Raw genomic sequence first — 57,671 nt, forward strand, 5'->3', positions numbered from 1 at the left:
TGCTGCTCGAGCTTGGTGGCCACCAGTCCTGCGAAGGGGAGGCCAACATCGATCTCGCCGATGCAGCCTGAGGAGCAGTGAGATGGGACGTTCCGTCAGATATCCGACCGGCTCCGTGGTGGCCTCTCGCCTGCTCGATGACGGCGAATACGAAGATATCGACTGGGTCTACGAGTGCCTCGTAGACGAGATCATCGATACCACGAAGGCGGCATTTCCTTCCTTTCAGCGCTTCGATGGATGGCGCGGCCGCGAGGACCGCATTCTCCTACGAAACGCCTTCGCCGATTGCGGCATATCGACGTGGTGTGGGCTTGCCGCGATCTGGCTCGTCGAACGCGACGATCCCCGGTACTGGGAAGCCGACTTCAGCCAGCCGCGAACGGCGAGGGCGCAGCACTGGCTTGCCCAGGTGTCCGGACGGTTCGTCGACCTGTTTGGTGAGCTGCGCATGGTCGGGCGGTTCTCGAATGGCGAAGCAATCTTCGAGCGCTCCCGATCCGCTTGCGCAATTTGGTCCTGATCCTGCCTCGTCCCGGTCCGCCGGGGGAGGCCCTTGGGCCGGTCGGGGCTCGCCGCAACCTGCGGCCCGTCGGCCCGTGTTGCCCGCGCCAGCCTAGGGCCGCAGGTTTCCCGCTACGCGGTGCGTCACGCCCCTTGTCCCGGCCCTGATCGGGCTCCGGCGGACAAGGCCGAGGCAATGGTGCCTCCTCTCCTTGTCCGCACGATCAGGAGACACCCCATGTACGACAGCTTCATCAACCAGTTGAGCGGCCTTGACCTTTCAGGCCTCAGCATCAGGCCAACCCCCTTCAACGACACAGACTTTCCCTGCGATGACGCGATCGACCAGACGCTTGGCGCAGTCTGGTCCGACCTTTTCGCGATGTTTTCCGACACCGCCCTCGAGGCCGATGCCGAGGATATTGCCTGGGGCGTGGTCAATCTCTTTCACCGCGCAGCCAGCCGCAAGTCGGCTCAGCTCGACCGGGCCAGCGACGAGATCCGAGTCCTGCTCGCATCCGCCGATGGCTCCGAAGTGCATTCGAGCAATCTTGAAGAGCAGGTAGAGCGCGCGCAGGCCGCCGAAGCCAGCATGCTTGCCTTCGAGCAGATGCGCGAAACCGCCGCTGCGCTCTATCTTGAAGAGATCGGATCGTCCTGGCGTCCCATGACCGGTTCGCGTTCGAACCACGCCGCCCATATGACGTCCGCTGTCGTCAATGCACGTGACTTCCTGCGGGCTCGTGCAGAGCGCCGCCGGGATGCCAATACACCGCAAGGCACGCCAATCGTCTTTTCCGGAGGCCGGTCTTCGTTTGCCACCGCGGAAGACGCCAAGGCTTTCGCCTCCAAGGTCTGGTCAACGCTCGACAAGGTACGTGATCATGTGCCCGACATGTTTCTGGTGCACGGCGGCGACACCAAAGGCGTTGATCGGCTTGCGGCCAGCTGGGCCGAACGGCACGATATACAGCAATTGGTATTTTCACTCGACAGACGGCTGGGGGCACGAGCCGGGTTCAAGCGCAATGAGCAGATGCTTCAGATGAATCCGCGCTATGTGGTCGCGCTTCCTGGCAATGGCGTTCTTGAGCGTCTAGTGATTGACGCCAAGGCCCGGCGTATCACCGTCGTTGACCGGCGCAGCTTGGGTGCAAGCATCCCAAAACGATATGATTGAACGTCGAACTTGCTACGCGCCGGCGACGATTATGTCGCTGGCGCGCTAATTGGTTCTTGTTTCGTGCGGTAGGCCAACAGCCTTTTGTAGTCCGATGCAAATTCGCCTGGCTTTACGCCCCCGCCCGGTCCTCCTTCGACAATATAAGAGCACTGGTGGTGCGGCTGAAGTCGATCAGGTCTACTTCCCGCAGCTCGAGGTCATCGGCGACATCGCCGGATCGGTCGAGCGGCTGGGAAACCGTCTGGATGGCAAGCTGCAGTGCGATCGCAGCTATTACACTGTGCTGCACCACGAGATTGCTTCGCACATTTCCGAGACCAGCGACGACGAACGTTTTCCGATGGTCCCCCAGCGCGTGGTTGCCGACGTACGCAGCGTAATGGCGCGCGATGATATCGTTGCGCTCGACAACGGTATCTACAAGATCTGGTTCGCCAGAAACTACATTGCGAATGAACCGGGTACCATCCTTCTCGACAATGCATTGGCGACGATGGGCGCAGGCCTTCCATCGGCCATGATAGCGGCGATGCTGTCGCCGGGGCGCAGAGTGCTCGCGGTATGCGGCGATGGCGGGTTCATGATGAACTCGCAGGAGCTGGAAACGGCCGTCAGGCTGGGCCTGAACCTCGTCGTACTCGTCCTGAACGATGCGGCATACGGCATGATCCGCTGGAAGCAGGACCAGCTCGGCTTTCCGGACTACGGCCTAACCTTTTCCAATCCCGACTTCGTCACCTACGCACAAAGCTATGGAGCGACCGGTCACCGGGTCGAGCGGAGCGCAGATCTTGTGGCGGTCCTGAACGCCGCATTCGAGGCGGGCGGCGTGCACCTTGTCGATCTGCCCGTCGACTACTCCGAAAACAAGAAGGTGCTGATCGACGAACTCGGCGCAAAGGTGTGCGAGCTATGAAGACGATCGTTCACAATCCGTTCGACCGCGAGCCGGTTGCAGAAGTGCCGCTTGTCGACTGGCCTCAAATCGATGAATGGCTGAATGAAGCGCAGTTGCTCCACCGCGACCGCCATGGCTGGCTTGCCGTGCACGAGCGTGTCGCCATCCTCTGGCGGGCTGCGGATATCATGCGCGAACGAGCCGAGGATCTGGCTCTCCAGATCGTCAGGGAGGGCGGCAAACCGCTGGTCGATGCGCGCGTGGAAGCCGGTCGCGCGATCAACAGCGTCGACTTATGCGTTCAGGCGCTCAGCGATGGCGGCGGTCACGAGATCCCCATGGACCTGACAGAAGCGGGTGCGGGAAGGACGGCATATACCTTCCGCGAGCCGATCGGTCCTGTCGTGGCGATCTCGGCATTCAATCACCCGCTCAACCTGATCGTCCATCAGGTTGGACCGGCGGTAGCAGCCGGGTGCCCCGTTCTCATCAAGCCTGCGCTGGAAACGCCTCTGTCATGCCAGAGCTTCGTGAGCATTCTTCATGAAGCCGGCCTGCCCGAGGCCTGGTGCTGGTTCGCACCTTGCGGCAACGATATTGCCGAAAGAATGGTAACCGATCCGCGCACGGAGTTCTTCTCATTCATCGGTTCTGCGAAGATCGGCTGGATGCTTCGCTCGAAGCTGGCGCCGGGAACCCGCATTGCTCTCGAGCACGGCGGCGCGGCGCCGGTAATCGTGGACAGCGGCGTGGAGCGCGCAGCAGTGATCGCCTCGTTGCTCAAAGGCGGGTTCTATCATTCGGGTCAGGTCTGCGTTTCCGTGCAGCGCGTGTACGTCCCTGCTGCAGAATTGAAAGACTTCGCTCATGACCTAAGGCGAGCTGCCGAAAAGCTGGTAGTGGGCGATCCCGCCGATGCTGAGACCCAATGCGGACCCCTGATCCGAACGGAGGAAGTTGACCGCGTCGAACGCTGGGTCGATGAAGCCATCGCAGCAGGAGGCACCCTGGTGTGCGGGGGAAGCCGTCTGAGTGACACTCTTTTCTCCCCGACCGTCATTGTCGATCCTCCGGATAGTGCCAAGGTATCCCAGGAAGAAATCTTCGGCCCCGTGATCTGCGTGTATGGCTATGACGATATCGACCTGGCTATCGAGCAGGCCAATGCCCTGCCTTACGCCTTTCAGGCCGCTGTATTCAGCGATCGGCTGTCAATCGCCAATCATTGCATACAGTCTCTTGCGGGATCAGCTGTGATGGTGAACGACCATACGGCATTCCGCGTGGACTGGATGCCTTTTGCAGGGCTGCGCCGCTCCGGGCTTGGCGTCGGCGGGATCCCCTACACTATGGCGGATATGAGCATTGAAAAAATGGCCGTCTGGAACTGGCCTGCGGCGGCATCATAGCCCGTTCGACAGACCCGGGATGGCGACACGGGCAGCTTCGCACTCGTCGGCCTTTCCCGAAGTTAAGTCTCTTATGGGCGGCCGACAAAAGCCGTGCATTGGCGAGCCTGACCGAACTGGCGCACGAGGCGCGGACATCAAGGCTCGGCGGTACCCGCAAGTGCATCGATGATGCGGCAATCGCCTACAGTGTCTTGCTCGCAGGCAGCGATCATACGCCCAAGTTCCGTCCGCAACGCCTCCAGGCTCGCGATCTTGCGCTCGACCTCGCCGAGATGGCTTCTGGCCAGAGCGTCGATGCCCGCGCAGGACCGGTCGGCATCATCGGAGAGGTCGAGCAATTCCCTGATGCGTGCCATGGAGAAGCCGAGATCACGCGCGCGCCGTATGAAGTTAAGGCGCGCTTCCTCTGCTGGTCCATAATCGCGATAATTGGCCCGCGTGCGTGGAGGGGCAGCGACGATACCCTCACGCTCGTAGAAGCGGATTGTTTCGGATTTGACGCCGGTTATCCGGGCAAGTTGACCAATTCTCATGACAAAGGCTCCTGCCGCTTGACCTTGTAGTTACTACAAGGTGCATAGGGCGGATCGACGCAAGGAGTCGAGTAAATGGGAAAGACCTGCTGCGGCCCCGATGAGGCCGGTGCAAACAACAACGATCCGACATGGCGGCGCATTCTGTGGATCGCACTGGGCCTTAATGCAATCATGTTCGGCGTGGAGATCGTGGCAGGCATTGCTGCGGATTCGCGCGCCTTGCAGGCCGACGCGCTCGACTTTCTCGGTGATGCGGCAAACTATGCTATCAGTCTCGGTGTAGCGGGGATGGCGCTCGTCTGGCGCGCGCGTGCGGCTCTCGTAAAGGCGGCGACCATGCTGGCTTTCGGCCTGTGGGTGCTCGGCTCGGCCATCTGGGGTTTCTTTGTCGGGGCGTCGCCCGACCCGGGAACGATGGGCGCCATCGGTTCTCTTGCTCTGGCGGTAAATCTCGCCGTCGCCGCGATGCTGTTCCGGTATCGCTCGGGCGATGCGAACATGCGCTCGGTGTGGATCTGTTCGCGCAACGACGCGATCGGTAATATCGCCGTGCTGGCGGCAGCGATTGGCGTTTTCGGCACCGGCCGTGCGTGGCCCGATCTGGTTGTGGCGAGCATCATGGCAGGACTGGCGGTGTGGGGAAGTGCCGAAGTCTCCAAACAGGCCCGTGGCGAACTGCGCTCTACCTAAACTCCAGAATATCCCCGCGATCGGGGGTTGGAGGAAATACATTTCCGTCTACACCCTGCTATTGCGAATTAATTGCAACAGATATAGAGACCCCTCATGCATCGCATCGTCTCCGCCACCGTCCATCCGGCACTGCGGCTCATTCTGCTGGCGCTTGCGCTGTGTCTGTCCGTCACCGCGAACGCGGAAGAACCCGACGTGCGAACCACCTGGCGTCTGCTCGATTATATCGCGGTCGACTACGCCTCCGCCGTTTCCGAGGGACGTGTTGCCGACGAATTCGAATATCGCGAAATGGTGGAGTTTTCCGATGTCGTGGCGCGGCAGATCGCTGCATTGCCGGATACTAAAGACAATCAAGCACTCATCCGCCGATCGGACCAGCTGCGAGCTCTGATCGCCAATAAGGAACCCGCCGAGCGAGTTGGGCGCTTAGCGCGCGCGCTGGCAGCCTCGTTGCTGACAGCCTACCCGGTTCCGCTTGCCCCTTCGCAGGCGCCCGACCTTGACCGCGCCCGCACTCTCTTCGCGCAGAACTGCGCCTCGTGTCACGGCGCCGCCGGAAGTGCGCCACCGGCCGCAATGCAGGCACTTGATCCCCCGCCGATCGACTTCACCGATATCGACCGGGCGCGGCAGCGCAGTGCGTTCGGGCTTTACCAGGTCATCACGCAAGGGCTGGAAGGAACGTCCATGGCCAGCTTCGCATCGCTGTCCGACGAGGATCGCTGGGCGCTTGCATTCCATGCCGGCAGCATTGCTTTTGAAGATGTGGCCAAGGGCGAGCGTATTTGGCGGGAAGATGATGGCATACGCCAGCTTGTCCCCGATCTCGAGACGCTCGCCGCGCTCACACCGGAAAGTCTGGCCGAGCAGATCGGCGAGGACCGTGCGCTCGCCGTCATGGCCTATCTTCGCGCCAATCCCGATGCGGTGGGACAGGCAAATGACGCAGGTTCGCTCGCCTTCGTTCGCGATACGCTCGATCGCAGCCTGTCAGCTTATCGGGCTGGCAACCGAGAGGAAGCGCGGCAGCTTGCCCTGTCTGCCTATCTCGACGGGTTTGAACCCCTGGAGGCCCTCCTGGCAACGCGCGATGGCGGTTTGATGCGGGAGGTAGAACAGGCGCTCGGGCAATTCCGGGCCGGAATAGAGTCCGGTGCGAATCCATCCGAACTACAGCAACTAAGGGCTCGCATCGATAGTCTGCTGGCAAGAGCCGAGGAAGCGTTGGCTCCTGAGGCGGCCAGCGAAATCTCGAACTTTCTCGGGGCGTTCACCATCCTGCTGCGCGAGGGGATCGAAGCACTTCTGGTTGTGATCGCCATGATCGCCTTTGTGAAAAAGTCGCACCGCTTCGAGGTACTGCCCTATGTCCATGGCGGGTGGATCGCTGCTCTTCTTGCAGGTGTCGCCACCTGGGTCCTGGCAACCTACTTTGTGAGCATCAGCGGTGCGAGCCGCGAGATGACCGAAGGGATCGGCGCGCTGCTTGCGGCTGTCATTCTCGTATCGGTCGGGATCTGGATGCATGGCAAATCCCAGGCCGAGGAATGGCGGCGCTATATCCAGGAAAAAATGGGCAAGGCGCTTTCGCGCGGATCGGCATGGTTTCTCTTTGGTCTTGCATTCGTGGTCGTCTACCGGGAAGCGTTCGAGACTATCCTGTTCTACGCTGCCCTGTGGAACCAGCAGAGCAGCGGCATCATACTGGCAGGTGCCTTGTCCGCAGTAGCGCTGCTGGCGCTCATTGCATGGGCCATGCTGCGCTACAGCCGCAAACTGCCGATCACCCAGTTCTTCCGCTACAGTGCTATCCTGATTGCGATCCTTGCGGTCATTCTCGCGGGCAAGGGCGTGGGCGCTTTCCAGGAGGCCGGAGTTCTTTCCGCCACTTTCATTGCCGGCTTGCCGCGCCTCGCCGAACTCGGCTTCTTCCCGACTGTCGAGACGATCGGCGCGCAATTGCTCACGCTGCTGGCCCTGATTGCCGGATTTCGGGTAAGTCGATCACCATCGGGACCGCAGCCGGCAGCTGTCGAGGGATAGGAGATCCCGGTTTGCGATCAGCGGGGTCCGGTGCCGAGACGGCGCGCGAGCCACAAGGTGGCCGTGGGAACCGCGACCCACATCACGATCGGTACCAGGCCGATTTTGGTCCCGGGCACAAGCGGCATGATTGCACTATAGGACCACCCCCAGTCGGCACCGACAGCCAGCACTTCGACCATGGCAGTAATGGCCAGGCCGATTCCCAGGAACACGACAAAACGCGAGATCGGCCAGTCTACGAGCCACGGCGTTTTACCACTGCCGACAGAGGCGCCGAGATAAGCGGCCACCATGATCCCGGCATCGCCGAACGAGGCCAGGCCGCAGCGACGTGCTGCCTCGGCAGGCGACAGACCTCCCGACTGGTAGAAAGGAAGCTGGAGCATCTCCCAGGCGAAAGCGATGAGAATTCCGAATATCGCGATCCAGAGGGCTGGATGAGCACCGCGCCATTCGCGCGATTCCTCAGAGATTTGGTCCTGATCCTGCATCGTCTGATTCGTCACTCCTGCGATCTCCGTCCCGTCCCCATCGCTCAGGTATCGAATTTGGGAAGAGCGAGGCCGCGCAGGCGCAGGGCGTTGCCGATCACCGATACCGAAGACAGGCTCATCGCTGCGGCCGCGATCATCGGGTTCAAAAGCAACCCGGTCCATGGATAGAGGACACCTGCTGCGACCGGTATGCCGAGCGCATTATACGCAAAGGCAAAGAACAGGTTCTGCCTGATGTTGCGCATAGCGGCCCGAGACAGGACGAGCGCCTGAACAACGCCGACGAGGTCGCCGCGCACCAATGTCACGCCCGCGCTTTCGATCGCGACATCGGTACCCGTTCCCATCGCGATGCCGACATGCGAAGCGGCAAGCGCGGGTGCGTCGTTTATGCCGTCGCCGGCCATAGCGACCCGGCGACCCTCGCTCTTCAACTGCTCGATCTTGCGATGTTTGTCCTCGGGCGAGACGTTCGCTTCGACTTCGTCGATACCGACCTGGCTTGCTACCGCACGCGCGGTGGCTTCGCTGTCGCCGGTAAGCATCACGATCTTGATGCCGCGCTCATGCAACGCGGCAATAGCGGTGCGGCTGGTTGCCTTGATCGGATCGGCGACCGCGATAAGGCCTGCCGGTGCCCCGTCCACGGCCACGAACATCACCGTCTGTCCGAGGCTTCGGCCTTCGTCCGCCGTTGACCGCCAGCCTTCTTCGAGCGCCCCTATACGCTCCATCATCTTTTCATTCCCGATCGCGACCAGGCGCTTGTCGACATTTGCCTGGATACCTTCGCCGGTCACGGATTCGATATCGGAAGCGTCGAGAATGGCAGCGCCCCTGTTTTGAGCCCCTTCCACGATCGCGTGGGCGAGCGGATGCTCGCTTCCTCTCTCAACGGCAGCGACAAGGCTCAGCAATTCCTGCTCGTCGAAATTTGGCTGCGGTTTTACGTCGACAAGATCAGGCTTGCCCCGGGTCAGCGTTCCGGTCTTGTCGACGACCAGCGTATCGATCTTTTCCAGCGTTTCGAGCGCTTCGGCGTTCTTGATCAGGATCCCGTGCTGCGCGCCCTTGCCGGTACCGGTCATGATCGACATCGGCGTCGCCAGTCCGAGCGCGCAGGGACACGCGATGATCAGAACGGCGACCGCGTTGACGAGCGCGTAGGCAAGGGCCGGTGCCGGTCCCCAGATGGCCCAGACGACAAAACTCACGATAGCGACAAGGACGACGATGGGTACGAACCATCCGGTGACCTGGTCGGCGAGCCGCTGGATCGGTGCCCGGCTGCGCTGGGCCTCCGCGACCATCTGCACGATCTTCGAGAGCATGGTGTCCGCGCCGACCTGCGTCGCGCGCATGGTGAAGCTGCCGGTCTGGTTTACGGTGCCCCCGATCACGGGATCGCCCGCGCTTTTCTTGACGGGAATGGGTTCGCCACTGATCATGGATTCGTCGATGGCACTGCTTCCATCCTCGAGCGTGCCATCGACGGGGACCTTGTCGCCCGGACGCACGCGCAGCAGGTCCCCCGACGTCAATTCATCGAGCGGTACTTCGCGCTCGTCCCCGCGACCGAAGATCTTCATCGCGGTCGGGGGTGCGAGTTCGAGAAGCGCTCGCAAGGCGCTCGATGTCGATCCGCGCGCCTTGAGCTCGAGCACCTGCCCGAGCAGCACGAGGGTCGTGATAACCGCTGCGGCCTCGTAATAGACGCCGACCCGGCCCGCATGATCGCGGAATGCCTCGGGAAAGATGTCCGGGGCGAGGGTTGCCACAAGGCTGAACAGATAGGCGATGGCGACGCCGAAGCCGATCAGGGTGAACATGTTGAGGTTCATGGTCCGGACCGATTGCAGCGCGCGGGTGAAGAAGGGCCAGCCGCCCCAAAGCACCACCGGAGTTGCCAGCAGGAGCTGCAGCCACTGCGCGATAGCGGGTTCGATGACCTGATCGAACGGTCGCGACGGGATCATGTCGCCCATCGCATAGGCGAAGAGCGGCAGCGTGAAGAGCGCGCTCCACCAGAACCTTCGCCGCATGTCGACGAGTTCGGGATCGGGGCCCTCGTTCAGAGTGACCGTTTCGGGCTCGAGGGCCATCCCGCATATCGGGCAAGAGCCCGGCCCCGGCTGCCGGATCTCCGGATGCATCGGACAGGTATATATGGTACCTTCCGGGACATCCTCGACAGCATCGAGGTGCGCCTTCGAAAGATACATCTCCGGATCCGCGCGGAACTTGTCGAGGCAGCGCGAGGAGCAGAAGTAATGGTCGCCACCCTCGTGTCGATCGACGAAGCGGGCGCCGTCCATCTTCACGCTCATTCCGCAAACGGGGTCGGTCGCCATACCCTCGATTGCATTGTGCCCATCGCTCATCTGTCGTTCTCCCCTAATTGGCCATCACCACGAACTGCCCCATCATGCCTGCGTCCTCGTGCTCGAGGATATGGCAGTGATACATGTAGGGAGTGTCGGGATCGGTATTTTCTTCGAACCGCAACAGCAGCCTGACCTGTTCACGCGGGTTGACGATTACGGTGTCCTTGAAGCCCGCCTCTTCCGCCCGCGGAGGCCGACCGTCCCGGTCGAGCAAGCGGAACTGCACGTTATGAATATGAAAGGGATGGGCCATCATCGATGCGTTGGCGATTTCCCATATTTCCCACTGACCCACCGGTACGCGCTGATTGATGACGTCCATGTCCATGGTTTCGCCGTTGATCGACATGCCCCGGCCCATCATGCCCATATCGAGCACGAAACGGCGGCTGCGAACGGCGAGTGAGGGGTCTGGCGCAGCAAGCGCGGCCAGAGTGGGCGGGAGCATTACTGGAGTTGACGCGCCTGAGGGGCGCATATCGAGGATCGAAAACGTGCGCCCCTGCCTCTCGCGATCGGCCCGGTTTCCCATCATTCCGCCGCCCATCATACCCCCGCCTTGCCCGCCCATCATGCCCATGGCGTTAGCAGGGCTGCTGGCAATCAGCCGGAGCGGACGCCCTTCGGAAAGATCGACGATCACTTGTGCGCGTTCGCCTGGGGCAAGGGTAAGACTGCGAACCTCGCTTGGCGCGGCAAGCAGGCCGCCATCGCTTGCGATGAGTTGCATCGGACGATCACCTTCGAGCGAGAAGGTGTAGAACCGCGCATTCGATCCATTGAGAAGCCGCAGGCGCAGCGGACCGGCGGCGGCCTCGAAAACGGCATTGGCCGTTCCGTTCACATAGATGCGCTCACCCATCACCCCCATCATCCGCGAGTGCATATCGAGCGGGTAAACAAGGCGGCCCGCGCCGTCGATCACGCGATCCTGCACGACGAGCGGTATGTCATCTACACCGTACCGGCTCGGCAGATCGAGGCGATCCTCTTCCTCGTCGCGCACGTAGATCGGGGCAGCAAGTCCGGCATAGACCTGTGGTCCGGCCCGGCGATGCAGATGCGAATGATACCAGTATAACGAAGCGCGCTGGCGTATTTCGAAGGACGGGCTCCAGCGCTCACCGGGCCGTATGAGCTGGTGCGGCCCGCCATCCGCTGTGGCGGGAAGTTCGAAACCATGCCAGTGGACGGTCGCATCTTCGGCAAGCTTGTTGTCGATGTGAAAGCGAACCTGTTCGCCGCGGCGCATTTTGAGGGTCGGGCCGAGATAGGATGCGTCGATACCGATCGTCGGTGACGCCGTGCCGGGCACGAATTCTTTCTCGCCCGGTGTCAGGGACAGGCGAAAGACACGCTCGCCCCGTTCGATCGTTCCTGCCTGTAGCCGAGGTATGGCAAGAGGATTGCTTTCGCCTCCCTGATCGAGCGACATCCTGCTTTGCGTACCGCAACCCAGCAGCGGCAGCGCGGCGAAACCCGTCGCCGCGAGGCCGGCGCTCTTGATGAAGTCGCGGCGATCCTTAAAGTCGGGCCTGTCGATACCTGGCATATTCACCTGTTTTTGCGTGGGAGGCACCGGCGCAACCGAGCGCCTCCCACCCACCGTCCTATCGCGGCGTTACCGAGGTAACGACGCTGCCTTCGGTTCCAGTACGAAATTCAAAGGCTATTCCCTCACCGACACTGACCTGTTCGAGGATTTGCGCGTCGGCTTCGAAGGTCATGGTCATCGCGGGCCATCCGATACTTTCGACCGGACCATGCTCGATGGTCACCGTGCCCGCCTCGGAATCGATGGCTGTAACCGTTCCCTCCGCACTGGCGCTCTGCTCGCCGCCGGTCTCCTCCGCCATCGGCATTTCGCCTGACATGGGCATGCTGTCCGAGTTCGCCATGTCGTCTGACATCATGGTCTCTGAGCTGTCGTCTGCAGCGTCGCAGGCTGCAAGCGCCAGCGGTGCCGCGAGCAGGATCATGTAGGTTGGGGTACGCACTCTTCTTCTCCTTGAGGGTTGGCCGGTTTTTCCGGACGGGGGCGCCGCAACAACAGATAGGCGGCGGGAAGCAGGAACATGGACAGGAGCGGGGCGGTGATCATGCCGCCAACCATCGGCGCGGCGATGCGGCTCATGACTTCCGAGCCCGCGCCGGTGCCGATCAGGATCGGAAAGAGACCCGCAAGGGTGACTGCGACGGTCATCGCCTTGGGCCGCACGCGCAGGAGCGCGCCTTCCCGGATGGCCTCGTCTACTTCTTCGGCGCTCAGATCACCGCGTCGCCGCTCCAGTGCGGCTTTCAGGTAAATCAGCATCACTACGCCGAATTCGGCGGAGACGCCGGCAAGCGCGATGAAACCGACCGCAGTCGCCACCGACTGGTTGTAGCCCATCAGATAGAGCAACCAGTATCCGCCCGTCAGCGCGAAGGGCAGCGTGCCCATGATCAGCAAGGCTTCGTCCCAGCGCCGGAAAATGAGATAGAGCAGCAGGAAAATGATCGCAAGCGTCGCGGGAACCACGACCTTCAGTCGCTCATAGGCGCGCGTCAGATATTCGAACTGGCCCGCATAGGACAGGCTGACGCCGGCAGGAAGATCGACACCCGCGGCGACGACCTCCTGCAGATCGGCGACCACCGAAGTAAGATCGCGGCCCCGGACGTCGACGTAGATGTAGCTGGTCAGTCGGCCCTGTTCGCTCTTGAGCATGGGCGGACCGTCGCTGACGGCGATACGGGCGACAGTGCCAAGCGTGATCTGTTGGCCGGACGGCGTCAGAACCGGCAAGGCCCTGAGTTCCTCGACGCTGTCCCTGATTTCGCGGGGATAGCGCACATTGATCGGATAGCGCGCCAGCCCCTCGACGGTCCGTGCGACATTGGCACCGCCAACTGCACCAGAGACGATCTGCTGGATGTCGGCAATGTTGAGCCCGTATCGCGCGGCCGCCATCCGGTCGATATCGACATCGACATAGCGACCGCCCGACAGGCGCTCCGCCAGGGCGGAACTCACGCCAGGCACGGTTTTGGCGATACGCTCCACATCGAGTGCAACGCGTTCGAGTTGATCGAGATCGTCGCCTGAAACCTTGACCCCGATCGGGCTCTTGATCCCGGTCGCGAGCATGTCGATCCGGTTGCGGATCGGCGGCACCCAGACATTGGCGAGGCCCGGCACCTGAACGACCCGGTCAAGTTCCTCGACCAGCAGATCGGGCGTCATTCCCTCGCGCCACTCCTCGCGCGGCTTGAAGCGGATCGTCGTTTCGAACATCGTCAGGGGAGCCGGATCCGTCGCTGTATCGGCGCGCCCCGCCTTGCCGAACACCGTTTCCACCTCGGGGACCGACTTGATCAGGCGATCGGTGCGCTGCAGCAGCGCCGAAGCCTCGCCGGGGGAAAGGCCGGGCAGCGCGCTCGGCATATAAAGCAAATCGCCTTCATCGAGCGGCGGGAGGAACTCGCCGCCAAGCCGGGTGAAGGGGATCGCGGTGGTCAGGAAGATCAGCGCCGCGATCACCAGCGTTGCCTTTGGGCGCCGCATGACCCAGTCGAGCCCCGGACGATAGATTTTCGTCAGCCAGCGGTTGAGAAAATTGGAATCCTCCGAAGGGATCTTCCCACGGATCAGCCATCCCAATATTACCGGCACCAGCGTTACCGACAGAATGGCCGCGGCCGCCATGGCATAGGTCTTGGTGAAAGCGAGCGGAGCGAACAACCGCCCTTCCTGCGCCTGCAGGGTGAAGACCGGTAGGAACGACAGCGTAATGATCAGCAGACTGAAGAACAACGCCGGTCCCACTTCCTTCGATGCATCGGCGATGATCCGCCAGCGTTCCTTCACCGCGAGCGCGGTATCGGGATTCTCGTGTTCCCATCGCTCGAGATGCTTGTGCGCGTTCTCAATCATGACGACGGCGGCATCGACCATCGCACCGACCGCGATGGCTATTCCACCCAGCGACATGATGTTGGCATTGACGCCCTGGATGCGCATCACGATGAAGGCCGCGAGCACGCCCAAAGGCAGGGTGATGATGGCGACAAGTGCCGAACGCGCGTGCCAGAGGAACAGCGCGCATACGAGCGCCACGACGATAAACTCTTCGATGAGCTTCGTGGTGAGGTTCTCTATAGACGCATCGATGAGCTGAGAGCGATCGTAGGTCGTGACGATCTCGACGCCTTCGGGAAGGCTTGCCTGCAAGTCGTCGAGTTTGAGTTCCACGGCTTGGATCGCGCTTCGCGCATCCGCGCCCTGGCGCAGAACGATGATGCCCCCGGCAACCTCGCCTTCGCCATTGAGCTCGGCGATGCCACGGCGCAGCTCGGGGCCTACCTGGATTGTCGCTACGTCGCCAAGCGTGACCGGAATGCCGCCGCTCGCAGTGCGTAGTGGAATCTGCCGAAAATCCTCGAGGTCGCCGAGATAGCCCGAGGCGCGGACCATATATTCGGCTTCGCCCATCTCGACGATCGAGCCGCCCGCTTCCTGGTTGGCGGCCTCGATTGCGCTCACGATCTCGGCGTGGGTCACGCCCAGCGATGCCATCCGGTAAGGCTCGAGCACGACCTGGTATTGCTTGACCATTCCGCCGACGCTCGCGACCTCGGCAATGCCGGGGATCGTCTTGAGCTCATAGCGCAGGAACCAGTCCTGCAGGCTGCGCAGTCCGGCAAGGTCGTGTCCGCCGGTCCTGTCGACCAGTGCATATTCGTAGATCCACCCCACCCCGGTTGCATCGGGTCCCAGCGTGCTCGTGACGCCATCGGGCAGGCGGTTCTGCACTTGGTTGAGATATTCGAGCACGCGCGATCGCGCCCAGTAGAGGTCGGTACCATCCTCGAAGATGATATAGACATAGCTGTCACCGAACATCGAATAGCCGCGGACGGTTTTCGCCCCCGGGACCGAGAGCATGGTCGTTGCCAGGGGATAGGTGACCTGGTCCTCGACGATCCGGGGGGCCTGCCCCGGATAGTTCGACCGGACCACGACCTGCACATCGGACAGATCGGGCAACGCGTCGACCGGCGTCGCGCGTACCGCCCAGAAACCGGCCAGCGTCACCGCGACGGCAGCGAGAACGATAAAGAGGCGGTTGGCGATCGAGGCGTCGATGATGCGTGCGATCATTCTCCAGCCCTCCTAATAGTCTCGATTTGGGGGCCGGCTTCCTGCTGGGTGAAGGTGAAGCGCACCCTGTCGCCCGTTTCGAGGCCGCGCATTTGCGCCGCGCTCTTCGTGCGGAAGGTCATCGTCATCGCGGGCCAATCGAGCCGGGGCACGGGACCATGCCGCAGCGTCACCGAACCATTGGCGATCGACTGGATCGTGCCGGTGGCACCGAAGGTCGCTGGTTCGTCCTCGCCGCCGGTGGAAGCGTCATCTGCCTGATCTTTCGGACGGACGTCCAGTCCGGTGAGGCTTGCTTCGGAATCGAGCAGGAACTGACCCGATGTCACGACCTGCTCGCCGGCGGAAAGTCCGGCCAGCACTTCGGTCCTTCCACCCGCTTCGCGGCCGATCCGAACCTCGGCGGGCATGAAACCGCCCTCGTCCTGCTTCACCATCACGATGGTTCGACGTCCGGTCCTGATAACGGCTTCGGACGGCACCAGCAGCGCGCGGCGTGTGTCCGGGGTCAGCGAGACCTGTGCGAACATGCCCGGCTTGAGGCGACCGGATGCATTGGGCAGTTGCGCACGAACGGTGATCGTACGGCTTGCATCCTCCGCGCTCGGCAGGATAGCGACAATGGGTCCGGAGAAGCGTTCCTCGGGGAATGCGGTCAGCGTCGCGCTGACAGGTTGCCCGACGCGTACATTCGCCGCCTGCGTTTCAGGCACCGCGGCTTCGAGCCAGATCGGTGAGAAACCGGTTATCTCGGCGAGCGTCTGTCCGGCCATGACCGTCATCCCCGTTCGCACGCCGAGCGATGTGATGGCACCTCCAATCGGCGCGGTAACGGTGATCGTGGACTGCGGATGTCCACTGCGCCCTACCGATGAGATCAGGCCTGGAGGCATGCCCAAAAGGCGCATGCGTTCGCGCATGGCCTGCGCAAGTTCTTCATCACCGCTGTTCAGGACGGCCAGATACTCCTGCTGCGCTCCGCCCCATTCGGGAACCAAGATATCCGCGAGCGGAGCGCCCCGTCCAACGACATCGTCGGGTGCGCGGCCGTAGGTTCTTTGTACATAGCCTCCGGCACGTGGCTGGACGATCGCGACGTCGCGTTCGTTGTAGGATAGAACGCCTGTGACGGTTACTTCCGGCTCGAGGACGCCGTACTCGGCTTCAGTGGTGCGGATGCCGAAATTCTGCACCAGGCCGGGATCGATCCTGACGCCTGCGGTGGCCTCTTCGCCCGCGCATTTTGGGACCAGCTGCATATCCATGAAGGGCGACTTGCCCGGCTCGTCGAAGTGCTGCCCCGGCACCATCGGGTCGTACCAGTAAAGGACCTCCTCGCATTCGGTCGCACCGCCGCCCGCGTCGCCTGCACCACCCTGGCCTTCACCGAGCTGCGAGAGACCATAGCCGGAGGCAAGACTAATGAGCGCGATTGTGCCTGCCATCGTCCAGGATTTCTGGCGCGGCGACAGCCTGTCCCACGCGGCTCCCATTGCGGCTCTCATCGGCCATACTCCCCATAGGTCAGTCGCAGGTTCGCGGCGGCTTCGACGGTCGCTTCCTCGCGTTGCAGAATGTCCACCCGCAGCACGGCGAGCGTTTTGATGGTGTCGATGACGTCGAGCAGTTCCGCGCGGCCTGCGGCAAAGCTCGCGCGCTCGAGGTCCACGCGGCTTTCCGCGAGCGGGAGCAATTCGTCCGTCGCGCGCTGCCATTGTCGATAAGCGCTGCGCCAGGCGGCGAGATCGGTCTCGAACTGGGCTTCGAGTTCACGCAGCCGGTCGGCTCTGGCCGATTGCGCCGCAGCCGCCTCGGCTTCGGCGGCGGCTATACGCGGGTTTTGGCGCCGGTCCGCGAAAATCGGGAGTGTGATCGAACCCATCACCGAGATCGCATCGCCAAAATCGGGATCGCGCCGCCCATAGCTCACGTTGACGCCGAAATCCGGACGCCTTTCCGATCGCGCAAGATCGCTTCTCGCTTCCGCTTGACGAACCTGCGCAAGCGCCACGACAAGCTCAGGATTGCTTTGAAGCATGGCCCGCAAACTTTCGGGATCGAGATCGGCCGAAGGGATGGTTCCGGTCGCGGTAGCGTTCGGCAGAGCCGTATAGCGCGACAGCATGGCCTGAGCGGCCTCTCGGTCGGCTTCGATCCTGGTCCGCATGTCTTCGACTTCGAGCACGGCACGGCGTACTTCCAGACTTTCGGCGGGTCTGGCCGAACCGGCGGCGACAGAACTGCGGGCGAGTGGTACGAGCCCCTCGATTTGAGCAAGTGCATCGTCGGCGACGGTCAGAGCCCGTTGGGCATAAGCCAACGAAATCCATGCCATTCCTGCTCCGACGCGCACCCTGTAACGGGTTTGACGCAACTGTGCTGCGGCAAGTCCGATGTCGGCCTCCGCCATTCCGAACCGGGCCCGACGTTTCGCGAGATTGGGGATCTCCTGTTCGATGCCGACTTGGATCTGCGTTGGGAGCTGGCGATCCAGCTCGAACGCAGCCGGCCCGCTTACCGGCAGGTTCTGGATGCCCGCGCGAAGGCGCGGATCGGGCAATTCATCGGCAGCGTCGGCGATCTCGCGCCGGGCGTCCAGTCGCAGCTCGCTTGTTCGAACCTGGGGCTGGTCGCTCGTTGCTGCTCGTACAGCTTCCTCATAGCCCACCGACTGGGCATAACTCGCCGGCGCAAGGGCCAGCAGGACCGGAAGCGCGGTCCAGCTTATTCGTTTCATGATCGTTCATCCGCAAAAGGAGCGCGTCAGAGACGCATTCCGGATTGGCAGCCCGCGTCGAGCGCTGGCCGTTCATCCAGAGGCAGGAGCGTGCAGGCTTAAGCCTGCACGCGGGTCATGCCGGGAGTTGCGGAGGTGGCGGCTCTGGCCCCAGCCCTGTGGCTGCGAGCGAATTTGGGACCACTCTGCTGAACTGAGAAGCCTGCGCCGCTATGTCTCCGACCAGGGTCGCATCACCCCCTGGAACGAGGGGCGGGATGCAGCCGAATGCCACAAGACAATCCAGCCGAAGGTTCTTGCAAGGCACGCCGTCATGATCGTCCATGGAAGCTGCGCCCGCCATCATCTCCATCTCGGCGCAGGCCGGTTTGCCTGCATCGAGCGCCTGAGGCAGGGCAGATGCATGCGCTGCCGATTGAACGAACAGCCCGCAGGCGATCAGTAGCAGTCCAAGGGTGCGCAAGACTCGCATGAAAAAGGCGTAAAGCTTTGAAGAGCGCAAGACAAGGACCTCGCATCGGGTGCGATGGTTCATCACTCCGTGTACTGCCAGGCACCCATCGAGCCCAGATATACGTCGAGCTTGTCAAATCCTTTGCTTTGCAGCCAGCCCGCCGCCACACTCGCACGCATGCCACTGGCACACATGACGGTATAGGCGCGTTCGCGATCAAGCTCGGCGAAGCGGGAATTGAGCTCGCCCACGTAGATGTGGTCCGATCCCTCGATCGCGCCGCTGCGCCGCTCATCGAGGTCACGCACATCGAGCAAGGTCCAGTCGTCGCGCTTGCGCTCGAGACGATCCTGAACCTCGTTCGTCCCGATCATCGGAAGGCTCGCCATCTTCATTCCTTGCGCTGCAGCCGGCACGATACCGACATAGCCGCCGACGATCGAATCGAGCCCGATCCTCACAAGGTGCGTCATGGCCGAAGCCAGCTGGTCTTCCGCCGATCCGACGAGGGCGATTGTTTCACCCTCCCTGATGAACCAGCCCGCAAACGCCGAGATCATGCCGACCGGAAGGCATATCGAACCAGGCAGATGCCCGCTTGCGTATGCAAGCGGATCCCGCACGTCGACGACATGGTCGGCGTCGATTTCGCGAATGTCCGAGAGCATGAGACGTTTTGGTCGCAGGATCCGTGGCGCAGGAGATGTTCCCTCGACATTCAGACGCTCCATCAGTCTGAAATAGGGTGGCTGGTAATGATGCTCGGCGAGCTTCGCCTCGATGAATTCCTCGCGATCGGCGATCTGGAGCCGCGGATTATTGCAACGTTCGTGGCCTATGGTCGAGAATTCCCGGTCCGCCATTCCCGAGCCGCAGACCGAGCCTGCTCCATGCGCGGGGTAGATGATCGTCTGGTCACCCAGACCGCAAATCTTCTGCAGTGAATCGTACAGGAGGCCCGCGACCTCCCGGGCGCGCTCGGGATAGAAATCTGTGCGTCCGACGTCGCCAACGAAGAGCGCATCGCCGGTGAACACGCCGATCGGTCCTTCGGGAAAATCGTCGTCATGGAGGACGAAGGCGAGATGATCGTCGGTGTGACCGGGAGTTTCGAGCACCGAAATCCGCAACTTCCCGATCTCGAAAACGTCGCCCTCTTGCGCGGTGTCGGCGAAAACAATCTCGTCCGCAGAGTTTGGACCGTGCAGAACACGGGCACCGGTCATTTTCCCCAATACCGGCGATCCCGTGATGAGATCCTCATTCCTGTGCGTTTCGAAAATATGCGTGATCTCCAGCCCTTCGGCGCGGGCACGCTCGACATAAATCTCGCAGTCGCGGCGCGGATCGATGACCGCTGCCTTGCCTTGCGAACCGATCAGATAGGAAAGGTGCGAAAGACCGGGGGTCTTTATCTTTTCAAGCAGCATGGTTTACCTCGTTGTGGGGGTGTTTCCGACCGATGAGATTAGTTTAGCCGATACCGAGTTCGGCCTTGAGCGCCGAGACGTTCTCGAAGCGGTCTTCTTCTGGCCGGGCGATAGCGGGCTTGGCATTGATCCAGGTGTTCTCGCAGACGAATTCGAGCATGGCTGCCGCGAGGTCGGCGTGCCTGCAACGAAAGCAACCCTCGGCAAGACGCTCGTCAGTAATGACGGCTTCACCCGTATAGGGTTCGTCCAGGAGCCAGCCCGGTCGCGCAGCCGTCCATTCCACGCCTGTCGCGCGCTCCAGGAGATCTTCCATGGCGCGCATCTGTTCGAGAATATTGTGCAAGGCTGGTCTTGCTGTGAGTTCGAACCACGCCGGAACGCTGGGCTGCGGTTCTACAAAAGCCGCCGATATCACGACGATCCGGGAAATGCCGGTCGTCGACATCGCTTCCACCAGATTGCGGGTTCCCTCCGTGTAAAGCGGAGGCGGATCGATCGTCGTGGATGGACTGAACCCTATACCGAGTGCGGAAATGACCGCACGACAACCTTCAAGCTCGCTGCTGAAGTCGTCATTGAGAACGTCGCACTGGAAATACTCGACATTGTCGACCCTGTCCGATGGTTCGGGCAGGGTGTGTTCGAACGCTCGTACCGCGATGCCCTTGCGGACCGCATGGCGCAATATTTCCGTGCCGGTCTTTCCTCCGGCACCGAAGACCGCAAGGGGGGCTGCATCGGTCACAGGTTCAGCTTCCACTGTCGTACCTCATTATGAATTCGGCGGCGCGTGCCGGGCTGATCGTGATCGTGGAGCGGGTACCGCCGGACGCTGGCACCCGCTCGCTCGCCTTCACGCCTCGATGTTGCCGCAGGTCGTGTAACCCCAGAACCCGAACTCGTCCTTCATCCGGGGGCCGGCGACTATGAGCTCCTGCATCTGCAAGCCCGCGTCTCCTTCGTCATCGAGAATGCGCGTACGGATACGAAGCTCACCATTTGCATACTCACCCGAGGCGCTTGCCGTAACAGGGATCAGCTTGCCGTTGATCTTGATGGCCCCGCGACCGCTGTTGTCGTAGACGAATGACGGAAAAGCGACCTCGGTCAGGCGGAACTGGCACGTGTTTTCGGCTCCCAGCGCGGCGAGGTCCGCCTCGCTCATGGTCTCGGGCAGCATGAGGCCGGGGCTGAGATTGGCAAGAGCGCTCGCAGCACTCTTTATCGGAGCTGCCGTTGCCGGAGGATCGAGCTGTGCTTCGCGATCATTACCGATCGCGCTGTTGGTATTGCAGGCCGCCAGTGGGAGGGCTGCAAGCGTCAGAATTGCGATCTTGTTCATTGCTGCATCTCCTCGGGCAGGCGTTCTTCGGTGCGTGGACCGTTCTCCTCAATGTCCTCGATGAGATATTTCATCTCGGCGATCTCACGCCGCTGCGCGACGATGATGGCCTGCGCAAGTTCGCGAACCCGCGGATCCTTCAGGCTCGCCCTCTCGCTGGTCATGATCGCGATCGAGTGGTGCGGGATCATCGCGGCCATGTATTCGGTGTCGTCGACCGTGGTCTGGCTGCGTACGAGCCATAGCGCGAGTGCGAATACGAGGGCTCCGACACCCAGGATGATGAAGTTCTTGGTCCGGTCCTTGTACATGCCCCACATGAAGAGAAGCATGACCACCATCATCATCGCGCCCATGACGAACATCATCCAGAAGCGCGTCTCGCTCCAGAACACGTCGTCCATGTCGAAGCTGTTGGCGTACATCAGGAAGAACATGATCACGGTCGAGGTCGATACCATGGCCATGAATCGCCAGTAGTTGCCGCCCCCTCCCTTATCCGAGTGGGATGTGCTTTCAGTCATGCGTTTTCTCCTTCCTTCATCATGGTCCAGAACAATTGTGCCGAGCAGCTGATGAGCGCGAAGCCGGTCAAGGCTTCGACGCCGGCAATGACGCGCAGGTGCTCGGTCGGGTAGATGTCGCCGAGCCCCAGCGTGGTCACGTTGATCAGCGAGAAATAGAAATAGTCCATCGCACTCATCGCCGGCGTCTTGTCGAACCCGCCGAGGCCCAGCTCCGCGCCCAGCCAGAAACCGCCAGCGAAGAGCGTCGCGACAAGCAGGTGCGATGCCAGGACGAGAAGCGCGACCCCAAGTTTGGCGGAGAAATTTCCGGGTGCGTCGAGCATGCGATGCCCTGCGCCGAGGATCGACAGATGCACGCCGACCGAGGCCAGGAAAAGTGCAATGGCGAGAATTAGTGCGGCGATCATCGATGATCTCCATCGTGTGTGGCGGGCATTTCACGCAGCGCAGGATTCCGACGGAGATAGAACCATTCGGCTCCGAACACTGCAGCAATACCTGCGACCGCATAGGCGACGACCGCAGGGTCGGTTTTGAGCTTGGCGAGGGCAAAAGCTGTCAGGACTACGCCGTCCGCCATGAGCGCCGACCAGAGGATCCAGGCACGCGCGCCTATTTCTTCCCGCAAACCGCGCAGCACGCCCCAATGCACGAGCATGTCCATTACGAGATAGAAGAACGCTCCGAGCGAGGCGATCCGCGAAAGATCGAACAGGACCGCGAGCGTGCCGGCGACCACGACGGTATAGACCAGCATGTGACTGCGGATCGGTCCCTTCATCCCAAAATGGCTATGCGGGATCATCTTCATTTCGGTCAGCATCGTCAGCATTCGCGAAACGGCGAAAACGCTGGCGATGACACCCGAGGTCGTGGCTGCGATCGCGATTGCGACTGTGAAATAGAACCCAAGCTCTCCGAGCGCGGGGCGCGCAGCTGCCGCAAGCGAGTAATCGCGCGCTTGCGCTATTTCCGAAGTGCTGAGGCTGGCTCCGACCGCCACCGCGACCAGAAGGTAGACGACCACGCATACTGTGATCGAAATGATAATGGTTCTGCCAACATTTCGGTGCGGATCGATGATTTCGCCGCCGCTGTTGGTGATGGTGGTGAAACCCTTGAACGCGAGGATCGAGAAGGCGACCGACGCGAGCAACGCGTCGAGACCCGAAAGCGCGACTGGCTCTGAGAAGGCGCCGCCCGAAAAGCCGCTGGCCCAGATCGCCGCAATCGCGAACAGGGCGATGCCGCCGATCTTGATCGCCGACATGACGAGAGAGAAACCGCTGACCGATTTGTTGCCTGCCGCATTCACGAAATAGGCGAAGACGATGAGCGCCAGTGCCGCGACGGAAACCAGAATGCCGCTGCTCTCGAGCCCAAAGGGCCGCAAGGCATAGGTCGCGAAGGTCCGAGCGACCAGGCTTTCGTTGATGACCATCGACAGCGCCATCAGGAGCGATGCCGATGCTGCAACAACACCCGGTCCGTAGGCCTTCTGAAGAATCATCGCGATGCCGCCAGAGGAGGGCCAGCGGTTCGACATCTTGATGTAGCTGTAGGCGGCTAGGGAAGTGACCAGGGCGCCGACTATGAAAGAAAGCGGAAATAGCGGTCCAGCCAGTTCGGCAATCTGGCCGGTCAGTGCGAAAATACCAGCGCCGATCATGACGCCGGTTCCCATTGCGACACCGCCAAGCAGCGTTATCGATCCAGCACTCTTCCCATGTTGATCGTCGCCATCTGTCTGCAAGTCTTTCCCCTGTCGATGTCCTCCCGTCCGAGAAACATCACGACAAGCAGTACGTTGCGAAGCGGCTCACCCCTCAAAAAATTTTCTGGCGGGGCATGAGCCATCCTTGGGCTGGCCCCGGAATCGCGTTGAGCTATCGATTTCCGGCGGCGCGCTCTTTCTTCCTGCAGCGATGCCGATGGCGGCGCGTCAAGGCACGGCAGTCCACGCTGAGTGCGCCTAATATTCAGCGCGTCAAATCAGGAAAACCGGGCCTGGAAAAACCGGTGCAGCGGGACCGCGATGAGTGCGATGTACCAGCCGTAGAGAAAACTGCCCACCGCTCCTGCGAGAAATCCCGACAGGGTCAGCCATTCGAACCATGGCAGCAACGGAGCCCAGGCTTGGTGCATGTGAAACCGCTCGGGTGCGAGGACTCCGAAGGCAATGCATAGGAGGTAGCTGACAAGCAGGAACACGCTGAGCGTCCAGCCCCATGCGAATATCGAGTTCTTGATTGATCCTTTTACCATCGCATTTCTCCCACTTCGTGCGTCCTAAAATTATGCAAACGGAAGGGTCCGGGACCGTCGGGGCAGCCGGCCCCGGACCCAGCGGGATGATCGACAGGCATCTTAGCGCCCGTCCCGGTGTCCCGGGCTTCTGTATTATTCCCGCGCGATTGTTCTTCAACGAGACATCGCCCTTATTTCTCGCGCGGCCACTGGCGTCAGTTCCTTACAATCACCGATAAGATGCGAAGACGCTCTGTCCGGTCGGACCAAAGGCGATGACCTCATAGGGCTGGATCCGGTTTCCGGCCTCCATGCCGGGCGATCCCAGAGGCATTCCCGGAACCGCTAGACCGGCAACGCCGTCGGGCCGCTCGCGCAAAAGTCGGGCGACGGCTTCGGCGGGCACGTGACCTTCGATGATGTATCCATCGACCTCCATCGTGTGGCACGACCACAATTCTTCCGGTACGCCGCGCGCTGTCTTGATCGCCGCCATGTCGTTGCTATCGACCGATGCCACCTTCGCGTTCATCCCATCTTCAAGATGGCCTGCCCAGTTGAGACAGCATCCACATCCGGGGTCCCTGAACATCGTATAGGTCGCTGCCTGAGCCACGTTCGAACAGGCTGCCAGCACGAGCAAGGCCGCGCCGCTAACCGATCGCCGGAACAGGGCAGGCTTTTTCCAGATCATTGTGCAATTCCTTTCTTGTATCCGCGCCATAGCGAGATCGTCCCGGTCACCGTCGGGAACCGGTGGAGCAGGCATGGCTCGGTGAAGATTTCGGCGAACAGTTTTTCGACTTGGCCGTCGGCGCTGGGCTGCGTGTCGCTAATGCCGTCAAGCGACTGGACGGTCGCCCGGAAGAGGCTCCGCATGAGTGGGCTATCCTGCTTCATATAATCGGCGATCAAGACGGTTCCGCCTGGCACGAGCAAGCTTTCGATGGTTTCCAGGATTGCCTGCTTCTTGCGCAAGGGAACCTGGTGAAGGACGAGGCTGCTGACGATCTTGTTCGGCTGCCACCCTGCGGGCAGCTCGAGGCTTTCGAGAAAGCCATTGTGCCATTTGACGAGATCGGCTCCCGCCCCAAACTTGCGCCGCGCAAGCGCGAGCGCCTCTTGGTCGGGTTCGACACCGATCAGACCCGCTTCCGGGCAATCCGTCATCAAGGCCTTGAGAAGTGTACCGGTTCCGCTGCCGACATCGATCACCCGGTCGCCGGGGACAAGGTGCAGCTCTTCGACAATCTTTTGTCGCCAGAGATGTTCGCGGGTGAACAGACCGAGCGCCCGGTCGTAAAGCGGCGTCAGAAAGCTCTTGCCAAGAAGAGGCGTGAATTCGCCGTGATCTTCAGGCGCGGTGATATTGTTCACGCGTTCGCTCCCATTCATCCCGGGTTCGACCCGATTCTGGCAGACCCGTCTCGATTACGTATGGCGGGGGACATTCCCTCAAAAAAAGAAGTTTAAGGGATTGTGCAGGCGAGCGCGTATAGGGCACGTGGAACCCACAGGAGTTTTTCGGATGCGTGACAAACACTCTCTTGATGCGGTGCTCGGAACCCTCTCCGCCACCGCCGCTAGCGAGGTCCCCGCCGACTTTATGGATGGCGTTTGGCAGCGCGCCGGACAGCTTGGCGAAATCGCCGACCGACGCCGCCGCACGGCTCTGTTCGTCGGTCTGTTTGTCGTCGGGCTCGGGGCTGGCGCCGGAACGAGCGGTTGGCCCGGGGGGTATGGCACGTCGTCCGCGCCATTTGGCGACAGTGCGATCCTCGGCGAACAGCTGTCCCCATCGGCGCTCCTCCATGTGGAGCAATAGGGTTTGAAGTCGACGCATATCGTTCTCGCGGTGCTTCTCGCAGCGCTCGCAGGATGCCTCGGCGCGATTGCCGCGGACCGCTGGGCCAATCACGAGGCCGGCTCCGGCCTCCACGATTTCGTGCACGACGAGCTCACCCTGACGGCCGACCAGGAGCAGCGTCTCGATGCGCTCGAGGCCCGTTTCGCTGTCGAAAGGGCACGGCTCGAAGGATCGGCGCGTGCAGCCAATGCCCGGCTCGCCCAGGCGATGGAAACCGAGCATGAGTACGGTCCCGAGGTCTCGGCCGCGATCGACGAGGTGCATGCACGCATGGGCGATCTGCAGAAAGCAACGGTGCGCCATGTCTTCGACATGCGCGAAATTCTCGAACCCGATCAGCAACGCCAGTTCGACCGCAAGGTCTCCGACGCCCTGACCCGCGACCCGCGCGACTGAAGCGCCATGTCGGGGGCGGGCGACAATCCGGACGAGGCCCTTGTCTCGCAGGCAAGGGCCGGAAGCAAGCGGGCTTTCAGCAAGCTCGTCGAGCATGAAACGGGTCGGCTTCTCGCGCTCGCGACACGCATGCTTTCCTCTCCTTCTCAGGCGGAGGACGTTGTTCAGGACAGCCTCGCTTCGGTGTGGCTGACGCGCCATCGGCTCGATCCGGACAAGCCGATCGGACCCTATCTGACAACCGTCGTCCTCAACCGCTGCCGGGACCGTTTGCGCAGGCGCAAGGTCGCGGGCTTTTTCGGACTGTCGGGCGATGACGAACTCCATTCCATCGCCGACGATTTGCCGGGTCCTGAAACGTCGGCCGTTTCCAGGGAAGAGCTCAATCGTGTCCAGGCCGAGATCGCGCGAATGCCTGTAAGGCTGCGCGAAGCGCTTGTGCTCGTCACCATCGAGGGGCGTAGCCAGGCCGAGGCGGCCGATCTTCTCGGAACGACCGAAAAGGCGATCGAAACCCGCGTATACCGCGCGCGCCACAGGCTGAAGGAGCGCTTCGAAAAACTTTGAGGGGTTGGGTGGGCGCGCGCGTAAGTAACGGTAAACGCCACGTCAGGAGCCCTTTATGATCGCCGTCAATCGACGCAAGTTTCTCGGAGCCGGAGCAGGAGGAATGGGTCTGCTCAGCCTTGCCGGGGCGATGCCTGCCTGGGCACGCGGCGCGGACATCCTCGCAGGTAACGCCCGCAAGGGGCTGGACGAGGTATCCGGCCCCAATATCGACCTCACCGTTGCCCGATCGGCCTTCGCGACCGGTAACAGGCGCGGGGGAGCGATCGCCGTCAATGGCACGATCCCCGGTCCGCTGCTGCGTTTGCAGGAAGGCACGACCGTCCGGCTCAATGTCCATAACCAGCTCGAGGAAGATACCTCGATCCACTGGCACGGTCTGCTCGTGCCGTTTCAACTCGATGGAGTGCCGGGAGTAAGCTTCCCCGGCGTCAAGCCGGGAGAGACCTTCACCGCCGAATTCCCGGTTCGCCAGTCAGGCACCTATTGGTGGCACTCGCATAGCGGGCTGCAGGAACAGGCCGGGCATTACGGCGCGATCGTGGTCGATCCCGCCGGACCCGATCCGGTTCAGGCCGACCGCGAATATATCGTGGTGCTGAGCGAATTCAGCGAAATGTCGCCCCACACGATTTTCGACAAGCTCAAGAAGGGCGAGGGCTACTTCAACTACAACCAGAATACCTGGACCGACGACTACCCGCTTTCGGGTGAGGATCGCCGGATGTGGGCCAGAATGCGCATGATGCCGACCGACATCCTCGACGTTTCGAGCGCGGCTTATACCTACCTTCTGAACGGCCATGGCCCGCTCGACAATCTGGAATACCTCTTCCGTCCAGGCGAACGCGTGCGGCTGCGCTTCATCAATGCCGGCGCCATGACCTTCTTCAATATTCGCATTCCCGGCCTGCCGATGACCATCGTTCAGGCGGACGGGCAGAACGTCGAGCCGGTTGAGGTCGACGAGTTCCAGATCGGTGTGGCCGAGACCTATGACGTCGTCGTGACGCCGGGCGCGCAACAAGCCTACACGTTGGTTGCGGAGTCGATGGACCGCTCGGGCATGGGTATTGCCACACTCGCGAGCGCACCCGGCGCTCGCGCCGCCATTCCGCCGCTGCGCGATCCGCCGCTTCTGACCATGGCGGACATGGGCATGAGCGACATGGACCACGGCTCGTCTGGCGATGCCGGCATGTCGGGCATGGACCACGGAAGTGGCGGCGACATGGCGGGGATGGATCATGGTTCGTCCGGCCAATCCGAGATGGCAGGCATGGCCGGCATGTCGGGCATGCAGATGCGCGACACCTCGCTTCTGCCGCCCGATGTGAAGGTCGGGCCCGGTCTCGACATGGTCTCGATGAACCCGGTCGATCGCATGGGCGATCCCGGCATCGGTCTCGCCGATGTGCCGCATCGTACGCTCGACTATCGCAAGCTGCGCGCTTTTACGCCGCACCGCGAGGGCCGCACGCCGTCCCGGCGAATGGAAATTCATCTGACCGGCAATATGGAGCGCTACATGTGGTCGTTCGACGGCAAGAAGTTCTCCGCCGTCTCAGACGAGCCGATCCGTTTCGCCTATAACGAGCGCGTGCGCGTGAAGCTCGTCAACGACACGATGATGGCGCACCCCATTCACTTGCACGGTCATTTCTTCGAGCTGGTCAATGGCGCGCCGGCCGATCGTCAACCGCTCAAGCACACGGTAATCCTGCAGCCGGGTGGCAGCGCGCAGTTCGACCTGACGGCGGACGAGCCCGGCGACTGGGCCTTCCACTGTCACCTTCTCTACCACATGCATGCCGGGATGTTTCAGATCGTCACGGTCGCCAACCCCGACGGGAGCGAAGCATGAAAATTCGTATTGCCAGCCTGCTCGTATCGGTCGCAGCCGGCTCAGTTCTCGCCTCCCCTGCGGCGGCGCAGCATGCCGGTCATTCGCCGGCGGAAGCGCAGCAAAGCGCCGAGGCGCAGGCTGACGCGAAGACAAAGTGCGAGGAAGAAGCCGAGCGCCATCGCGAAATGGGGCATCCGGTTGCAGATGGAGCATGCGAACCGGCTGCCCAGCCTGAAGCCGCCATGGACCGCTCCGAGATGGATCATTCAATCATGGATCATGGTTCGATGACAGCTCTAGATGGCCATTCTGGCATGACAGTGCCGATGGACGCTGCCCGTCCACAGGCATCGCCCGAAAGTCATGACGGAATGGATCACGGCTCGATGCCGCAGGGCAAGCCCGCCGAAGACGCGATGGATCATTCGCAGATGAACCACGGCGAGATGGGGCAGGCGAACGCAGACAGGTCGTCGATGGACCATGGGCAGATGGATCACAGCCAGATGAACCATGGGCAGACGCCTTCGCAGGAAATGCAGGGCATGGACCATTCGGCGATGCAGATGGGCGCGGACGATGATATCCCGCTGCTGCCGCCTCCCCCCGAAGCCGGGAGCGGCCCAGCGCGCGCGGCGGTCGCCATCTGGGGCGAGGAAGCCATGAACGAAGCGCGCCGCGAGCTTATCCGCGAGACTGACGGAGGAATGCGCTTCTGGTTTCAGGGCGACAGGCTCGAATACCGCGCCCGCGAGGGGAAGGATGGATATCTGTGGGACATCCAGGGATATTATGGCGGCGATATCGACAGGTTCTGGTTCAAGTCCGAGGGTGAGGGCAGCTTTGGCGAACCCATAGAAGGCGCCGAGGTCCAGGCGCTCTGGAGCCGCGCCATTGCGCCCTTCTTCGATTTCCAGGCGGGTGTTCGCCAGGACCTCACCGGTCCGGAGCGCACGCATGCGGTTATCGGCATACAGGGCCTCATGCCGTACCGTTTCGAGGTCGATGCTGCGGCCTTCGTGTCCACCAAGGGCGATGTGACCGCGCGGATCGAGGGCGAACTCGACCAGCGCATCACGCAGCGGTTGATCCTCCAACCGAGAGCCGAACTCGCGCTTTCTGCGCAAGACATTCCCGAGCTGGGCATTGGAGCCGGTCTTGATCGGATCGAGGCGGGCCTGCGTCTACGCTACGAGTTCGCACGCGAATTCGCACCCTATGTCGGCGTTTCGCAAGAATGGCGCATCGGCGACAGCGCGGACTTTGCGCGGGCCGCCGGAGAGGATCCGAGCGTCACCAATTATGTCGTCGGTGTGCGATTCTGGTTCTGAAATCTCAAAAAGGATAGAACTTCCATGACCAAGACTTTGACGCGCATCGCGGCGACTTCGCTTGTTGCCACGCTGATACCGCTGCCAGCCTTCGCGCAGCAGATGGACCACTCTTCCCATGCGAACCATCAGATGCACGCGATGGACGCTTCGGCGGACGATGTCGCGGGCGCTGAAGAAACCCTCAAGGCCTATCGCACCGCTCTTGAAGCGGGCGACGCGCAGGCAATGCGCGCGCTCTTCGCCGAGGACTCGGCGATCTTCGAGAATGGCAAGGCCGAAGGAAGCTTTGCCAATTACATGGAGCACCATTTGGGCCCCGAGCTCGACGCGATTGTGAGCTTCACCTTTACCGACCCCACGCTGACCGTCACCCGGATGGGGCACATGGCCCATGCCTATGAGACGTATGGCTATCGCATCGAACTTAGCGATGGCCGGGTGATCGAGCGCGACGGCGTGGCGACATCGGTGCTTGCTCACGATGCGGACGGGTGGAGAATCGTCCAGTACCATTCCTCGTCGCGCGCGCCGCGCAACTGATTACGGCTTTCGAAGAGGTAGCACCGGTTGGCAACGCCGTCGCTGAAGCTGCGCCTGCATGTGCTCGGCAGCAAGATCCACAAATGGCTGGCGATTTTCGTCGGTGTCCAGGTTCTCTTGTGGCTGGGAACCGGCGCCCTCATGTCGTTTCTCGACCTGGAAGAAGTTCGCTCCGAACATGTCGTTTCGCGTGAACAAGAGGCGCTGCCCGCCGATGCCCCGCTCCCGGCCTGGGTCGCAAATGACGGCACTCTTGCAGCGGTAACGACACGTTCGCTCGACGGCGATGCCGTGACCGAGGTCCGAAAGGTTGACGGTAGCGTGAACCTCCACGATCCGGTGACTGGGCGTAAACTCTCCCCCATCTCGGCGGCAACGGCAAAATCCATCGCCTTGCGCGCATGGACCGGGCCGCGCACGACCATCGAGGCCGCACGGATCGTCGATGACCCCGTCGGAACAGAGTTTCGCGGGCCATTTCCGGCCTGGCAGGTCACCTATGCCGACGAGGCTTCGACGCGCATCTACATCGATGCCGCCAGCGGCACGCTCGGGGCGGCGCGCAGCCATACATGGCGCCTGTTCGATTTCATCTGGGGCCTGCACATCATGGACTGGACCGAGCGCGATCGCATCAACAGTTGGTGGCTTCTGCTGTTCGGCATTGGCGGCACGATCATAGCCCTGTCGGGTTTCGTCCTGCTTGCGAACCGGATGCCGAGGCTGCGCCGCCGCGCAAAGAAGAGCAAGCTCGCCTGAGCCCATGGGGCCAATGTGCGTGGGAGAACGCCTTACCCCCGTTCGCCAGGCCGAACGGGCCAGGAGCCGAATGCGTTCGACGATCGCGATGGTGCCGCCATCAGACGTGATACGGCGGACGCACATCGTCGCGCCAATACCATCAAATTAATGTGAGGGGCACGCGGCTGCCGTGCGTATCAGGCACATAGGTCGCACTTTAGCTGCAGGGTTGGGAGACATACGAGACATGAAAGCCCCCTCATTTTTGGCGCTGCTCGCCGCAAGCCTGCTCTTCGTCGGACCCGTTCAGGCTCATGGCGACGAAAAACACGGCGAAGAGGCGAGCGCCGCGCCTGCTGCCACCAATGGCGATGTGCACGACCAAGCGGCCAGGGCGCAGATGGGCGAGACTGCGGATGCTGGCGAATCCTCCGGCGCGCACGATGAAGCGGGCGGAGGTCATGACGAGTCCGGTGACCATGCGAATGAGGGCGAAGCCGGCGTCATGGCCGTACTGAAGAAGCTGCATCCGGCAACGATCCATTTCCCGATCGCCTTGTTTTTCATGGCTGCGGCCACCGAATTGTTCGTGATGCGCCGGAAAGAAGCGGGCCTGGAAAGTGCGGTGCGCGTACTCGTCTACGGCGGAGCGATCGGCGCAGTCGTCGCAGTTCTGTTCGGATGGATTCACACCGGCCTTTGGTTCGGAGGCGATGCCGTCATGCAGGTCCATCGATGGAACGGGATGCTGATCGCGGTCCTCGGTGTGGCAATGGCATACCTCGCGAGCAGGCCGAGCCAGAGCCGCGCATGGTTGCGTACGGCTATCTTCTCGATGGCAGCACTTATTCTGGTGCAGGGCTTCCTTGGCGGCGAACTCGCGCATGGGCCAAACCATCTCGGAATTTCCTGGCTCTGAAGGAGTTGAACAGCATGCGTACTTCCAGGTCAAAAACAGCGATCGCATTTTTCGCGATTGCGCCGATGATGTCCGCTCTCGCCGCTTGCGACGAAGCGCAGGAGAGCACACCGACCTCAGAGGTGTCGCCGATGGGCGAAGCAGCGGTGATGCCCGGCATGGCACCCGAGGGTGGTCTTGCAGACCCGACAACCTCTACCTCCGAAAGTGAGTCAGTGGCTGCGCGGCAGGACGCTCTTTCGACAGGCGATGCTGCCGCGCCCGCGTCTCGGCGAGCCGCCTCTCCGGTACCACGTGCAACTGCCACATCCGCCGCGCCGGCACCGCGCGCGCAACCCGAGAGCGAGGCGACCCCGCCCGCCGATCCCCATGCCGGCCATGACATGTCCTCGATGGCCGATCACGACATGGAAGGCATGTAATCCGGCGCATGGCCCATCAGTCAGGATAGTCAGGAGAAATCGTCTGCAAGCAATCGTGACGAAAATCCGGACATCAGAAAAGGACGGCTCCGCCTCCCCCCGAAGCCCTGCGGGTCGCAGGTGCCCATGGGGCCGTTCTGGAACCCCGCGTGAAGACCAACCCAACGCGCGGGGTTCCGTCTCTTCGTCCTCGTTGTCGTCGTGCCAGGCGCTTCCCGGCATGGCTTCGTGCTATACAAGCATTGCGCTGCCAATCGCGTGGTGGGACATGGAAAGGAACTGCCAATGACCGAAAAAAGAACGGCCGGTGCGCTGTCGCGCTGGGAAGACGAAGGCGGTGCGCTCCCTTGCGGGCCGCAAGAAGCCCTCGCGGCCGATTGCGAGAAATGGGACATCCCTCCGCTCACGGATGCCGAAATAATCCAGCTACGCATAAGGGTGATCGCGCTCGAAAACATGGTGCTAGGATTATTGTCCACGGCAAGCGATCATCAGCTCACTGCGATCGAACAACTGGCCGAGTTCATCTCCCCACGCGCCGACGCGACGCAGCATCCGCTAACCTTGCACGCTGCCACACAAATGGAGAACTTTGTGGAGCGCGCTCGACGGTTTCGCGAGGAACCTTCAACGGATTGACTGACGCATGACCGGCCCTCGAACGCTAGCTCTCCTGCCTGCGGCTGGATCGCTGACCTGAAGAGACTGCGATGGACCTCGATACGCTCCTCGTCCGCTATTTCCGCACTGCCGATCTCGGAATGGTTGGCGCAGAGGCATTGGCATCGGGGATCGAGCGGTGCCAGGTCGATCTCGGTCTCGAGCAGGACCGGGGCAAGCGCTTTGCCTTGTGGGCCATGCTCTACCTGCTCGGGTCTGCCCCTGACCTCGACGTGGCCTTCGAGAATGAGGAAGACCGGGAAGCAGCCCGCAACTTCATGGATCTCCTGGCGGCATCGGAAGGCGATGTGGTAAGCTGATTGCAGCAGGGTCCTGGCACCTTCAGACCCGCACCCGACACCCATCCGGCTTTCTTCGCGAACAGTCCTGAATCAGGTCAGCTGAGGACAGCAACCCGTTCCTTTCCGGCCGTGTTGTCGCGCTTCGCGCGCCTGCCCGCACCACCCGTCATGAACAGGTTTCCCTTCGGCCCTTCAGGCCTCAGGTGCAGTCCTCCCATGCCCTGCTTCTTCTGGATGTTCGCAAGCCGGAGATAGTCTCCGGTTTGAGGAACTGAAGGACTACTATCATGACCAATATCGCAATCCTCACCGGCCGCATCGCCCGCGATCCCGACATCCGCGAGACCCAGGGCGGCACCAACGTCACCGGGATCACCGTCGTCACCGATCGCCCCGCACGCGACAAGGACGGCAAGACCTACAAGGACGAGAACGGCTACACCGCCAAGGAAAGCGAGTTCCACCGGGTGACCTGCTTCAACGGCCTCGCCAAGACCGTCGGTCAGTACTGCTCAAAGGGCCAGCTGGTCAGCGTCCAGGGCCGCATCCACTACACCCAGTGGGAGGACAAGGACGGGGTCACGCGCTACGGCACCGAGATCCTCGCCGACAAGGTCGACTTCCTCTCCCGCGGCAATGGCTCGGGTGACGACAACGACAACACCGACGCTCCCGAGATCGACTGACATCGATCCCGGTCGTGCCCCCTACGAAGAGGCTCTGCCGCAAGCGGCAGGGCCTCTTCTTCTGTGCTTACTGGGTTCCCGGCTCTGCATTCGAAGCACGGGTTGAACCGCGCGCCGTCAGTTTCTCGATCGCGGCATCCTCGCCGAGTTTCCCGAGTTCTTCGGCAACCTTCCTCAGCCCCTTCTTCGAGAAGCTTTCGAGGCCGCTTCCCAGGATGATTTCGCCGAGTTCCCTGGCCGCTTGTACTTCGAGCTCGCGTTGCTTGGCGTCGAGCGCCTCGCGGTCTGCTTCGAGCTTTTGCAGGGCTGCAATCGCGCTCCTGTTTCGGGGCATGTGTCTTGTCCTTTTGTCCCCTCCGATCTGCTCCCCGGTTCTTTCCATGCCCGCGTCATCGGGGTGTAGGAAAGGCAATTCGCACGCAGCAGATGTTCGATATTGGGCGGAGGTGGTGGGTCCTGGCTCATGGTTCTCCCAGCATGATGGCCTTGCGCCTCCCGCCTCAAGGACGGCGGGGCCCCACCATTTTGCCTGCCACCGGATTGCATCCGGCAGCGAACAAAATCGTCACCCCCACCGCCGCTATTGCGGTCGCCCATTCGGGCGATCCCTGACCCGGGATGCACAAGACCATCGCGCACTCCTCCTGTCGTCTCACGACAGAAATCAGGAGGATTATCATGGCCTATTCAATGCATTGCGCCCTTCCGTCCCGGAGCTATTTCGAGGCTCTGGAAACAGCCGAGAAGAGAGCGTTGCACAGCTTCTTCGATCAGCACGTTATCGAGGATGACGAGCTCGGGTATTTTGCCCTCGACGAGGGCGACTACAACATCTTGCCAGCGCATCTCGCAGCGCGGGTGGTCCACACGGTGCATGGCGGCATGCTCGACGAGTTTTGAGACTACCGACAGGGCGGGAACCGGGAACGGTTCCTGCCCTTTTTTCTTGTTCGCCGGGAAGTCCAACCAGGCACAAGAAACCGGTTGGGCCGGTTGCTCTGACGGTCGCCCACCGCAATGCGGCGGCGCCCGATAAATGGAGCGGGGCTGTGGACGCACTCTGTCCCGCGCATCTTTCGATGCGCTCCTGAGGGTGCGGCGTAATTTGTTCTTGGGCCCCGCGTGCACTTGCGAACCGGCATTGGGTCGGGCGGCGGGAAGCTAGGGCATGCGACAAGCCCCGCTTGCCTTGCTTCCCACGCGCCCTTGGCCGCTGCCTCTTTCGCAGGTGCTGTCTTCGGCTGGAGGCGTCCAACTGCTTTCTACCTGCATGCTGTGAGCTGCCAGGCTTGGTTGCTCGCGCTCCAACATGGAGATCGGGAAAAGTCGTCCTTGATCAATCCCCCTCATTGCCTGGACCACCTCGCGCACCTGGTAACAAGAGAGCACACCGTACGCAGCCTAAGCTGCATTTATGGAGCAAAACCTAGTAAAAACAGATAGTTCGAAATTTCTAACCCACCGGCAATCTGTGGGTGGGCAAGGCACAGCCGTTACCCACAAACGCCAATCCAATAAGCTGAAACTGACCGGTCATGTGGCCCGTCGAGCCTCACTTCCGCTCGGGATTACATGGGATAATGAACTGCCTGGCTTCGGACTGCGCAAGCGCAAGTCCGGACACCTTAGCTGGATAGTGAAGTACAGGCCCCGAGGCGTGCAGAGGATGGTGACGCTGGGACGCGCGGGAGTGGCGGCAGGTGCGCTGGGCGCTCCCGCCGCGCGCGCTGCCGCGCGCAGATTGCTCATCAGGGCTACGCTTGCCGACCTGCCGTCTGCGCCCGAGCAGAAAAAGGTCCCGCTCTTTGTCGACTTCGCCGAGGAATTCTGGACCGACTATTCGCCGCACTGGAAGCCGTCGACCAGGACGAGCTCGCGCTCGCGCATCGATCAGCTGCTCATTCCGCATTTCGGCGAACTTCCGGTCGACATGATCGCACGGTCAGACATCAACCGCTGGCGCGACACCATGACAAAGAGGGAAGGGAGCTTCAATCGCACCATCCCGATCATGTCTGTCATGATGCAGTATGCGGAAAAGCTCGGGTATCGCGCCAAATGCTCCAACCCGTGTCGCGGTGTGTCCCGCTTCAAGCGCGAGCTCCCGGAGCGCTACCTTTCCGCCGACGAATACCGCAGGCTCGGGCGCGCGTTGGCCAATCACGAGTTTGCGAACCCGTTCGTGATCCCCGCGCTTCTCTTGCTCGTTTACACGGGTGCACGTGCTTCGGAGATTGCGACCTTGCGCTGGCGCTACGTCCAGATTCCTCGACTTGCGCTACCCGACAGCAAGACCGGCCCGAAGACCATTTATCTCAACCCGCAAGCGATCGAAATTCTGAGTGGCCTCGACCGCCGGGCCGACGACCAGCTTGTCTTTCCGGCGTTGCATCGGGAGGGACCAATCAATCTTGGAGAACACTGGATCAGGATCAGGCGCAAGGCCGCTCTTCCCGATGTCCGGCTCCACGATCTTCGCCACAGCTTTGCCTCAGCGGCCATTGCCAAGGGCATTCCACTCGCGACCATCGGCAAGCTGTTGGGGCACGCGCTTCCCGAGACGACCGCGCGCTATGCGCATCTTGCAGACGACATCATCTCGGAGAGCGCCGACCGGATTTGTTCGAGCCTCGCCGGTGCGCTGGGCATCGCGGCGTGACCGGATACGATCTGAAGCATATCCTGGCCGAGGAACTCGCGCGCGTTGTTCCGGGAGAGGCTGGGAAGCGCCGGACGAGGTTTGACTACGTGCTTCCGGGCTTTGGCGAGCGCATCCACCGCTCAGGACGCAAGAGCTACGTCCTCCAGCGGACCATCGGTGGCAAGCAGCGGTTGATAACGATCGGCGATGCCGCCATCCTTACCGAGCGCATCGCGAAGGATGTTGCCCGCCGGCTGATCCTCCGGATCGAGCTCGGGCAGAACCCGGCAGACAAGAAGAAGCGCGGCACGAAGACGCCGACCTATGCGGCGTTCCTTCAGTCGTATTGGGATGTGGCGGCACCGACCTGGAAGAAGTCCACGCGCGAGATCCAGGACATCTACCGCCGCACCCATCTCGACCATGCGTTTGCGGGCAAGTTCATCGACGAGATCGATCATGCCGATGCGGTGCGCTGGCACGCGGAGGTAACGCGCTCGGCAGGGCCGGGCGCGGCAAACCGCGCCATGGAAATTCTGAAAGCCATGTTCGCCAAGGCCGAGGCCTGGGGCTATATTCCGGAGCATTCAAACCCCTTTCGAGGCGTGAAGAAGAACAGGGGGCGCAAGATCGAACGGTTTCTGAGCGACGCCGAGATGGCGCGGCTCGGGAAAGCCCTTGTCGACCGACGCGCTGACCAGCCCGTCGAGGCGGCGGTAGTCACACTGCTCACGTTGACGGGATGCCGACGCGGCGAAATCCTCAACCTCACCTGGGGCGAGGTTCAGGGGCGGAAGCTCAAACTGACCGATTCCAAGACAGGTCCGCGCATCGTCTGGCTTGGCCAGGAGGCGAGGGCGGTGCTCGATGGATTGCCGCGTGGGAAGAAGGATGAGCTAGTGTTTCCGTTCAAGGGGCAGTCGGTTTCAGCGATCGACTGGTTCTGGCGCAAGCTTCGGCGTGATGCCGGTCTGGATGACGTCAGGCTCCACGATCTGAGGCACAACTATGCCAGCCTGGCAGCGCGATCATCCGAGACTTTGCCGATGATTGGAAGCCTCCTTGGCCACAGGCAGGTTTCGACAACAGCTCGGTATGCACACTTGGATGATACCTCCCTCCTTGAGGCTGCGACCGAAATTGGTGATGAAATCGCGTGCAGACTGGCGCTATCCGAAGCCCCCTGGCGTCAGTGAGATTTCGCGCTCCAGAGATTCGAATTCAATGTCGTGGGGTCTAATTCGCTTGGCAGCAATGCGCCCTAATAGCGGCCATAAAGTCAGGCGAGGACAAGCCTGAAAGCTGCCGTTCCATAGTTTCGTCTGATTGAGGAAAATAAGCCTTCAATCGCAATAGGTCGAAAAATTTTTTTCGCGATGCGTCTTGGTCGCTGAAGTGCGGCGTATGAAATCCTCATTAAGTTCGGCTTTGCCGTAACGTGACCGTGCACGAATTAAGTTGCTCCTTCATTATGATTTTCGGATGAGCACCACCCCAGCAATCACAAGCGCGCCGCCAGCCAGAAGCCAGGATTGATCGACAAGCAATGCGCTAGCCACGATCAATGCGGCAGCTAGAGGGCCTTTCAAGGACTGACGCTCATTGCGAAGTCCTGCGAGTTGCTCGATACTGAGCGGATCGAGCTGAACCGGCACATATCCTGACTTTGCGATCGAGTTCGCAGTGGCAAGTATGTCGGGCAAGGACGCCGACAACCCCAGCAGCTGACCGCGAAGTTTCTTCAAACCCGACCGAGCGCTAGCGAGCGAGAACCGCTCGGCGAAAAGCTCCGTCATGATCGGCCGGGTGTCCTCGGCAATGTTATAGTCGGGTGCCAGTGATCGGACGACACCCTCTGCCGTAAGCAAGGTACGCAGAAGAATGGCCAGATCAGGTGGCAGAACCAGTCGATAATCCCGCAACAGGTCGAAAACGCGGGAAAAAATCTGCGAGAACTCGATGCCAGATAGCACGGTTCCCCTGAACTCTCCGATCAACTGATCCAGATCCACCGCGAGCGCATCGCGATCCACCTTCGGCTCCCCCGCCCATGCGAGCAGGACATTCGCGACATCGCTGGTTTTCTCACCAGCAATCGCAAGCACGAGGCGGACGATCTCGTCGCGCCTGGCCTTGGTGAGCGTCCCGACTGATCCGAAGTCGATGAAGCCGACATCCTGCTCGCCGATCAGGAAGACGTTACCCGGATGGGGGTCGCCGTGAAATTCGCCGTTCAGGATGATCATCCGCAGGACAGCGTTGGCATAGCTTTTAGCGAAAGCCGCCACCCGCGGGTCGCCCGATGGGCTGCCCAGCGAAGACGCGGGCCTGCCGTACAGGCGTTCCTGAACGTTCACCCGCAGCCCGGTCAGTTCCCAATGGATGGCCGGGGTCCTGACGCCGATGGTATCGAGATATGCGCCGATCCGCTCGCAGGCTCGGGATTCCGCAGCGAGGTCCATCTCCCAGGCAAGATTGCGGCCGAAGGTCCGCAGAAACTCGACTGGCCGGTAACGCGCGATGTCAGGAGAGCGTGCTTCTGCGATCTCGGCAAGACGCACAAGCAGACGCACATCGGCTTCCATCCGCGCGGCGGTGCCCGGGCGTCGAACCTTCACGATGACCTTGCTACCGTCCCTTAGCTCGGCGGAATAGGTCTGTGCAATCGAGGCGGACGCCAAAGGCTTTTCGTCGAACTGCGCAAAGTCGTTCCGCCAGTCCTCACCCCAGCTTGAAGCAAGTACGGGCTCGATATCTGCGAAGCGCACTGGCGACACCTGATCGTGCAGGGTTGAGAATGCCGTGATCCAGTGTTCGGTGAACAGATCGCTTCGGGTGGCGAGGAGCTGCCCCAGTTTTATGCCGACTGGCCCGATGTCACGGAGGAACGCGACAACTGCGGCCGGGCGAAATTCGCGAGGGTCGATGACATTGTTCGAAGAGGGAATAAACCCGAGGGCTCCGGCGAGATTCTTCGCTCCGTGCCTCATTAGGATTCGGCCAATCTCCGCGGCGCGAGCGATGCTGCCGATAGGCTTTTCCGGGGGCGATGCCATGATTTTATTCAGCCTCGGCACGGTGTTGGTCCAGATTTTCCGATACCCTTTCAAGAATCTGCTGCAGCGTTCGCTTCTCGTCGGCGGCAATGTCGCGCCAAAGCAGATCATGAAGCCTATCCGCGGAGCCTCTCAGTTCGGGCAGCAGATCGTCAAGCTGCTCCGTGAGGATGAGCTGCCACGCTCGCCGATCCGTCTCAGCTCGAAGCCTTTTCATCAGCCCGCGTGCGCAAAGACCTGCAACCGCCTGGCCGATGGTCGCCGATTCCAGTTCCAGTTTCTTGGCGATTTCAGCCTGCGTAAGGGCAGGATCGCGAAGAAGTTGTCCGATGATCCTCCACTGTGTCTGATTGAGACCGATCCTGGCGACCCTCGCATCGTACACTCTGCGCGCGCCGCGACTGATCTCGTCCATAAGATAGAGAATGCGGTCATTATCGGTGATGACCTTCTGCCGACGCTGAGACCGTGACATGGTATCTGGTTTTTCATCCATAGCGCTGTGTAGTCGGATAGCCTCGGATGCCCAAATGCAAACTGCTAAATGCCTTTACTATTTGACTCACGGCTCATAGGGCGCGAGACGCGTTCACCTTTTACTGAGGCTGCCGAAAGAGTCAGATGACCGATAACTCCAACCAACCGGAGCAGGAGGGCACAACCCCAACGAAACCGCAATCGCGGCGTGGCTTGCGCATCGTGCTAATCATCGTTGGTCTTGCCGTGCTGCTTGGCGGGATCTGGTGGTACTACCGGCACGTAACCTACGGACAGTACATGCAGTCGACCGATAACGCCTATGTCGCTGCCGACAGCGTCGTTATCTCTTCCAAGGTAGCGGGATACGTCGAAGAGGTCTTCGTGGGGGAGAACGAGCAGGTTGCTCGCGGCGGAGCCCTCGTACAACTGGATTTGCGGGATTATCAGGCGCAAGCGCAACAGGCGCGCGCGCAGATCGCTGCGACCCTGGCCGGTGCCGACACAATCCGTTCTCAGGTAGCCGAACAGGATGCAGCCATTCGCCAGGCGCGGGCCCAACTCGCCGCCGCGCGCGCAGCACTGGACCTCGCGAACGACCAGGTGGCGCGATATCGGCCCCTTGCCGCGACAGGAGCCGAACCGCGGGAAAAGCTAGACCAGTATGAGGCCAAGGCGCGGCAGGCGCGGGCCGAACTCGCCGCTGCGCAGGCGGCGGTGGCTGCCGCGACCGCTCGCCGGGGGACCCTGTTCGAGCAGATCAGCCAGACCCAGGCGCAGGCGGACGCTGCCCGCGCTCAGCTGGAAACAGCCGACCTTACGGTTGAATCGACCTTGCTGCGCGCCAGCAAGGCCGGCCGCGTCGGCGATCTCTCGGTGAGGGTGGGCCAGTTCGTGCAACCGGGTCAACGTTTGATGACGGTGGTTCCGGTGAGCGCGATCTACGTGACCGCGAACTTCAAAGAAACGCAGGTCGGCCTCATCCGGGCCGGCCAGAGCGTCAGGCTCGAAGTTGACGCCCTGCCAGGCCTTGAGATCGCGGGACGAGTGGTCAGCATATCGCCGGGAACGGGCGCGGAATTTTCCATCCTCCCCCCCGAAAATGCCACCGGCAACTTTACCAAGATCGTTCAACGGATACCCGTCCGCATCGCTATCGATGCTCCCCCTGAAGTGCGGCGTCTGCTCGTTCCCGGCATGTCGGTAGTGGCTACGGTCGACACCCGGAATGCTGCCGGCGAATTGGAAGAGATCTCGAGTCGGACTCAATGACCGAGATACTGGCAGCGCAGGACACTTCGATCGGGCCGGCCGGGAGCCGAAAGAACGCAGACGTGACTGCCTGGGTCGCTGTGGCCGCGGGCGCGCTCGGCGCCATGCTCGCGACGCTGGACATATCAATCGTCAATTCCGCACTCCCCGTCATTCAGGGCGAGATCGGTGCCACAGGCGCCGAAGGCACCTGGATTGCTACGTCATTTCTCGTTGCTGAAATCGTCGTCATTCCGCTGAGCGCTTGGCTGGAACGGCTGTTCGGTCTGCGAACCCTCCTCATCATCGCTGTCAGCGCGTTCACCGCATTTTCGGTGCTATGCGGTGTAGCCACCGACCTTACGACCATGATCATCGGCCGAACGGGCCAGGGCTTCATGGGCGGAGTCCTCATTCCGACCGCAATGACTATTGTGGCTAAACGATTGCCGCCGCACCAACAGCCCATCGGAATGGCCCTGTTCGGCATGACTGTGGTTCTTGGCCCCGTGATGGGGCCATTGATCGGCGGCTGGCTGACCGAGAACCTGAGCTGGCACTATGCCTTTTTCGTCAATGTGCCAGTCTGCGCAATCCTGCTGCTCCTGCTGTTTATCGGGCTGCCTCACGAGAAGCCCAAGTGGGAATATCTCACGGACGCCGATTGGGCTGGCATTCTCGGGCTGATCCTCGGACTGGGCGGTCTGACTGTTGTACTCGAGGAAGGGCACCGTGAAGAATGGTTCGAGTCCTCACTCATTCGCTGGCTAACGGTGGTGACCATTATCGGCTTTGCCTGTTTGATTTACGGACAAGTGAAAGCACGCAAGCCGGTCTTGAAGTTGCAGCTCCTGTTCAATCGACAGTTCGCCAGCGTCGCGATCATGGCTCTCGCCCTGGGCATGGTGATGTATGGTTCAACCTACGTTATCCCCCAGTTCCTCGCGATCATCTCTGACTATAATGCTTTTCAGACGGGACTGGTCATCTTCTGGATGGGTGTCCCGGCCTTTCTCCTGATGCCGGTTCTGCCCCTGATGATCCGCAAGGTGGACATCCGCATTGCCGTCGGCACCGGAATGCTGCTGATGGCGATCAGCTGCTTTGTCAGCACGAGTCTGACCGCGGAATCCGGCGGCGCAGTCTTCACTGAAAGTCAGCTTATCCGCGGGGCCGGAATGATACTTGCGATGATGTTCCTGAATCAGGCAACGGTTGCGTCGGTGGCCAAGGAAGACGCGGGCGATGCCTCGGGCATTTTCAACGCGGCCCGCAATCTCGGTGGCTCTTTCGCTCTTTCGGCTCTGGCATCGTTCCAGGACCAGCGGATCTGGCATCATAGCCGGCGGATGGAAGAGACCCTGAATGCGAACAGCGTTTCGCTACAGGCCTATCTCGAAGGGCTGGCGCGAAACTTCGGCGGCATGGAGGGGGCGATGGCCGTCCTGAGCCGCACCCTCCAACGCGAGGCGTTCATAATGACCTACAATGATGTGTTCCTGGTTATGGGGATTCTGACCCTCGCGACGGTTCCGCTGGTCCTCTTCCTGAGGCCGCTTCCAAAAAATGTCTCCCTTTCGATGCACTGAGCCCTACACGATGCGCCACTTGCTACCTCCGCTTGTCACTATCGCCTTGCTAGCTGGATGCACGGCAGGGCCCGATTATGCAGGCCCCCCGGAAGTTATGTCAGCAGACACGGGCACTCGCTTTGTGCGCGCTGGCAGTGATGTGAGCGCATCTGATCCGGTTGTCGCTCGATGGTGGCTGCTGCTCGGCGATCCCGAGTTGACGCGGCTGGTGGAGGCTGCGCTGTCCGGCAATCCCTCGCTCGCCGCAGCGCAGGCGCGCATTGCTCAGGCACGGGCATCCATCAGGCAAGACCGTGCGGGTCGAATGCCATCGCTTGGGGCACAGGCCACCACCGTGCAGGGCCGGCTTCCTGGTCTCGACCTTCAAGGCGGGGCGCCCCCCCCGTCAGAGCAAACCAATTCCGACGCAGAAACCGATGACTCGCTCAGCTTTTACAATGTGGGCCTTAACGCCAACTGGGAGCTGGAGTTTGCCGGTGGCTCGCGCAGGCGCATTGAGGCCAGCAATGCCCAAGCTGCTGCAACGGTGGCCAATGCAGAGGACGCTAAGGTCCAGTTGACTGCCCAAGTGGCCAGCACCTACGTCAATTTGCGGGAGGCCCAATTCCGCGCAGAGCAATTTGAGGCGCAGATTTCGTTGCAGGAAGAGATCCTGGCGCTGACATACCAACGCTATCAGCGCGGTGCATTGCCGCTTTTCCCGGTAGGCACCGCGAATGCCGAACTGGAGGTGCTCAAGTCACAACTTGCCGAAGCTGAAGCGGATATCGCAGTCCTGTCTGATGCGCTCGCTATACTGACCGGACAGGTGCCGGGATCAGCTGATGCAGCGCTCACGACTGTGCGCTCCATTCCCATGCCGCCAGAGCAGGTCGCGATTGGCGATCCGGCAAGCCTGGTGGCGCGTCGGCCTGACATAAGGGCGGCCGAACGGTCTCTTGCCGCGTCGACGGCGCGGATCGGGGTGGCCGAGGCGGCGCGGTTCCCGAAATTGTCCTTCACAGGGATCCTGGGCCTCGGCGGATCCTCGTTGGACGACGTTGTCGATGTCGGCGAATTCTCCGCACTCGCGATCCCGCGCCTCCAGTGGAATTTTCTGGATTTCGGCAGGGTAGACGCTGCGATCGACCAAACCGGGGCGGCGCGCAACGAAGCAGTCGCCAATTACCAGCAGACGGTGCTTCTGGCACTGCAAGACGCCGAACGTGCCTTGGCTCGCTTCGGCCAGCAGCGTGTTGCGCTCGCTGCCAGTATGCAAATCAAGAAGCAGGCTGACGTCGCGGCGGACCTGAACCGCCAACGTTTTGCTGCAGGAGCGATCTCGAAGGCTGACCTCAACCGGGCCCTGCGAGAACAGCAGCAGGCCTCAGCAGACCTCGTCCGGGCAAAAGGCGCCCTTACGCTGGCGTGGATTGCGCTGCAGAAGTCGCTGGGCCTTGGGTGGCAAGAGCCTGTTCGAGATCAATAGTCCCGCCGCGCTGATCAATTGATCCGGTTGACGAGAAGTAGGCGCCCCTGCCGCTGGCGACCAACTTGCCGTCGGGCTCGAGAACCCGGGTTTCCGCCACCGAAATCTGTCGCCCGAGCTTCACGATCTGTCCGTGAGCAGTGAGAGGTCCTGAGGTTGCAGAACGGTGGTAATTGACATGCAGATCGGCCGTCGCTCTCGCCGCGACGCCCGCCGCAAGCAGAGTATAAAGCCCGGTGAGGTCGACCAGTGAAGCCAGGATCCCTCCATGCGCCGACCCAATCATAGGGTTCGACACGATCTCTTCGCGCCATGGCATGGTGATCGCGATTCCCTGGTCGGAGCATGTTGCAATCTCCAGCCCAAGCCATCGGTGAAACGGCGCTATATGCAGCATTTCCTGCAAGCGCTCTCGATCGATCATAGCTCCCTCGTCCCCTGTGGCTGAGCCGTATCGCGAGACTGATGGCGCCCTAGGAAATCGACGATAGCGGCGGAAAAGGCATCGTTCGCATCGCCCACGACCATGTGCGTGGCATCGGCAATATCGGTGTATTCTGCATGGGGGACGAGTTGTCGCAGATGCAAAACGGCCTCTTCGGAAACAAGATCGCTAGAGCCGCCTCGGATGAGGTGAAGCGGAAGCGTGAGATTCGCCGCAGCTTGGCTCAGCATTGCCGATTGACGTTCTTGGCTGTCTGGGTCGCCTTGTCTGGCTGACATTATATTACGGATAAACACAGGGTCCCAGTGCCAATAGAAGCGCCCATCCGGCTTCTGCCTCAGATAGTTTTTCAGACCATCGCTCGCGCCCCGCCTGGGACGATGCGGCATGTAGCGAGCGATCACGTCGGCCGCCTCCTCTGGTGAGGCGAAGCCGCTATCGACATGCTCTTCCATGAAACCAACCACGCGCATCACACCGCTAGGCTCCATGCGCGGGGCAATGTCGACCAATGTGAGTGAAGCAAAGCTACCTGGAGCAAGCTCCCCTGCGGCAATCAGTCCGGCGAGCCCGCCCAGTGAAGCGCCGACCAGCGCTGGCTTCTGGTCCAGGCGCGACGCTGCAGCGACCAGATCCGCCGCGAAGTCGCGCATTTCATAAGCTCCGCATGGCGACCAATCGCTGTCTCCGTGACCGCGCATGTCGAAGGCGATTGCGCGAAAGCCGGCTTGAGCCAGCTCGCTGACCACCCTTCTCCACGCGCGCCGTGTCTGCCCGCCGCCGTGCGCAAGAAGGACGGGTATGGCGTAGGCATCCCCCTCAGCCTCGGCTGTAAGAGAAATTGCGCCTGCGCCCTCAATCGTAAAGGTTTCTCTCGCCATCACTGGATGGTAGGAAAGGCGCGCTAAATAGTAAACCGATTTACTTTGTGGCTCTCGGCTCCGTGTTGGCTGTCCTGCAAGTGCGTTTTAACGACGGCAAAAGTCTATTCCAAGAGGGGTTTCTCCAGACCATTCTCTAATGCACCGGCTTGCGATTCGGTCAGCAGTCGCTGTCCGCTTAATCCGCTCAAAGATATAAAAGCTGCCTTTCCGCTTCCGGCCCCAATTGTGGTCAGGGAGTAGTCTTCTTCCCAACGGCGAGCAGCCGCTCGGGTTTTGCGGGAATACTTTTCTTGATGCCTAATGCCTTCTGGCCGACGATAAAAGCGCGATGGAGGAACACCTCTAGCGATGAGAGCAGTTCGGAAACCTCCTGACTGTCGGGCTCCCAGCCGCGATGCGCAGCCGCATTACCCGCATCCGTAACAACGCCGAGGATGTCCCGCTCAGTTTGCCCGATCCACCCTCCGTTGCGCAGCTCGTTCAGTTTCTCATCAAATGTCTTGGCCGGGTCGATGCCGATGACTTCGGTTGCACGGTCCAGTGCCGTTCTGAGTCCTATCGCCGTGAGGATGTGTGCCTGGTTGTCGTGCGCTACGTACATCTGGCTCAGGATATTGCGCAGCTGGGGGTCAGCCTTTTGCATGGCGTCGAACCATACCGGCTTCGTCTTGGCCTCTGGCTTCGGATAAGTTTGTATCTCCCTCGGATGCTCATACTGCTCCTGCCCCGCCGCATCGTAGTAGTGATCGGTGTCTTCGCTGTTCCAGCTGGAAGTTTCGTAGAAGACCGTCTCGCACCCTTGACATTCGAGCAGAGAGTGGTCGACACCGCCGTTGACCGAATGGCCATATTGCTTGTCCTCCCAGTCCCAAGCCTTGTAGATCGAGCCGTGGATTTCGCAGGTGCGCTCGCCATCGCAGGTGGGACAGTGCCCCTTCTTCGTTGCGTTTGTTGCTGTTGGTGTCGTGGCCATAGAGCCCGATAGCGAGCACTGACGAACTTTTCCAACAGTGTGCGTGTAAGTCGGCGCATCCTAAGTCCGCTTTTTGGGTTTGGCCGCTCTAGAGCCGCCATTCTGCTTCCGGCCCACAGTCAGCCAATGGAGTTCGGTTGCGGAAAGGTCAGGAAGTGCGCCGGTTGCGGACTTTAGCAGTGACAGCAAAAACCTAGAGTAGTTCAGTCACCAGTGTCATCGCTTAGATCTAACCCGGGTGGAGGGGCCAGCGGCATGCGGGGCGGGGCCGTGCGCCACATGAGAGCAACTTCCTCGTCGGTCAGGCCATAGGCGCGCTCGACCATGGCAGCGAGGCTGCGCTCATGGGCCAGCAATTCGATCCGTGCCTGCCGGGCAGGCTCGGCGGTCTCGGCAAACGCTTCGCGCAGCCGACGGAGTTGGGTCGGGGTCAAGCCTTCACGTTTGGGCAGGGCGGCGCGGACCGCTGAGACAAAGCCGTCGCTGTCGAGCTTGCTGGCCTCGGAAAGGGCGGTGCTAGTAACTCTTGGGAACTCGAACCCAAGCCAGTCAGCAATGGCTCGATCCGCTTTTTCCACGATGGCGGTGTTCGTCTTAATGCACTCAACATTATCTTGGAACGCTTCCCGCTTTCCGTGTTCAAGCTGCGGAATTGGGAACTCACGGATATAAGGAATATCAAAAGCGAGCGCCTCATCCTTCTTGTGCGGGAACTTTTTGAATTGGAAATACCAGCCGATCGGTGAGTTGAGGCAGGCGACGATCCATTCATCAACGGTCGGCAGTATCAAAGCTGAGTCATTGACCATGTATTGGCCTTGGTCAGTGCAGACTTGGGCATAGAAAGCGATGCGCCGCAAAAGGACCTTCGGGCGGTCAAAATCCTCAAAGTAGTCGACAGCATCCTGAATCTCATACCAGCGATAACTTCCGGCCTTCCGACCTGGCCATTTCGCATCCTTCTTCGGAGGCTGCCAATTAGCTGGTTTGGGTTCTAGCTGTGTTCGGAAAGACTCGAGATGCCGAAGTACGCTCGGATATTCTTCAATGTCGATACCTCGCCGAGCGAAGATCATCCAGAGCCCGTTCCACTCCGGCAGCCAGCGGCCAATGTCCTGACCGCGCAGGTAGGGCTTGATGATGTCGGCTGCTTTCGGGTCATCGCCAACAAGCTGATCGCGTGTGGCGGTGTCGATCAGAAATGCCTCATTGAAGCCCGTCTTCACGCCGTAAAGCGGACTAGCCCCGGCATATTCCTCAAGCGATACGCCGCGCTCACGAATCTTCTTGAGCAGGGCGGCTACGTCTGGCGGCTCCAGCACCCATGCTTCTTCGGTCAGGTCGGAGCGTTCGGCACGATAGGTCGCGGCGTGGACTGCTGCCGACAGACCCTCACGCGGAACATCGTCACGCGGGATTACCGCAAGATCGTATTGCTCGGGCACAGCGTCTGCATCGGGCTTCTGCACTGCGATGACGCATGGAAAGACGTCGGCATCCGGGAACAAATGGCGCGCGTGGCCGAAATCGGCCAGAAATTCGACCCACACATCCTCGGCGAACATCCGCCGAAGCTTCTCTGCATAGCCAGCCTTCAACCACTTGTTGGTGACGACATAGCCCATTCGCCCGCCGGGCCTGAGCAGCTTGGTCCCCTGTTCGTAGAAATAGACGTAGAGATCGGCGGTGCCGGCATAGGTGTCGAAGGCTTTCGACAGGGCGGGCTTGATCGGGGAGATTTCTTCCTGCCGGACGTAAGGCGGGTTGCCAATGACCGCATCGAACCCGCCTGACCGACCCGAAGAGGACAAGTCGCGCCATACGCCGGGGAAGGCCACTTCCCAGTGGAAGAACCGCTGTTCAGCCGCGATTGCGCGCGCCTCGCGCACTAGGCTGTCTGCCAGCGCGCGGCGGCGATCATCGGGCCTATGGCTCGGCATCAGACTGCCTTGGACCGGCTCTGGTGCATCCAAGCTTAGCTCGGTTCGCGCGTCGGCTGCGAGCACTTCGATTTCACCGCTTGCGATCCGGCTGGGATCGCCGAAGGTTCCTTCGTGGACCAGCTTCATCGCTTCAGCCCGGTCGAACTTGCGTTCGGCTTCGCGCGCCTTGGCGACCGCGCGGTCAATCTTCGCAGATTCCTTTTCGAGCGCGACCCGCGCCTTTTCCGCCTTTGCTTCGTCGGTGCTGTCGGCCAGCGCCTTGCGCATGTCGGCGAGGCGTTTGTCACCATCCTTGCGAATGGCATCAGCCGGTTCGCGGGGTCGGCGGACATTCGTTTCCAGAACGCCCATCAGATCATCCGCCTTTGCCAGATCGAGGATCGCTTCGAGCGGAGCGCTGGCTTCGGAGACGGTGGTGAAGAGGCTTTTCGACTGGTCAACCTGAGCAATGTCGGTGTCGGTCAGCCCTTCGATCTTTTCCATCTCGCGCACGATGTTGGCGAGCGGGGCGAGGTGGCGGTTGGAAATAAGGGCACCGCGTTCTTGCATCCAGTCCATCGTCGGGCGCACCCACGCGCCAAGCACGCTGTTACCGCACCGCAAATGATGGTCGAGGAACGACAACGGCGCACCTACGGTGAAGCTGTGCAACCAGAGCGCGACCTTGGCGAGCTCCACGGCCATCGGGTTGAGATCGACCCCGTGGACGCAGCGCTTGAGTACCATGCGGCGCACGATATGGCGGTCATCCAGCTGGTCTTCGACGATCGGCCAGTAATGCTCCCGCGCGTTGGCGACGATCCCCTCTCGCAACTCGGCAATGAGCTTCACGAGAGGAGAAGTATAATCGCCCTCGGCCATGCTTTCGGCATCGCCGACTGCGGTCAAGACCTTGTCCGAAAGCCAATCGACCAAGCTGACGAGGAAATGCCCGCTTCCCATTGCGGGGTCGACGATGCGGAGCGAAAGCAGTGCCATGGCCGGATCGTGTGCGCGAAGGTCATCACCCTTTGCGCCGCTTGCTAGAGCGGCTTCGAATGCCTCGCGCTTCTCTTCGACGACCGGGCCGACCGTTTTTTCGATGATCAGCGATACGAGCGGTTCTGGTGTGTAATACGAACCCGAGCGGTGCCGTGCCTCGTTGTCCGAGCGCGGTCGGACGGTCCCGGTTTCCTCGATCTCGACACCGTATTCGAGGATCGATTCATAGATCGAGCCGAGCTGCTGAACCGAAAGGTCGCGGTAGTTGATGTAGCGAAGCCGCCCTTCTTCCTCGCGGTGTGAGAGCGGTAATATAGCCTTGGCTAGCGTCTCGTCCGACAGCTTGATGCGACTGAGTAGCGAATTGCCTTCCGCTGCGAACAGGCCGCCGTTGTAGGGCGGAATGCCAAGATCATCGTCGCCTTCGGAAATTGCGCCGAAAATTGTCTCGAGGCGCGACCAGTAGGCAGTGCTGCGGGCGAGCTGTGCTTGCCTTTGCACATGCCGTTCCTTGATCTCCTCTCGAAGACGGGTCAGGCAATAGTCCGCGTAGGGACCGCGCTCGTCGGGGAGCAGATTCCGATCTTCGGCATAAAGCACAAACAATAGACGATAGAGAAGGAACATGGCCGCTTGGCGAACCTGCTCGGCGTAGCCATCATCGAGCGTCTCGGGGCGATCCGGGTCTGCCAACGAGATGGCAGTAATCAGTTCGGGAAAGACGGTTTCGAACACCGTATCTGCCAGATCCTTGCGGACCCTTTCCTCCCACCGGCGCGCATCCTCGATCGCGATCAGGTGAAAGCTGCGGCCCTGCTCGCTCGGACGAAACGCTTCGCGACCAAAAATCAGCACGAACAATCGGAATGCGTAATCTGGATCGATCGGTTCGTCGAGTAGATCCGGTTCGCATCCGGGCAGACCAAAGACCTTGCCCAGGTCAATTTCGAAGAAGTCCTCAGCGACAGAAAGAGCGTTTTGGTAGTAGAGCCGCCAGTGCCGTCCGTTAGTCAGAATGCCCCACGGCATCTTTCCATCTGCCACGACGGCAGCGCGGCGCAGATAATGCATGATTTGGGTCGACGGAACACCCTGGTCGCCTTGCCCTTCGCGATCGAGCGGGCGGTTCCAGCGCTTCGCTTCGACAAGAGCAGCGCCATGACGGAAGCGTTGCCATGGCTCGAGTGTCTTCGCCTTTTCTGCGGCGTCGCCATCGGCGAAAAGCAAGGCATCGGGAACGTCCTTGCGTCCCTTTGTCGTCATGTTCTGTTGAACGGATTTGTGTTGCCAGCCCAGCAATTCGAGCAGCGGATAAATAAGTTGGTCTTCGGTTTCTGCTTCGGTTGGCTTCTTGTGGCCTGAATGTTCATGCAGCAAATGCTGGGCGCTTTCGTAGAGCTGCTCAACTTCACTAATTTCGAGATTCTGCCACTCAGGGGATTCGGTGACCCCTTGCTTCAGCCAATCACGAGTGAACAATGCGCCTTGGAACACTAAGACCCTCCATACCTTGAGTGGAGTAGCCGAACTTACATCGACTTACACCCAAACTGTGATTGTCATGCACAATGAACGACCGCGTCCCACGCCCAAGGTCTGCCTCGAAGCCCAGAGGAAAGGAGCCCGAGCGGGATATGCCACGCCTTGGACCGAAAGCGGACCGTAGCCAGGTGACCCGTTTAGCGATCAGTGCACCGCGCTCGCCGGCTGATCACGGAATTCATCAAGCCACCCGGGATCGAGTGACAGGCGATTCCGGTTCAATTCGATAGCAAACTACTCCCCCCTTGTGTCAGGATGGCCCTACAGTCACCTTCGAGATCTTCGAGCCATTTGAGATAATGACCGCATGCGCCTTGAGAACATTAAGATCCGAAACTTCAGGTTGCTGCGCCGACTCTCAATCGATCTCGCCCAGGACAAAACGACGACCATTTTGGTGGGGCCGAACAATAGCGGGAAAACCTCAGTAATGGAGGCTCTCCGGCTGTTTATCGGGCAAGGAGCCGAGGCTCCTAAAATCTCCTTCCACGACCTCTCTCAGCTTCGCCACCGGGACCTGAAGCGGATCGAGCGAAAGGTTGCGGCTGAAGCTGATCCAGAAAAGAAGATTGAGCTGCTTAGGCGGCTTACACCGCGTATGCGGCTCGATCTGACCTTTTCCTATGGCGAAGATCCCGCCGACCTCGTTGCAGCCACCAAGCTTTTGATGGACCTTACGCCTGGCACAAGCAGAGTGCGCATGCGGATCGACTATCGACTGGAGAACGCGAAAAAGCTTCTCGACGAGTTTGGGGCCAGGCCTCGCAAAGACGTCTCGCTGTGCGACTATCTGAAAGAGACGTTCAGAGATCATTTCAAACGCGTTTTCTTCAAAGTGTCCCCTGACGGCAAAGAAGTGGAACAACTCGAAGACGGCAATTTGCTGAAATCCCTACTGCGCATCGACATCGTGCCCGCTCAGCGGCACGTCGATGACGATGAGGGAAGCCGGTCCGCGAAGCTCTCAAAACTTCTCCACGATCATTACGAACGCTTCTATCGGGTCGATGACGCTGCCGGTTATCAAGCGATCGAAGATGCACTCACGGCGAGCGCAGGCGACCTTACGGGGATGTACGGCAAAGCCTTTGGCCGTTTGACGAAGCGCCTTCAGAGTTTTGGCTATCCGCCAGGCCAAAAAGCGCCGGACCTGAGGGTACGTGCTGAACTGAGCGCAGAAACAATTTACCGTGACAATGCGCGAATATATTATGCCAGCGAACACGCCGAAAAAGAAGGAGTAATGGAGGAGTTCGAGCTGCCCGAAAAATATAACGGGCTCGGCTACAAAAACCTGATTTACATTGTCCTGCAGCTGGAGTCCTTCCGCGCTGCGATCGACGCGACGATGGGCGACAAGCCGCGCGTTCATATAATCGCGATTGAAGAACCCGAGGCGCACCTGCACCCGCAGATGCAGACGGTTTTCATCAGCGAGATTTCGAAGGTTTTGGAAACGGACGGAGGGACGACAGCACAAGTTCTGCTCTCCACACACTCGTCCCACATGATCGCTCATTCTGAGTTCGAGCCCGTGCGCTATTTCCGCAGGGTTGGCCGTCAGGTCGTCATGCAGGACCTTTCGCAGCTACCGCTGCCACCACACAACCCCGACCTTCTCGACTTCCTGCGCCGCTATGTTCGACTGACTCATTGCGATCTGTTTTTCGCGGACAAGGCCATCTTCGTGGAAGGCCAGGTCGAGCGGCTGCTGCTCCCAATGATGATTGAGGAGCAAGCCAAGGTGGCTGGCTGCGAGACGCTCGGAAGTCAGTATGTCAGCATTTCTGAGGTGGGCGGGGGGCACGCCCATAAGTTTAAGCCGATCATCGACTTTCTTGGCATTCCGAGCCTGATCATTACCGACCTGGACTCGGTCGATGACGGAGGAAAAAAATGCCCGGTCGCGACGGGGAAAAGCACTAGCAACGCCTGTCTCCGCAAATGGATTCCCGAGAAGGAAACCGTCGAAGAATTGCAAGCCTGCGATAATGCGGCCAAGACGCAAGGCTGCATTCGGGTTGCCTATCAGGTCACCCAGGACGGGCATTGTGGTCGTTCATTCGAGGAAGCATTCATCTACGCCAACATCACTTGGCTGACTGACAATCATGCCAAGCTCAGCACGACTAAGGCTGCCGTCAAGAAAGCGATAGACGCAGGCCTGACAGCACAAGCGTGGGAGTTGAGCGGCAAGCTCGGGAAGGTCGATTTCGCCCTCGATCTGATGGGCGCACCAGGCTGGGAGATTCCCCTCTATATTCAACAAGGCCTCCAATGGCTGGCCGAGCATCCCGCAAAATGATGACGGAAGCGGACGAAAAAATCCTGGATTGTCTGCACACGCGACAGAGCTTCCTGATCGACGCCGGGGCGGGCTCGGGCAAAACATCGTCCCTCATTCGCGCTCTTGATTTCATTCGAGGACCGGACCGTTCGAGCGTTATCGGGGAAGGCCAGCGTGTGGCCTGCATTACTTTCACGAATGTAGCAAAGAATGAGATCATCGAGCGTACAGAGCACGACCCCTTGTTTGTGGTCTCAACGATCCACGACTTCTTATGGGCCTCGATCAAAAACTTTCAGAAAGAGCTGAGGCCCGCCCTTCTTGCGTTCAATGACCGGTTGCCTGCAAGCAGCCGCAGAAAGCAAGATCAGGAGGAATTGGCAGAAGCTTTAAAGACGGTACCGACGATCGCCTACTCCGATCGCGGCGCAAACTTCTTGGAAGGCCGAATTTTTCACGACGACCTTTTGGGCGTGGCTCACATTATGTTCCACGACCATCCGCTTTTATCGAAAGTGGTCGCCGCTCGATTCCCGTTCATATTTGTAGACGAATACCAGGACACTGATCCGCTGGTTGTCTCCGCCCTGTTGGATCATCTTCTTAAGACAGAGCATCCCCCGCTGATCGGTTTCTTTGGCGACAAGATGCAGAACATCTATTCGGGAGGGGTCGGCGAATTGTCGGCCGATCAGCAGGCACAGCTGGTTCAAATCAAGAAGGAGGAGAACTATCGGTGCTCCAAGGCGGTGATCGACGTTCTCAACAAGGTCCGAACTGACATTCAGCAGGAGCCAGCGGGTGCCAATTTACCGGGGGGCGCGGTGTATGTCAGTCTCACCGGCACGGCTCCGGACGCGGACATTGCCGAACTCGCCGTCCAGAAAGCGCAGGATGTCTTCGGCTGGAGTGTACAGGGCGAGTTGAAGGTTCTATTCCTCACTCACCGCCTTATCGCCCGCAAGGCCGGATATGCCGATCTATTGGCAGCCTTCGCCAGTCGGGGAAGCTTTGCGCAAGATAAGTTTCAGAGCGGCGAAGACCCGATTGCAGCCTTCTTCCTTAAAAAAGTCGAGCCATTTATTACTGCTTGGCGTGAAGGGCGGGTGGGGCGCGCTATCAGTTCATTGAAGGAACGCCCGATCCCGATCGCGGGGGCAGCCGAGAAGGCGCGAGTGAAGGCGGCCCTAGATGACCTCATCAAACTAATTGATGCCGGAGGAACGATTGAAGCAATCTTAATGCATCTGCGGGCAGCGCAATTGGTCACACTCCTTGATGACTTGGAAGCGGCCGTGGCAGGCCCTGTGGTGGCTGCCGAGGCAGGATCGCCCGAGGCAGCGCATCAGGCCTTTCTGGATCTTCTTCTGGCGGTGCCCTATCTGGAAGTCAGTCGTTACCGCGCCGTGCTGGAAAACAGCATGCCGTTCTCAACCAAACACGGCGTGAAAGGCGATGAATTTCAGAACGTGATCGTGGTTTTGGATGACGCTGGCGCGAACTGGAACCAATACTCGTTTGGCAAGCTGCTGGCAGGAACCGACACCAGCGAAAGCCGGGAGCGGAGAACCCGCCACCTCTTCTATGTTTGTTGCTCGCGCGCCAAAGACAAGCTGATTGTGGCTGACCTCGGGGTTGGGGCCCAGGCCAAAATCGAGGCGCTTTTCGGGGCCAGCGCGGTAGCCATGTGATCAAGTGGCAGCGCATATTGGACAGGCCGCTAGTACGAGCCCCAGGTCATCGTTGAACTATGCAGCGATGCGCGTGCCAACCGCGACTTCCGATTCACCAGCAGCGACGGCGTTTTGATCCTGCTCCTGCACTGCGGTCCATCGGCCCGACGGACGACCACTTTTAAGGACGATGCGAGCCATGTCGAAAGGCTACCTAGAGGGCGCAGTACGGACTTATCTGCCTCAAATTACGCTGCCGCTGAGCACTTTGCCCTGTGATCGTTCCTGCACATGTTCGGGTCAGCCCCCGATCTCGATGTGGCGTTCGAGAACGAGCAAGACCGAGAAGCAGCCTGCAACTTCATGGATCTCCTGGAGGCATCGGAGGGCGATGGCGTTAGCTGATTGCAGGAAAGGTCAAGTGAGCCTGCAGACCCACACCCGATACCCATCCGGCTTTAGTCGCGAACAGTCCTGAACCAGGTCAGCTGAGGACGGCAACCCGTTCCTTTCCGGCCGTGTTGGCAGCTGCGCTGCCTGCCCGCACCACCCGTCATGAACAGGTTTCCCTTGGAGCTTTGCCCCTGCGGTGCAGTCCTCCCATGCCCTGCTTCTTCTGGATGTTCGCAAGCCGGAGATGGTCTCCGGTTTAAGGAACTGAAGGACTACCATCATGACCAATATCGCCATCATTACCGGCCGCATCGCCCGCGATCCCGACACCCGCGAGACCAAGGGCGGCACCAATGTCACCGGGATCACTGTCGTCACCGATCGCCCTGCGCGGGACAAGGACGGCAAGACCTACAAGGACGAGAACGGCTACACCGCCAAGGAAAGCGAGTTCCACCGGGTTACCTGCTTCAACGGCCTCGCCAAGACCGTCGGCCAGTACTGTTCCAAGGGCCAGCTGGTCAGTGTTCAGGGCCGCATCCACTACACCCAGTGGGAGGACAAGGACGGGGGCACGCGCTACGGCACCGAGATCCTCGCCGACAAGGTCGACTTCCTCTCGCGCGGCAACGGCAGCGGTGACGATCACGACAACCAGGACGCTCCCGAGATCGACTGAACTCTCACCTCGATCTCGCCTCCCGAAGGGGTCCTGTCCCAGCCGGACAGGGCCCCTTCCTCGCGTATGGAACGCCGAAGAACTTTCAGTAATCGTTTGCAAAAGCGGTGCTACGAAGAGCGCCATGACTGACCAGGCGATCGTTTGCTATCCGGGTGAGGCCGCGACTGCAGCCGAGGTTGTGGCACTTGCAAATGAGTATCGGATCGCGGCCCAGCTTCTCGTGCAGAATGGACGGCCCGGAGAACCCAGGTCGCGGGCGCCGTTTCGCATGGTCGCGATTCATGCGGTCGAGCTTTACCTCAACGCATTCCTTCTCCGATCGGGTCACAGCGCGGGCGAGGTCCGGGGTCTCCAGCACAACCTCGCGGCAAGGGCGGACCTCGCAGTCGAGCTTGGGCTGGTGCTGCGGAAGCGGACGCGGGAACACCTGCATGCCATGTCGCAGTCGCGCGAATTTCTTGTGACGCGATACGTGCCCAGCGGGACCAGCCTATCGGAGATCAACCGCCTGCAGGCGACGCTGACAGAGGTCGCGCAGAAGGTCTCGGGAGCTATCTAGCTTGGGACCGGAGGGGAGGGGCCTGGCTCACGTTCTCCCATTCTGATGGCCGTGCAACAGGCGCGTCAAGGACGGCAGGGTCCCACCATTTTGACTCCCCTTCGCTACGCTACGGTCCGACAAAATCGTTACCCCTACCGCCGCTTCGCGGTCGCCCAAGTGGGCGATCCCTGACCCGCCGGCCGCACGCCCATCCGTCCTGCTCCTGCCGTCAACGGCAGACATCAGGAGGATACAATGGCTTCAATTGCTCGGATCAATTCGAACTCGGAACGCTACTTTGCCGCGCTGGCTGTGGCAGAGCGTCGGGCGTTGCACAGCTTCTTCGATCAGCATATCGTTGAGGACCGAGAACTCGGATACTTTGCTTTGGATGAGGGTGACTACAACGCGCTTCCTGCGCATCTTGCAGCGCGCGTGGTGCATACGGTTCATGGGGCAATGCTCGATGAGTTCTGACCGTAGGATCAGGGCGGGGACCGGGAACGGTTCCTGCCTTTTTTCTTGT

Annotated in this window: 53 protein-coding genes (1 of these 53 only partly in view); 29 read left to right on the plus strand and 24 right to left on the minus strand. The window is 60.8% G+C overall.

Annotation, left to right across the window (positions count from 1 at the left end; all coding sequences use genetic code 11):
• The 5 genes from KYN89_RS00540 to KYN89_RS00560 form a co-directional block, all read left to right on the plus strand.
• Positions 1–71, plus strand: partial view of an ArdC family protein gene (locus tag KYN89_RS00540; RefSeq protein WP_222824074.1) — the end only. Its footprint begins 859 nt before the window's first position; 71 of the gene's 930 nt are visible here — the last part of the coding sequence; its start codon lies off the left edge, out of view; it ends in the stop codon at positions 69–71.
• 11 nt (positions 72–82) lie between these two features.
• On the plus strand, positions 83–523 hold the full coding sequence (locus tag KYN89_RS00545; RefSeq protein WP_222823335.1) for a hypothetical protein: 441 nt from the start codon (positions 83–85) through the stop codon (positions 521–523).
• 219 nt (positions 524–742) lie between these two features.
• The gene (locus tag KYN89_RS00550; RefSeq protein WP_222823336.1) at positions 743–1,684 is read left to right on the plus strand and encodes a DUF2493 domain-containing protein; all 942 of its coding nucleotides are present in this window, start codon (positions 743–745) and stop codon (positions 1,682–1,684) included.
• Between the two features lie 94 nt (positions 1,685–1,778).
• Entirely contained in the window at positions 1,779–2,603 is an 825-nt protein-coding gene (locus KYN89_RS00555; RefSeq protein ID WP_248284927.1) for a thiamine pyrophosphate-dependent enzyme, read from the plus strand.
• Positions 2,600–3,994: an aldehyde dehydrogenase family protein gene (locus KYN89_RS00560; RefSeq protein ID WP_222823337.1), complete on the plus strand. Its 1,395-nt coding sequence runs from the start codon at positions 2,600–2,602 to the stop codon at positions 3,992–3,994. Before KYN89_RS00555 ends, KYN89_RS00560 begins: the two co-directional genes overlap by 4 nt.
• Before the next feature lie 137 nt (positions 3,995–4,131).
• Here KYN89_RS00560 and KYN89_RS00565 read toward each other — a convergent pair whose 3' ends face one another.
• Positions 4,132–4,530 (minus strand): MerR family transcriptional regulator, encoded by a 399-nt coding sequence (locus KYN89_RS00565; protein ID WP_222823338.1) that lies wholly within the window; start codon positions 4,528–4,530, stop codon positions 4,132–4,134.
• A gap of 75 nt (positions 4,531–4,605) precedes the next feature.
• Between KYN89_RS00565 and KYN89_RS00570 the strand changes: the two genes are divergently transcribed.
• The gene (locus tag KYN89_RS00570; RefSeq protein ID WP_010240550.1) at positions 4,606–5,223 is read left to right on the plus strand and encodes a cation efflux transmembrane domain-containing protein; all 618 of its coding nucleotides are present in this window, start codon (positions 4,606–4,608) and stop codon (positions 5,221–5,223) included.
• Between the two features lie 96 nt (positions 5,224–5,319).
• Entirely contained in the window at positions 5,320–7,272 is a 1,953-nt protein-coding gene (locus KYN89_RS00575; protein WP_222823339.1) for a cytochrome c/FTR1 family iron permease, read from the plus strand.
• A 17-nt stretch (positions 7,273–7,289) separates the two neighbouring features.
• Here the strand turns inward: KYN89_RS00575 and KYN89_RS00580 are convergent, their stop codons facing one another.
• The 16 genes from KYN89_RS00580 to KYN89_RS00655 all read right to left on the minus strand — a co-directional run bounded on the left by KYN89_RS00580 (position 7,290) and on the right by KYN89_RS00655 (position 25,413).
• Positions 7,290–7,781 (minus strand): hypothetical protein, encoded by a 492-nt coding sequence (locus tag KYN89_RS00580; protein WP_224801916.1) that lies wholly within the window; start codon positions 7,779–7,781, stop codon positions 7,290–7,292.
• Positions 7,782–7,810: 29 nt separating this feature from the next.
• Positions 7,811–10,120, minus strand: a complete 2,310-nt coding sequence (locus KYN89_RS00585; protein ID WP_429699533.1) for a heavy metal translocating P-type ATPase — start codon at positions 10,118–10,120, stop codon at positions 7,811–7,813.
• Between the two features lie 43 nt (positions 10,121–10,163).
• Entirely contained in the window at positions 10,164–11,705 is a 1,542-nt protein-coding gene (locus tag KYN89_RS00590) for a multicopper oxidase family protein (protein ID WP_222823341.1), read from the minus strand.
• A gap of 58 nt (positions 11,706–11,763) precedes the next feature.
• On the minus strand, positions 11,764–12,150 hold the full coding sequence (locus KYN89_RS00595) for a copper-binding protein (protein ID WP_225082053.1): 387 nt from the start codon (positions 12,148–12,150) through the stop codon (positions 11,764–11,766).
• Positions 12,129–15,296 carry an efflux RND transporter permease subunit gene (locus KYN89_RS00600; RefSeq protein WP_222823342.1) on the minus strand — a complete coding sequence of 1,056 codons (3,168 nt, stop codon included), beginning with the start codon at positions 15,294–15,296 and terminating at the stop codon, positions 12,129–12,131. The genes KYN89_RS00595 and KYN89_RS00600 overlap by 22 nt, the downstream gene beginning before the upstream one ends.
• Positions 15,293–16,789, minus strand: a complete 1,497-nt coding sequence (locus KYN89_RS00605) for an efflux RND transporter periplasmic adaptor subunit (RefSeq protein WP_222823343.1) — start codon at positions 16,787–16,789, stop codon at positions 15,293–15,295. Before KYN89_RS00605 ends, KYN89_RS00600 begins: the two co-directional genes overlap by 4 nt.
• An 8-nt stretch (positions 16,790–16,797) precedes the next feature.
• Positions 16,798–18,033 carry a TolC family protein gene (locus KYN89_RS00610; RefSeq protein ID WP_222823344.1) on the minus strand — a complete coding sequence of 412 codons (1,236 nt, stop codon included), beginning with the start codon at positions 18,031–18,033 and terminating at the stop codon, positions 16,798–16,800.
• A gap of 534 nt (positions 18,034–18,567) precedes the next feature.
• On the minus strand, positions 18,568–19,917 hold the full coding sequence (locus tag KYN89_RS00615) for an MBL fold metallo-hydrolase (protein ID WP_222823345.1): 1,350 nt from the start codon (positions 19,915–19,917) through the stop codon (positions 18,568–18,570).
• A 43-nt stretch (positions 19,918–19,960) separates the two neighbouring features.
• Complete coding sequence (locus KYN89_RS00620) at positions 19,961–20,665, minus strand: NAD(P)H-binding protein (RefSeq protein ID WP_222823346.1); 705 nt, start codon at positions 20,663–20,665, stop codon at positions 19,961–19,963.
• A 108-nt stretch (positions 20,666–20,773) separates the two neighbouring features.
• Positions 20,774–21,262, minus strand: coding sequence for a DUF6692 family protein (locus tag KYN89_RS00625; protein ID WP_222823347.1), 489 nt, complete (start codon positions 21,260–21,262; stop codon positions 20,774–20,776).
• Positions 21,259–21,786, minus strand: a complete 528-nt coding sequence (locus tag KYN89_RS00630; protein ID WP_172807445.1) for a DUF305 domain-containing protein — start codon at positions 21,784–21,786, stop codon at positions 21,259–21,261. The genes KYN89_RS00625 and KYN89_RS00630 overlap by 4 nt, the downstream gene beginning before the upstream one ends.
• Positions 21,783–22,196, minus strand: a complete 414-nt coding sequence (locus KYN89_RS00635) for a potassium channel family protein (protein WP_054527894.1) — start codon at positions 22,194–22,196, stop codon at positions 21,783–21,785. Before KYN89_RS00635 ends, KYN89_RS00630 begins: the two co-directional genes overlap by 4 nt.
• Positions 22,193–23,497 (minus strand): APC family permease, encoded by a 1,305-nt coding sequence (locus KYN89_RS00640; protein ID WP_255356054.1) that lies wholly within the window; start codon positions 23,495–23,497, stop codon positions 22,193–22,195. The genes KYN89_RS00635 and KYN89_RS00640 overlap by 4 nt, the downstream gene beginning before the upstream one ends.
• Before the next feature lie 284 nt (positions 23,498–23,781).
• Positions 23,782–24,054 (minus strand): hypothetical protein, encoded by a 273-nt coding sequence (locus KYN89_RS00645; RefSeq protein ID WP_010240151.1) that lies wholly within the window; start codon positions 24,052–24,054, stop codon positions 23,782–23,784.
• Between the two features lie 211 nt (positions 24,055–24,265).
• Positions 24,266–24,730: a DUF411 domain-containing protein gene (locus KYN89_RS00650; protein WP_029140646.1), complete on the minus strand. Its 465-nt coding sequence runs from the start codon at positions 24,728–24,730 to the stop codon at positions 24,266–24,268.
• Positions 24,727–25,413 (minus strand): class I SAM-dependent methyltransferase, encoded by a 687-nt coding sequence (locus KYN89_RS00655; protein WP_488153966.1) that lies wholly within the window; start codon positions 25,411–25,413, stop codon positions 24,727–24,729. The genes KYN89_RS00650 and KYN89_RS00655 overlap by 4 nt, the downstream gene beginning before the upstream one ends.
• Before the next feature lie 151 nt (positions 25,414–25,564).
• Between KYN89_RS00655 and KYN89_RS00660 the strand changes: the two genes are divergently transcribed.
• The 11 genes from KYN89_RS00660 (at position 25,565) to KYN89_RS00710 (ending at position 34,316) form a co-directional block, all read left to right on the plus strand.
• A complete protein-coding gene (locus KYN89_RS00660) occupies positions 25,565–25,861 on the plus strand; it encodes a hypothetical protein (protein WP_222823349.1) in 297 nt (98 codons plus the stop codon).
• A gap of 3 nt (positions 25,862–25,864) precedes the next feature.
• Entirely contained in the window at positions 25,865–26,299 is a 435-nt protein-coding gene (locus tag KYN89_RS00665; RefSeq protein WP_054527888.1) for a Spy/CpxP family protein refolding chaperone, read from the plus strand.
• Positions 26,300–26,305: 6 nt separating this feature from the next.
• Complete coding sequence (locus KYN89_RS00670; protein WP_222823350.1) at positions 26,306–26,866, plus strand: RNA polymerase sigma factor; 561 nt, start codon at positions 26,306–26,308, stop codon at positions 26,864–26,866.
• Positions 26,867–26,921: 55 nt separating this feature from the next.
• Complete coding sequence (locus tag KYN89_RS00675) at positions 26,922–28,730, plus strand: copper resistance system multicopper oxidase (protein ID WP_222823351.1); 1,809 nt, start codon at positions 26,922–26,924, stop codon at positions 28,728–28,730.
• Positions 28,727–30,043, plus strand: coding sequence for a copper resistance protein B (locus KYN89_RS00680; protein ID WP_222823352.1), 1,317 nt, complete (start codon positions 28,727–28,729; stop codon positions 30,041–30,043). Before KYN89_RS00675 ends, KYN89_RS00680 begins: the two co-directional genes overlap by 4 nt.
• 24 nt (positions 30,044–30,067) lie before the next feature.
• Positions 30,068–30,586, plus strand: coding sequence for a YybH family protein (locus tag KYN89_RS00685; protein WP_222823353.1), 519 nt, complete (start codon positions 30,068–30,070; stop codon positions 30,584–30,586).
• Between the two features lie 27 nt (positions 30,587–30,613).
• The gene (locus tag KYN89_RS00690) at positions 30,614–31,345 is read left to right on the plus strand and encodes a PepSY domain-containing protein (protein WP_222823354.1); all 732 of its coding nucleotides are present in this window, start codon (positions 30,614–30,616) and stop codon (positions 31,343–31,345) included.
• Between the two features lie 229 nt (positions 31,346–31,574).
• A complete protein-coding gene (locus KYN89_RS00695; protein WP_222823355.1) occupies positions 31,575–32,246 on the plus strand; it encodes a DUF2231 domain-containing protein in 672 nt (223 codons plus the stop codon).
• 707 nt (positions 32,247–32,953) lie between these two features.
• Entirely contained in the window at positions 32,954–33,307 is a 354-nt protein-coding gene (locus KYN89_RS00700) for a hypothetical protein (protein WP_221597139.1), read from the plus strand.
• 71 nt (positions 33,308–33,378) lie between these two features.
• Positions 33,379–33,648, plus strand: coding sequence for a hypothetical protein (locus KYN89_RS00705; protein WP_221597140.1), 270 nt, complete (start codon positions 33,379–33,381; stop codon positions 33,646–33,648).
• Between the two features lie 269 nt (positions 33,649–33,917).
• Positions 33,918–34,316: a single-stranded DNA-binding protein gene (locus tag KYN89_RS00710; RefSeq protein WP_222823356.1), complete on the plus strand. Its 399-nt coding sequence runs from the start codon at positions 33,918–33,920 to the stop codon at positions 34,314–34,316.
• A 67-nt stretch (positions 34,317–34,383) separates the two neighbouring features.
• On the opposite strand, the gene KYN89_RS00715 is transcribed toward KYN89_RS00710, so the two are convergent.
• Entirely contained in the window at positions 34,384–34,650 is a 267-nt protein-coding gene (locus KYN89_RS00715) for a DUF6437 family protein (protein WP_222823357.1), read from the minus strand.
• A gap of 344 nt (positions 34,651–34,994) precedes the next feature.
• Here KYN89_RS00715 and KYN89_RS00720 point away from each other — a divergent pair, with 344 nt between their 5' ends.
• The 3 genes from KYN89_RS00720 (at position 34,995) to KYN89_RS00730 (ending at position 38,153) form a co-directional block, all read left to right on the plus strand.
• Positions 34,995–35,216, plus strand: a complete 222-nt coding sequence (locus KYN89_RS00720) for a hypothetical protein (protein ID WP_050599527.1) — start codon at positions 34,995–34,997, stop codon at positions 35,214–35,216.
• 766 nt (positions 35,217–35,982) lie between these two features.
• Positions 35,983–36,975, plus strand: coding sequence for a tyrosine-type recombinase/integrase (locus KYN89_RS00725; protein WP_054522880.1), 993 nt, complete (start codon positions 35,983–35,985; stop codon positions 36,973–36,975).
• Positions 36,972–38,153 carry a site-specific integrase gene (locus tag KYN89_RS00730; RefSeq protein WP_054522892.1) on the plus strand — a complete coding sequence of 394 codons (1,182 nt, stop codon included), beginning with the start codon at positions 36,972–36,974 and terminating at the stop codon, positions 38,151–38,153. The genes KYN89_RS00725 and KYN89_RS00730 overlap by 4 nt, the downstream gene beginning before the upstream one ends.
• 273 nt (positions 38,154–38,426) lie before the next feature.
• On the opposite strand, the gene KYN89_RS00735 is transcribed toward KYN89_RS00730, so the two are convergent.
• Together KYN89_RS00735 and KYN89_RS00740 are read right to left on the minus strand one after the other, a co-directional pair.
• The gene (locus tag KYN89_RS00735; RefSeq protein WP_231679530.1) at positions 38,427–40,067 is read right to left on the minus strand and encodes an ABC1 kinase family protein; all 1,641 of its coding nucleotides are present in this window, start codon (positions 40,065–40,067) and stop codon (positions 38,427–38,429) included.
• Positions 40,018–40,509, minus strand: a complete 492-nt coding sequence (locus KYN89_RS00740; protein ID WP_054523095.1) for a MarR family winged helix-turn-helix transcriptional regulator — start codon at positions 40,507–40,509, stop codon at positions 40,018–40,020. The genes KYN89_RS00735 and KYN89_RS00740 overlap by 50 nt, the downstream gene beginning before the upstream one ends.
• 125 nt (positions 40,510–40,634) lie before the next feature.
• On the opposite strand from KYN89_RS00740, the gene KYN89_RS00745 reads away from it, so the two are divergent.
• From KYN89_RS00745 to KYN89_RS00755, 3 genes are read left to right on the plus strand one after another with little or no spacing between them, the layout of a single operon-like run.
• Positions 40,635–41,762 carry an HlyD family secretion protein gene (locus KYN89_RS00745; protein ID WP_222823358.1) on the plus strand — a complete coding sequence of 376 codons (1,128 nt, stop codon included), beginning with the start codon at positions 40,635–40,637 and terminating at the stop codon, positions 41,760–41,762.
• A complete protein-coding gene (locus tag KYN89_RS00750) occupies positions 41,759–43,330 on the plus strand; it encodes an MDR family MFS transporter (protein WP_054522877.1) in 1,572 nt (523 codons plus the stop codon). Before KYN89_RS00745 ends, KYN89_RS00750 begins: the two co-directional genes overlap by 4 nt.
• Before the next feature lie 10 nt (positions 43,331–43,340).
• A complete protein-coding gene (locus KYN89_RS00755; RefSeq protein ID WP_064305672.1) occupies positions 43,341–44,801 on the plus strand; it encodes an efflux transporter outer membrane subunit in 1,461 nt (486 codons plus the stop codon).
• On the opposite strand, the gene KYN89_RS00760 is transcribed toward KYN89_RS00755, so the two are convergent.
• The 4 genes from KYN89_RS00760 to KYN89_RS15460 all read right to left on the minus strand — a co-directional run bounded on the left by KYN89_RS00760 (position 44,731) and on the right by KYN89_RS15460 (position 51,521).
• On the minus strand, positions 44,731–45,225 hold the full coding sequence (locus KYN89_RS00760) for a hotdog fold thioesterase (protein WP_082379178.1): 495 nt from the start codon (positions 45,223–45,225) through the stop codon (positions 44,731–44,733). The genes KYN89_RS00755 and KYN89_RS00760 overlap by 71 nt on opposite strands.
• Positions 45,222–46,127, minus strand: a complete 906-nt coding sequence (locus KYN89_RS00765) for an alpha/beta fold hydrolase (RefSeq protein ID WP_222823359.1) — start codon at positions 46,125–46,127, stop codon at positions 45,222–45,224. Before KYN89_RS00765 ends, KYN89_RS00760 begins: the two co-directional genes overlap by 4 nt.
• 232 nt (positions 46,128–46,359) lie before the next feature.
• Positions 46,360–47,103 carry a DUF4145 domain-containing protein gene (locus KYN89_RS00770; RefSeq protein ID WP_054522875.1) on the minus strand — a complete coding sequence of 248 codons (744 nt, stop codon included), beginning with the start codon at positions 47,101–47,103 and terminating at the stop codon, positions 46,360–46,362.
• 203 nt (positions 47,104–47,306) lie between these two features.
• Positions 47,307–51,521: an Eco57I restriction-modification methylase domain-containing protein gene (locus tag KYN89_RS15460; protein ID WP_138619423.1), complete on the minus strand. Its 4,215-nt coding sequence runs from the start codon at positions 51,519–51,521 to the stop codon at positions 47,307–47,309.
• Positions 51,522–51,876: 355 nt separating this feature from the next.
• Here KYN89_RS15460 and KYN89_RS00780 point away from each other — a divergent pair, with 355 nt between their 5' ends.
• From KYN89_RS00780 to KYN89_RS00800, 5 genes are all read left to right on the plus strand, one after another.
• On the plus strand, positions 51,877–53,874 hold the full coding sequence (locus KYN89_RS00780) for an ATP-dependent nuclease (RefSeq protein ID WP_054525567.1): 1,998 nt from the start codon (positions 51,877–51,879) through the stop codon (positions 53,872–53,874).
• A complete protein-coding gene (locus tag KYN89_RS00785) occupies positions 53,871–55,547 on the plus strand; it encodes a UvrD-helicase domain-containing protein (RefSeq protein WP_222823360.1) in 1,677 nt (558 codons plus the stop codon). The genes KYN89_RS00780 and KYN89_RS00785 overlap by 4 nt, the downstream gene beginning before the upstream one ends.
• A 655-nt stretch (positions 55,548–56,202) precedes the next feature.
• Positions 56,203–56,601 carry a single-stranded DNA-binding protein gene (locus KYN89_RS00790; RefSeq protein ID WP_054527752.1) on the plus strand — a complete coding sequence of 133 codons (399 nt, stop codon included), beginning with the start codon at positions 56,203–56,205 and terminating at the stop codon, positions 56,599–56,601.
• A gap of 124 nt (positions 56,602–56,725) precedes the next feature.
• Positions 56,726–57,163, plus strand: coding sequence for a hypothetical protein (locus tag KYN89_RS00795; protein WP_054527753.1), 438 nt, complete (start codon positions 56,726–56,728; stop codon positions 57,161–57,163).
• Between the two features lie 237 nt (positions 57,164–57,400).
• Complete coding sequence (locus KYN89_RS00800) at positions 57,401–57,622, plus strand: hypothetical protein (protein ID WP_054525571.1); 222 nt, start codon at positions 57,401–57,403, stop codon at positions 57,620–57,622.
• Positions 57,623–57,671: the final 49 nt, after the last annotated feature.

Origin of the sequence: Alteriqipengyuania abyssalis, assembly GCF_019857185.1 — a bacterium.
GTDB classification, from domain to species: Bacteria; Pseudomonadota; Alphaproteobacteria; order Sphingomonadales; family Sphingomonadaceae; genus Alteriqipengyuania; species Alteriqipengyuania abyssalis.

What these genes read in the sequence shown, in the direction of transcription:
- KYN89_RS00545 (WP_222823335.1), top strand. Translation starts at nt 83, where the DNA reads ATGGGACGTTCCGTCAGATATCCGACCGGCTCCGTGGTGGCCTCTCGC.
- KYN89_RS00550 (WP_222823336.1), top strand. Translation starts at nt 743, where the DNA reads ATGTACGACAGCTTCATCAACCAGTTGAGCGGCCTTGACCTTTCAGGC.
- KYN89_RS00555 (WP_248284927.1), top strand. Translation starts at nt 1,779, where the DNA reads ATGCAAATTCGCCTGGCTTTACGCCCCCGCCCGGTCCTCCTTCGACAA.
- KYN89_RS00560 (WP_222823337.1), top strand. Translation starts at nt 2,600, where the DNA reads ATGAAGACGATCGTTCACAATCCGTTCGACCGCGAGCCGGTTGCAGAA.
- KYN89_RS00565 (WP_222823338.1), bottom strand. Translation starts at nt 4,530, where the DNA reads ATGAGAATTGGTCAACTTGCCCGGATAACCGGCGTCAAATCCGAAACA.
- KYN89_RS00570 (WP_010240550.1), top strand. Translation starts at nt 4,606, where the DNA reads ATGGGAAAGACCTGCTGCGGCCCCGATGAGGCCGGTGCAAACAACAAC.
- KYN89_RS00575 (WP_222823339.1), top strand. Translation starts at nt 5,320, where the DNA reads ATGCATCGCATCGTCTCCGCCACCGTCCATCCGGCACTGCGGCTCATT.
- KYN89_RS00585 (WP_429699533.1), bottom strand. Translation starts at nt 10,120, where the DNA reads ATGGCGACCGACCCCGTTTGCGGAATGAGCGTGAAGATGGACGGCGCC.
- KYN89_RS00590 (WP_222823341.1), bottom strand. Translation starts at nt 11,705, where the DNA reads ATGCCAGGTATCGACAGGCCCGACTTTAAGGATCGCCGCGACTTCATC.
- KYN89_RS00600 (WP_222823342.1), bottom strand. Translation starts at nt 15,296, where the DNA reads ATGATCGCACGCATCATCGACGCCTCGATCGCCAACCGCCTCTTTATC.
- KYN89_RS00605 (WP_222823343.1), bottom strand. Translation starts at nt 16,789, where the DNA reads ATGGGAGCCGCGTGGGACAGGCTGTCGCCGCGCCAGAAATCCTGGACG.
- KYN89_RS00610 (WP_222823344.1), bottom strand. Translation starts at nt 18,033, where the DNA reads ATGAAACGAATAAGCTGGACCGCGCTTCCGGTCCTGCTGGCCCTTGCG.
- KYN89_RS00615 (WP_222823345.1), bottom strand. Translation starts at nt 19,917, where the DNA reads ATGCTGCTTGAAAAGATAAAGACCCCCGGTCTTTCGCACCTTTCCTAT.
- KYN89_RS00625 (WP_222823347.1), bottom strand. Translation starts at nt 21,262, where the DNA reads ATGAACAAGATCGCAATTCTGACGCTTGCAGCCCTCCCACTGGCGGCC.
- KYN89_RS00630 (WP_172807445.1), bottom strand. Translation starts at nt 21,786, where the DNA reads ATGACTGAAAGCACATCCCACTCGGATAAGGGAGGGGGCGGCAACTAC.
- KYN89_RS00635 (WP_054527894.1), bottom strand. Translation starts at nt 22,196, where the DNA reads ATGATCGCCGCACTAATTCTCGCCATTGCACTTTTCCTGGCCTCGGTC.
- KYN89_RS00645 (WP_010240151.1), bottom strand. Translation starts at nt 24,054, where the DNA reads ATGGTAAAAGGATCAATCAAGAACTCGATATTCGCATGGGGCTGGACG.
- KYN89_RS00650 (WP_029140646.1), bottom strand. Translation starts at nt 24,730, where the DNA reads ATGATCTGGAAAAAGCCTGCCCTGTTCCGGCGATCGGTTAGCGGCGCG.
- KYN89_RS00660 (WP_222823349.1), top strand. Translation starts at nt 25,565, where the DNA reads ATGCGTGACAAACACTCTCTTGATGCGGTGCTCGGAACCCTCTCCGCC.
- KYN89_RS00670 (WP_222823350.1), top strand. Translation starts at nt 26,306, where the DNA reads ATGTCGGGGGCGGGCGACAATCCGGACGAGGCCCTTGTCTCGCAGGCA.
- KYN89_RS00675 (WP_222823351.1), top strand. Translation starts at nt 26,922, where the DNA reads ATGATCGCCGTCAATCGACGCAAGTTTCTCGGAGCCGGAGCAGGAGGA.
- KYN89_RS00680 (WP_222823352.1), top strand. Translation starts at nt 28,727, where the DNA reads ATGAAAATTCGTATTGCCAGCCTGCTCGTATCGGTCGCAGCCGGCTCA.
- KYN89_RS00685 (WP_222823353.1), top strand. Translation starts at nt 30,068, where the DNA reads ATGACCAAGACTTTGACGCGCATCGCGGCGACTTCGCTTGTTGCCACG.
- KYN89_RS00695 (WP_222823355.1), top strand. Translation starts at nt 31,575, where the DNA reads ATGAAAGCCCCCTCATTTTTGGCGCTGCTCGCCGCAAGCCTGCTCTTC.
- KYN89_RS00700 (WP_221597139.1), top strand. Translation starts at nt 32,954, where the DNA reads ATGACCGAAAAAAGAACGGCCGGTGCGCTGTCGCGCTGGGAAGACGAA.
- KYN89_RS00705 (WP_221597140.1), top strand. Translation starts at nt 33,379, where the DNA reads ATGGACCTCGATACGCTCCTCGTCCGCTATTTCCGCACTGCCGATCTC.
- KYN89_RS00710 (WP_222823356.1), top strand. Translation starts at nt 33,918, where the DNA reads ATGACCAATATCGCAATCCTCACCGGCCGCATCGCCCGCGATCCCGAC.
- KYN89_RS00715 (WP_222823357.1), bottom strand. Translation starts at nt 34,650, where the DNA reads ATGCCCCGAAACAGGAGCGCGATTGCAGCCCTGCAAAAGCTCGAAGCA.
- KYN89_RS00720 (WP_050599527.1), top strand. Translation starts at nt 34,995, where the DNA reads ATGGCCTATTCAATGCATTGCGCCCTTCCGTCCCGGAGCTATTTCGAG.
- KYN89_RS00725 (WP_054522880.1), top strand. Translation starts at nt 35,983, where the DNA reads ATGGTGACGCTGGGACGCGCGGGAGTGGCGGCAGGTGCGCTGGGCGCT.
- KYN89_RS00740 (WP_054523095.1), bottom strand. Translation starts at nt 40,509, where the DNA reads ATGGATGAAAAACCAGATACCATGTCACGGTCTCAGCGTCGGCAGAAG.
- KYN89_RS00745 (WP_222823358.1), top strand. Translation starts at nt 40,635, where the DNA reads ATGACCGATAACTCCAACCAACCGGAGCAGGAGGGCACAACCCCAACG.
- KYN89_RS00750 (WP_054522877.1), top strand. Translation starts at nt 41,759, where the DNA reads ATGACCGAGATACTGGCAGCGCAGGACACTTCGATCGGGCCGGCCGGG.
- KYN89_RS00755 (WP_064305672.1), top strand. Translation starts at nt 43,341, where the DNA reads ATGCGCCACTTGCTACCTCCGCTTGTCACTATCGCCTTGCTAGCTGGA.
- KYN89_RS00760 (WP_082379178.1), bottom strand. Translation starts at nt 45,225, where the DNA reads ATGATCGATCGAGAGCGCTTGCAGGAAATGCTGCATATAGCGCCGTTT.
- KYN89_RS00765 (WP_222823359.1), bottom strand. Translation starts at nt 46,127, where the DNA reads ATGGCGAGAGAAACCTTTACGATTGAGGGCGCAGGCGCAATTTCTCTT.
- KYN89_RS00770 (WP_054522875.1), bottom strand. Translation starts at nt 47,103, where the DNA reads ATGGCCACGACACCAACAGCAACAAACGCAACGAAGAAGGGGCACTGT.
- KYN89_RS00780 (WP_054525567.1), top strand. Translation starts at nt 51,877, where the DNA reads ATGCGCCTTGAGAACATTAAGATCCGAAACTTCAGGTTGCTGCGCCGA.
- KYN89_RS00785 (WP_222823360.1), top strand. Translation starts at nt 53,871, where the DNA reads ATGATGACGGAAGCGGACGAAAAAATCCTGGATTGTCTGCACACGCGA.
- KYN89_RS00790 (WP_054527752.1), top strand. Translation starts at nt 56,203, where the DNA reads ATGACCAATATCGCCATCATTACCGGCCGCATCGCCCGCGATCCCGAC.
- KYN89_RS00795 (WP_054527753.1), top strand. Translation starts at nt 56,726, where the DNA reads ATGACTGACCAGGCGATCGTTTGCTATCCGGGTGAGGCCGCGACTGCA.
- KYN89_RS00800 (WP_054525571.1), top strand. Translation starts at nt 57,401, where the DNA reads ATGGCTTCAATTGCTCGGATCAATTCGAACTCGGAACGCTACTTTGCC.